The 55,404-nt window shown below is 63.1% G+C and carries 56 protein-coding genes and 1 pseudogene (1 of these 57 only partly in view); 38 read left to right on the top strand and 19 right to left on the bottom strand.

Features of this window, described 5'->3' with window-relative positions; all coding sequences use genetic code 11:
• The 10 genes from C0Z18_RS22120 to C0Z18_RS22075 form a co-directional block, all read left to right on the top strand.
• On the top strand, positions 1–257 hold the 3' portion of the coding sequence (locus C0Z18_RS22120; RefSeq protein WP_102647588.1) for a Rieske (2Fe-2S) protein. Its footprint begins 97 nt before the window's first position; only the last 257 of its 354 coding nucleotides appear in the window; its start codon lies beyond the left edge, outside the window; its stop codon occupies positions 255–257.
• A gap of 53 nt (positions 258–310) precedes the next feature.
• Positions 311–1,441 carry an FAD-dependent oxidoreductase gene (locus tag C0Z18_RS22115; protein ID WP_102647587.1) on the top strand — a complete coding sequence of 377 codons (1,131 nt, stop codon included), beginning with the start codon at positions 311–313 and terminating at the stop codon, positions 1,439–1,441.
• A gap of 15 nt (positions 1,442–1,456) precedes the next feature.
• Positions 1,457–2,662, top strand: coding sequence for an MFS transporter (locus C0Z18_RS22110; protein ID WP_102647586.1), 1,206 nt, complete (start codon positions 1,457–1,459; stop codon positions 2,660–2,662).
• Positions 2,659–3,474 (top strand): cyclase family protein, encoded by an 816-nt coding sequence (locus C0Z18_RS22105; protein ID WP_102647585.1) that lies wholly within the window; start codon positions 2,659–2,661, stop codon positions 3,472–3,474. The genes C0Z18_RS22110 and C0Z18_RS22105 overlap by 4 nt, the downstream gene beginning before the upstream one ends.
• The gene (locus tag C0Z18_RS22100; RefSeq protein ID WP_102647584.1) at positions 3,471–4,067 is read left to right on the top strand and encodes a cupin domain-containing protein; all 597 of its coding nucleotides are present in this window, start codon (positions 3,471–3,473) and stop codon (positions 4,065–4,067) included. Before C0Z18_RS22105 ends, C0Z18_RS22100 begins: the two co-directional genes overlap by 4 nt.
• Positions 4,064–5,071, top strand: a complete 1,008-nt coding sequence (locus C0Z18_RS22095) for a fumarylacetoacetate hydrolase family protein (protein WP_102647583.1) — start codon at positions 4,064–4,066, stop codon at positions 5,069–5,071. The genes C0Z18_RS22100 and C0Z18_RS22095 overlap by 4 nt, the downstream gene beginning before the upstream one ends.
• Positions 5,068–6,051, top strand: a complete 984-nt coding sequence (locus tag C0Z18_RS22090; protein WP_102647582.1) for an NAD-dependent epimerase/dehydratase family protein — start codon at positions 5,068–5,070, stop codon at positions 6,049–6,051. Before C0Z18_RS22095 ends, C0Z18_RS22090 begins: the two co-directional genes overlap by 4 nt.
• Positions 6,052–6,160: 109 nt before the next feature.
• Positions 6,161–7,243: an AI-2E family transporter gene (locus C0Z18_RS22085; protein WP_102647581.1), complete on the top strand. Its 1,083-nt coding sequence runs from the start codon at positions 6,161–6,163 to the stop codon at positions 7,241–7,243.
• Between the two features lie 336 nt (positions 7,244–7,579).
• Positions 7,580–8,839, top strand: a complete 1,260-nt coding sequence (locus C0Z18_RS22080) for an MFS transporter (protein ID WP_102647580.1) — start codon at positions 7,580–7,582, stop codon at positions 8,837–8,839.
• Between the two features lie 81 nt (positions 8,840–8,920).
• Positions 8,921–9,997 (top strand): porin, encoded by a 1,077-nt coding sequence (locus C0Z18_RS22075; RefSeq protein WP_102647579.1) that lies wholly within the window; start codon positions 8,921–8,923, stop codon positions 9,995–9,997.
• 84 nt (positions 9,998–10,081) lie between these two features.
• Here C0Z18_RS22075 and C0Z18_RS22070 read toward each other — a convergent pair whose 3' ends face one another.
• On the bottom strand, positions 10,082–10,540 hold the full coding sequence (locus tag C0Z18_RS22070; RefSeq protein WP_233217427.1) for a MarR family winged helix-turn-helix transcriptional regulator: 459 nt from the start codon (positions 10,538–10,540) through the stop codon (positions 10,082–10,084).
• Positions 10,541–10,729: 189 nt separating this feature from the next.
• Between C0Z18_RS22070 and C0Z18_RS22065 the strand changes: the two genes are divergently transcribed.
• The 4 genes from C0Z18_RS22065 (at position 10,730) to C0Z18_RS22050 (ending at position 15,271) form a co-directional block, all read left to right on the top strand.
• Positions 10,730–11,512 (top strand): crotonase/enoyl-CoA hydratase family protein, encoded by a 783-nt coding sequence (locus tag C0Z18_RS22065; RefSeq protein ID WP_102647577.1) that lies wholly within the window; start codon positions 10,730–10,732, stop codon positions 11,510–11,512.
• A gap of 120 nt (positions 11,513–11,632) precedes the next feature.
• Positions 11,633–13,492: a feruloyl-CoA synthase gene (locus C0Z18_RS22060; RefSeq protein ID WP_102647652.1), complete on the top strand. Its 1,860-nt coding sequence runs from the start codon at positions 11,633–11,635 to the stop codon at positions 13,490–13,492.
• 66 nt (positions 13,493–13,558) lie between these two features.
• Positions 13,559–14,458 (top strand): amidohydrolase family protein, encoded by a 900-nt coding sequence (locus C0Z18_RS22055; RefSeq protein WP_102647576.1) that lies wholly within the window; start codon positions 13,559–13,561, stop codon positions 14,456–14,458.
• 39 nt (positions 14,459–14,497) lie between these two features.
• On the top strand, positions 14,498–15,271 hold the full coding sequence (locus C0Z18_RS22050; protein WP_102647575.1) for an SDR family NAD(P)-dependent oxidoreductase: 774 nt from the start codon (positions 14,498–14,500) through the stop codon (positions 15,269–15,271).
• Between the two features lie 61 nt (positions 15,272–15,332).
• On the opposite strand, the gene C0Z18_RS22045 is transcribed toward C0Z18_RS22050, so the two are convergent.
• Entirely contained in the window at positions 15,333–16,433 is a 1,101-nt protein-coding gene (locus tag C0Z18_RS22045; RefSeq protein ID WP_102647574.1) for an NAD(P)-dependent alcohol dehydrogenase, read from the bottom strand.
• Between the two features lie 64 nt (positions 16,434–16,497).
• Positions 16,498–17,979, bottom strand: a complete 1,482-nt coding sequence (locus C0Z18_RS22040; protein ID WP_102647573.1) for a benzaldehyde dehydrogenase — start codon at positions 17,977–17,979, stop codon at positions 16,498–16,500.
• A 346-nt stretch (positions 17,980–18,325) separates the two neighbouring features.
• On the opposite strand from C0Z18_RS22040, the gene C0Z18_RS22035 reads away from it, so the two are divergent.
• The 3 genes from C0Z18_RS22035 to C0Z18_RS22025 all read left to right on the top strand — a co-directional run bounded on the left by C0Z18_RS22035 (position 18,326) and on the right by C0Z18_RS22025 (position 21,186).
• Positions 18,326–19,372, top strand: coding sequence for an aromatic ring-hydroxylating oxygenase subunit alpha (locus C0Z18_RS22035; RefSeq protein WP_102647572.1), 1,047 nt, complete (start codon positions 18,326–18,328; stop codon positions 19,370–19,372).
• Positions 19,373–19,386: 14 nt separating this feature from the next.
• The gene (locus tag C0Z18_RS22030; protein ID WP_102647651.1) at positions 19,387–20,334 is read left to right on the top strand and encodes a PDR/VanB family oxidoreductase; all 948 of its coding nucleotides are present in this window, start codon (positions 19,387–19,389) and stop codon (positions 20,332–20,334) included.
• Positions 20,335–20,406: 72 nt separating this feature from the next.
• Complete coding sequence (locus C0Z18_RS22025; RefSeq protein ID WP_102647571.1) at positions 20,407–21,186, top strand: GntR family transcriptional regulator; 780 nt, start codon at positions 20,407–20,409, stop codon at positions 21,184–21,186.
• On the opposite strand, the pseudogene C0Z18_RS22020 reads toward C0Z18_RS22025, so the two are convergent.
• Positions 21,183–21,848: pseudogene (locus C0Z18_RS22020) on the bottom strand (DUF72 domain-containing protein); the annotation flags it as partial. The gene C0Z18_RS22025 and the pseudogene C0Z18_RS22020 overlap by 4 nt on opposite strands.
• A 628-nt stretch (positions 21,849–22,476) precedes the next feature.
• Here C0Z18_RS22020 and C0Z18_RS22015 point away from each other — a divergent pair.
• Positions 22,477–23,046, top strand: a complete 570-nt coding sequence (locus C0Z18_RS22015; protein WP_102647569.1) for a hypothetical protein — start codon at positions 22,477–22,479, stop codon at positions 23,044–23,046.
• Here C0Z18_RS22015 and C0Z18_RS22010 read toward each other — a convergent pair.
• The 12 genes from C0Z18_RS22010 to C0Z18_RS21955 all read right to left on the bottom strand — a co-directional run bounded on the left by C0Z18_RS22010 (position 22,982) and on the right by C0Z18_RS21955 (position 35,324).
• On the bottom strand, positions 22,982–23,806 hold the full coding sequence (locus tag C0Z18_RS22010; protein WP_102647568.1) for an acyl-homoserine-lactone synthase: 825 nt from the start codon (positions 23,804–23,806) through the stop codon (positions 22,982–22,984). The two genes, C0Z18_RS22015 and C0Z18_RS22010, sit on opposite strands and share 65 nt — an antisense overlap.
• Positions 23,807–24,073: 267 nt before the next feature.
• Entirely contained in the window at positions 24,074–24,784 is a 711-nt protein-coding gene (locus tag C0Z18_RS22005; RefSeq protein WP_102647567.1) for a LuxR family transcriptional regulator, read from the bottom strand.
• Between the two features lie 411 nt (positions 24,785–25,195).
• Complete coding sequence (locus C0Z18_RS22000) at positions 25,196–26,122, bottom strand: 3-oxoacyl-ACP synthase (protein ID WP_102647566.1); 927 nt, start codon at positions 26,120–26,122, stop codon at positions 25,196–25,198.
• Positions 26,119–27,186, bottom strand: coding sequence for a beta-ketoacyl-[acyl-carrier-protein] synthase family protein (locus C0Z18_RS21995; RefSeq protein ID WP_102647565.1), 1,068 nt, complete (start codon positions 27,184–27,186; stop codon positions 26,119–26,121). Before C0Z18_RS21995 ends, C0Z18_RS22000 begins: the two co-directional genes overlap by 4 nt.
• Positions 27,183–27,770 (bottom strand): GNAT family N-acetyltransferase, encoded by a 588-nt coding sequence (locus C0Z18_RS21990; RefSeq protein ID WP_102647564.1) that lies wholly within the window; start codon positions 27,768–27,770, stop codon positions 27,183–27,185. The genes C0Z18_RS21995 and C0Z18_RS21990 overlap by 4 nt, the downstream gene beginning before the upstream one ends.
• Positions 27,767–28,882: an acyl-CoA dehydrogenase family protein gene (locus tag C0Z18_RS21985; protein ID WP_102647563.1), complete on the bottom strand. Its 1,116-nt coding sequence runs from the start codon at positions 28,880–28,882 to the stop codon at positions 27,767–27,769. The genes C0Z18_RS21990 and C0Z18_RS21985 overlap by 4 nt, the downstream gene beginning before the upstream one ends.
• Before the next feature lie 28 nt (positions 28,883–28,910).
• Positions 28,911–30,119: a pyridoxal-dependent decarboxylase, exosortase A system-associated gene (locus C0Z18_RS21980; RefSeq protein WP_102647562.1), complete on the bottom strand. Its 1,209-nt coding sequence runs from the start codon at positions 30,117–30,119 to the stop codon at positions 28,911–28,913.
• The gene (locus C0Z18_RS21975) at positions 30,116–31,735 is read right to left on the bottom strand and encodes an acyl-CoA ligase (AMP-forming), exosortase A system-associated (RefSeq protein WP_102647561.1); all 1,620 of its coding nucleotides are present in this window, start codon (positions 31,733–31,735) and stop codon (positions 30,116–30,118) included. The genes C0Z18_RS21980 and C0Z18_RS21975 overlap by 4 nt, the downstream gene beginning before the upstream one ends.
• Before the next feature lie 49 nt (positions 31,736–31,784).
• Complete coding sequence (locus C0Z18_RS21970) at positions 31,785–32,732, bottom strand: 3-oxoacyl-[acyl-carrier-protein] synthase III C-terminal domain-containing protein (RefSeq protein ID WP_102647560.1); 948 nt, start codon at positions 32,730–32,732, stop codon at positions 31,785–31,787.
• Positions 32,729–33,511 carry a 3-oxoacyl-[acyl-carrier-protein] synthase III C-terminal domain-containing protein gene (locus tag C0Z18_RS21965; RefSeq protein WP_233217426.1) on the bottom strand — a complete coding sequence of 261 codons (783 nt, stop codon included), beginning with the start codon at positions 33,509–33,511 and terminating at the stop codon, positions 32,729–32,731. The genes C0Z18_RS21970 and C0Z18_RS21965 overlap by 4 nt, the downstream gene beginning before the upstream one ends.
• Positions 33,512–33,755: 244 nt before the next feature.
• The gene (locus C0Z18_RS21960; protein ID WP_102647558.1) at positions 33,756–34,034 is read right to left on the bottom strand and encodes an acyl carrier protein; all 279 of its coding nucleotides are present in this window, start codon (positions 34,032–34,034) and stop codon (positions 33,756–33,758) included.
• Positions 34,035–34,064: 30 nt separating this feature from the next.
• Complete coding sequence (locus C0Z18_RS21955) at positions 34,065–35,324, bottom strand: acyl-CoA dehydrogenase family protein (RefSeq protein WP_102647557.1); 1,260 nt, start codon at positions 35,322–35,324, stop codon at positions 34,065–34,067.
• Positions 35,325–35,563: 239 nt separating this feature from the next.
• On the opposite strand from C0Z18_RS21955, the gene C0Z18_RS21950 reads away from it, so the two are divergent.
• The 3 genes from C0Z18_RS21950 to C0Z18_RS21940 all read left to right on the top strand — a co-directional run bounded on the left by C0Z18_RS21950 (position 35,564) and on the right by C0Z18_RS21940 (position 37,263).
• Positions 35,564–36,400 (top strand): FadR/GntR family transcriptional regulator, encoded by an 837-nt coding sequence (locus C0Z18_RS21950; RefSeq protein ID WP_102647556.1) that lies wholly within the window; start codon positions 35,564–35,566, stop codon positions 36,398–36,400.
• A gap of 108 nt (positions 36,401–36,508) precedes the next feature.
• The gene (locus C0Z18_RS21945; RefSeq protein WP_102647555.1) at positions 36,509–36,778 is read left to right on the top strand and encodes a type II toxin-antitoxin system TacA family antitoxin; all 270 of its coding nucleotides are present in this window, start codon (positions 36,509–36,511) and stop codon (positions 36,776–36,778) included.
• A complete protein-coding gene (locus C0Z18_RS21940) occupies positions 36,775–37,263 on the top strand; it encodes a GNAT family N-acetyltransferase (protein WP_102647554.1) in 489 nt (162 codons plus the stop codon). Before C0Z18_RS21945 ends, C0Z18_RS21940 begins: the two co-directional genes overlap by 4 nt.
• Positions 37,264–37,319: 56 nt before the next feature.
• On the opposite strand, the gene C0Z18_RS21935 is transcribed toward C0Z18_RS21940, so the two are convergent.
• The 3 genes from C0Z18_RS21935 to C0Z18_RS21925 all read right to left on the bottom strand — a co-directional run bounded on the left by C0Z18_RS21935 (position 37,320) and on the right by C0Z18_RS21925 (position 39,836).
• The gene (locus tag C0Z18_RS21935; RefSeq protein ID WP_102647553.1) at positions 37,320–38,744 is read right to left on the bottom strand and encodes an amidase family protein; all 1,425 of its coding nucleotides are present in this window, start codon (positions 38,742–38,744) and stop codon (positions 37,320–37,322) included.
• 350 nt (positions 38,745–39,094) lie between these two features.
• Positions 39,095–39,421, bottom strand: a complete 327-nt coding sequence (locus C0Z18_RS21930; protein ID WP_102647552.1) for a helix-turn-helix transcriptional regulator — start codon at positions 39,419–39,421, stop codon at positions 39,095–39,097.
• A 64-nt stretch (positions 39,422–39,485) separates the two neighbouring features.
• The gene (locus C0Z18_RS21925) at positions 39,486–39,836 is read right to left on the bottom strand and encodes a helix-turn-helix transcriptional regulator (RefSeq protein WP_102647551.1); all 351 of its coding nucleotides are present in this window, start codon (positions 39,834–39,836) and stop codon (positions 39,486–39,488) included.
• Positions 39,837–40,014: 178 nt separating this feature from the next.
• On the opposite strand from C0Z18_RS21925, the gene C0Z18_RS21920 reads away from it, so the two are divergent.
• From C0Z18_RS21920 to C0Z18_RS21840, 17 genes are all read left to right on the top strand, one after another.
• On the top strand, positions 40,015–40,890 hold the full coding sequence (locus C0Z18_RS21920; protein WP_102647550.1) for a branched-chain amino acid ABC transporter permease: 876 nt from the start codon (positions 40,015–40,017) through the stop codon (positions 40,888–40,890).
• Positions 40,891–40,894: 4 nt separating this feature from the next.
• A complete protein-coding gene (locus C0Z18_RS21915; RefSeq protein WP_102647549.1) occupies positions 40,895–41,968 on the top strand; it encodes a branched-chain amino acid ABC transporter permease in 1,074 nt (357 codons plus the stop codon).
• A complete protein-coding gene (locus C0Z18_RS21910) occupies positions 41,968–42,702 on the top strand; it encodes an ABC transporter ATP-binding protein (protein WP_102647548.1) in 735 nt (244 codons plus the stop codon). The genes C0Z18_RS21915 and C0Z18_RS21910 overlap by 1 nt, the downstream gene beginning before the upstream one ends.
• Positions 42,689–43,441, top strand: coding sequence for an ABC transporter ATP-binding protein (locus tag C0Z18_RS21905; protein WP_102647547.1), 753 nt, complete (start codon positions 42,689–42,691; stop codon positions 43,439–43,441). The genes C0Z18_RS21910 and C0Z18_RS21905 overlap by 14 nt, the downstream gene beginning before the upstream one ends.
• 8 nt (positions 43,442–43,449) lie before the next feature.
• Complete coding sequence (locus C0Z18_RS21900; RefSeq protein WP_102647650.1) at positions 43,450–44,628, top strand: ABC transporter substrate-binding protein; 1,179 nt, start codon at positions 43,450–43,452, stop codon at positions 44,626–44,628.
• 49 nt (positions 44,629–44,677) lie between these two features.
• Entirely contained in the window at positions 44,678–46,093 is a 1,416-nt protein-coding gene (locus C0Z18_RS21895; RefSeq protein ID WP_102647546.1) for an amidase family protein, read from the top strand.
• Positions 46,090–46,635, top strand: a complete 546-nt coding sequence (locus tag C0Z18_RS21890) for an amino acid synthesis family protein (protein ID WP_102647545.1) — start codon at positions 46,090–46,092, stop codon at positions 46,633–46,635. Before C0Z18_RS21895 ends, C0Z18_RS21890 begins: the two co-directional genes overlap by 4 nt.
• A gap of 103 nt (positions 46,636–46,738) precedes the next feature.
• Positions 46,739–47,722, top strand: coding sequence for a porin (locus tag C0Z18_RS21885; protein ID WP_233217434.1), 984 nt, complete (start codon positions 46,739–46,741; stop codon positions 47,720–47,722).
• Between the two features lie 198 nt (positions 47,723–47,920).
• On the top strand, positions 47,921–48,304 hold the full coding sequence (locus C0Z18_RS21880; protein ID WP_408647088.1) for a helix-turn-helix transcriptional regulator: 384 nt from the start codon (positions 47,921–47,923) through the stop codon (positions 48,302–48,304).
• Positions 48,291–48,611 carry a hypothetical protein gene (locus C0Z18_RS21875; protein WP_102647542.1) on the top strand — a complete coding sequence of 107 codons (321 nt, stop codon included), beginning with the start codon at positions 48,291–48,293 and terminating at the stop codon, positions 48,609–48,611. Before C0Z18_RS21880 ends, C0Z18_RS21875 begins: the two co-directional genes overlap by 14 nt.
• A gap of 449 nt (positions 48,612–49,060) precedes the next feature.
• Positions 49,061–49,912 carry a ParA family protein gene (locus C0Z18_RS21870; protein WP_102647541.1) on the top strand — a complete coding sequence of 284 codons (852 nt, stop codon included), beginning with the start codon at positions 49,061–49,063 and terminating at the stop codon, positions 49,910–49,912.
• Positions 49,905–50,462 (top strand): hypothetical protein, encoded by a 558-nt coding sequence (locus C0Z18_RS21865; protein WP_102647540.1) that lies wholly within the window; start codon positions 49,905–49,907, stop codon positions 50,460–50,462. Before C0Z18_RS21870 ends, C0Z18_RS21865 begins: the two co-directional genes overlap by 8 nt.
• 2 nt (positions 50,463–50,464) lie before the next feature.
• Positions 50,465–51,106, top strand: a complete 642-nt coding sequence (locus C0Z18_RS21860) for a lytic transglycosylase domain-containing protein (protein ID WP_102647539.1) — start codon at positions 50,465–50,467, stop codon at positions 51,104–51,106.
• Between the two features lie 57 nt (positions 51,107–51,163).
• Positions 51,164–51,505 carry a TrbC/VirB2 family protein gene (locus tag C0Z18_RS21855; RefSeq protein ID WP_102647538.1) on the top strand — a complete coding sequence of 114 codons (342 nt, stop codon included), beginning with the start codon at positions 51,164–51,166 and terminating at the stop codon, positions 51,503–51,505.
• Between the two features lie 17 nt (positions 51,506–51,522).
• Entirely contained in the window at positions 51,523–51,843 is a 321-nt protein-coding gene (locus C0Z18_RS21850; protein WP_102647537.1) for a type IV secretion system protein VirB3, read from the top strand.
• 1 nt (position 51,844) lies between these two features.
• On the top strand, positions 51,845–54,322 hold the full coding sequence (locus C0Z18_RS21845; protein ID WP_102647536.1) for a VirB4 family type IV secretion/conjugal transfer ATPase: 2,478 nt from the start codon (positions 51,845–51,847) through the stop codon (positions 54,320–54,322).
• A partial coding sequence (locus tag C0Z18_RS21840) for a type IV secretion system protein (protein ID WP_102647649.1) occupies positions 54,319–55,404 on the top strand: 1,086 nt, incomplete at its 3' end. The genes C0Z18_RS21845 and C0Z18_RS21840, both read left to right, overlap by 4 nt.

The following is a 55,404-nucleotide window of genomic DNA, read 5'->3' as shown; positions in this document are numbered from 1 at the left end:
CGCTGTTCGTCGTGCGGCGCGGCGCGGAGCTTCACGCCTATCGCGACGCCTGTCCGCACTTCGGCAATACGCAGATGGCCTGGCGCAAGGACGCTTATCTGAACGGAGACGGCACGCGCATCGTCTGCCACGCGCACGGTGCCCAATTCGATATTGCGAGCGGCGAGTGCCTGCTCGGGCCTTGCCTCGGTCAGCGGCTCGTGCCCGTGGAAATCGAAGTGACGAGCGACGGCGATATCGTGCTGATCGCGATATGAATAGCAAACACATTCACCGGACTTAGAACCGGACGTAAGAAGGAGACACTCGAATGACCGCCCCTATTCAACGCGTCCTCGTCATCGGCGGAGGTTTCTCCGGCATGGCGACGGCGATCCAATGCGCGAAGCTCGGCCTCACGGTCGAGCTCGCCGAGATCGACCCGGGCTGGCGCTCGTACGGCGCCGGCATCAGCATCGGCGGTCCGACGCTGCGCGCGCTGCGCACGATCGGCGTGCTCGACGCTTTCCTCGAACGCGGTTACGGCGGCGACGGTGTGAACCTGTTCACCGCGAACGGCCATCCGATCGGCACGCTGCCCACGCCGCGCGTGGCCGGGGAGGATGTGCCCGGAGGCGGCGCGATCATGCGTCCGGTCCTCGCGGACATTCTGGCCAAAGCTATGATCGCGGCGGGTGCACGCGTGCGTCTAGGCTGCACGTTTTCGCGGATTGCGCAGCGTGACGACCGGGTGGACGTGCAATTCACGGATGGGACGCAGGACAGCTACGACCTCGTGGTAGGGGCCGACGGTCTCTATTCGAAAGTGCGCGAAGCTTTGTTCCCCGATGCGCCGAAGCCGCGCTATACCGGACAAGGCGTGTGGCGCGCCGTGGTGCGGCGGCCTGCGGATATCGCCTGCGCGACGATGTGGTTAGGGTCGCGAGTTAAGGCGGGCGTCAATCCGGTCTCGCCCGATCAGATGTATCTCTTCGTCACCGAGGACAGGCCGACGAACGAACACATCGACCCCGCCGAATGGCCGCGCATGCTGTCGGATTTGTTGGCGCCGTTCGATGTGCCGCTGCTGCAGTCCATTCGTGCGCAGCTCGGGCCGCAATCGCAGTGCAACTACCGCCCGCTCGAAAGCCTCCTGGTGCCGATGCCCTGGTTCCGCTCACGCGTGGCACTGGTCGGCGACGCGGTGCATGCCACCACGCCGCATATGGCGGCGGGGGCGGGTATCGGCATCGAGGATGCGATCGTCCTCGCCGAGGAACTCGGGCGTCACGCGACGGTTGAGGCCGCATTGGAGGCGTTCCAGGCACGTCGCTGGGAACGCTGCCGCATGGTCGTGGAAAACTCCGGGCGTCTCGGCGAGATCGAGATAGCAGGCGGCGACAAGGCGGAACACGAACGCATCATGCGCGAGACACTCATGCGTCTCGCGCAACCGATCTGACCGAGCGGAGACACGATGAAAGCGAATCTTTCTTCCGCGGTCCCGGTACATGGCGATTCGGCGGCCGAAGCCGACGCGGCCGGGCAGCTCGGCACGCTCGGTATAGCCGCATTGATGATTGCGCATTGCGCAGGCATGGTCGATCTGGTCGCTTTGCCGGTCTGGGTCGGCACGTTGATCGGTGCATACGGGCTCGATCCGCAGCAAGCCGGCTTGCTAGCCACGCTGTTCCTGTCCGGCGCCGTCGCGAGCAGCCTGTTCTTTTCGCCGCGCTTGAATCGCTTGCCGGCGCGCACGATGGCGGCCATCGGTTTCGGCATCGCGGCGCTCGCCTTTCTCGGCGTGGTGTCGGCCGGCGGCTATCCGGCGATGGCCGTGCTGCACACCGTTGCCGGCCTCGCTGTCGGATGTGCGCTGAGCTTCACGCACGGTACGATCGGCCGTAGCCGCAAGCCGCACCGCCTGTTTGCGATCGCAGGCCTCGCGCTGGGCCTTTTCGCCATCGCGTTTCTCGGCGCCACGCCGGGGCTGATCGCGGCGCATGGCGGCCCGACGCTGTTTCGCGTCTTCGCGGGCGTCATGGGCGTTGCCGCGATTGCATGCGCGTTCGCTTTTCCGTCGCTGAGGGCGGAACGCAATACGGCCGTGGCCGAGGAACCCCGTTTCGAGCGCGCCGTATGGTTTGGCATGCTGGGCGTCGGGTGCATGGCGCTGACGCAGGCGATGCTGTTCAGCTTCGTTCAGCGCATCGGCCTCGACCGTGGTTTCGGTCTGCCCGCCGTAACGGCAACGCTGATCGCGCTCGGGTTCGTGAACCTGTTTCCCGCGCCGGTCGCCGGGCTGCTCGAAACGCGGATTGCCGGCAGCAGGGTCGTGCAGGCAGGGCCGGTTGCACAGGCGGTGCTCGCCGTGATCATTACGCAAAGCCTGGCGTTCGCGCCGTACGCGCTGGCGACCTCGGTTTTTGCCGCGGTCATGATCTTCACGCATACCTTCGCGTTCGGCATGCTGGCCCGCATCGACAGAACCGGCCGCGCCGTCGCCGCGACCCCGGCGATGCTGATGACGGGCGCGGCGATCGGCCCCGTGCTCGGCGGCACGCTCGTCAAGCAGTCGGGCTACGGCAGTCTCGGCATCGCGGCGGTGCTGGTCACGATCGCCGCCGTGCTCTGCTTCTCGCGGCTCGAACGCCGCCCCACGCTATCAGGAGCCCAAGCGTGAAACCCATGCGCCGATTCGTCGACCTCTCGATCTATTTGGAGAACGACGTTCTTTCCGATCCGCCGCCGCTTGCGCCGAAGATCACCTACCAGAAGCACGCCGATACGCTGCCTGAATTCATGTCGATGCTGCCCGGCACGAAACCCGAGGACTATCCGGACGGCGAGGCGGCTGCCGCCGAGTGGGTCACGCTCACGACTCACAGCGGCACGCACCTCGACGCGCCCTGGCATTTCCATTCGACGATGGACGCGAAACTCGGCGAAGCGAAGCCTTCCATTACGATCGATCAGGTTCCGCTCGAATGGTGCTTTCAGCCGGGGGTGAAGCTCGATTTTCGGCATTTCGCGGACGGCTACGTGGTCACCGCCGCCGATGTCGAGGCGGAACTCGCACGCATCGGTCATGCATTGCAGCCGCTCGATATCGTCGTCGTCAACACGCGGGCCGGAGCTCGCTATGGGCACGGCGATTATGTCAACGCGGGCTGCGGTATGGGCTATGAGGCGACCCTGTATCTGCTGGAGCGCGGGGTTCGCCTGACCGGCACGGATGCTTGGAGTTGGGATGCGCCGTTCTCGTATACGGCGAAAAAGATCGCGGAGACGGGCGATATGTCGTTGATCTGGGAAGGGCACAAGGCGGGGCGCGACATCGGCTATTGCCACTTGGAGAAGCTGCACAACCTCGAAGCATTGCCGCCGACCGGCTTTACGATCAGTTGCTTCCCGCACAAGATCCGGGCCGCTTCGGCCGGATGGACGCGTGCGGTTGCAATCTTCGATGCAAACGATGCGGGGAGTGCATCATGACCTTTCCGGCGATACGCCGTGTGGTGACCGGGCACGATGCCGACGGCCGAGCAGTCGTCGCATCCGACGGTCCGCTCCCGACCGTTGCGGAAATCGCCGCGATTCCGGGCACGGTATTCCACGAAGTATGGAGTACGTCGGAGACGCCGGCTGCCGTGAACAACGCACCGGATCCGACGACGGGCGCGCTCGTGCTGCCCCCGCCGAAGCGCGGCACGCGCATGCGCTTCGTCGATATTCCGCCCGATACGCCGGAATTCCTCGCGCATGGCGCGGCGAAGATGCACGCGGCGTTCAGCGAAGTCGGCGACGCGGCGGCGTCGACGGTCAAAGCCGACTCCCCTCATCCGCTGATGCATCGCACCGAGTCGATCGACTATGGCGTGGTGATCGAAGGCGAAATGACGTTGATTCTCGACGATGCCGAGGTTGCGCTGGCACCGGGCAGCGTGGTGATCCAGCGTGGGACCAATCATGCCTGGGCGAATCGGTCGGGCCGTCCCTGCCGGATGCTGTTCGTTCTGATCGACGGCACCTACGATGCCGCGATCGCGGCTGCGCTCGCGGTGCCTGAGCAAGGAGGCGCACGATGAAATTCGCTACGTTGGCCGATGGCGGCCCTGAAGGCCGCTTGCTGCTCGTATCGCGCGATCTTCGTTATGCCGTCGAGGCTGCGCCGATCGTCGGCAGCTTGCTCGGCGCACTCGAGCGTTGGGACGAAGTCGCGCTGAGCCTACAGTCGCGTTACGACGCACTGAACGCAGGCGAGGTGCCCGAAGCGCAGCCGTTTCACCCGTCCGCGTGCGCGGCCCCGTTGCCGCGCAGCCCCCAGTGGTGCGACGGCTCGGCGTTCCTCAACCACGGCCGGTTGATGGAGCAGGCATTCAATACGCCGCCGATCCCCGAGTTCGACACGGTGCCCGTCATGTATCAAGGGGCGAGCGACGATTTTCTCGGCCCGGCGAGCGATGTGCCGATGCCCGACGAAGCGGACGGTATCGACTTCGAAGGCGAATTCGGCGTGGTCGTGGGGCGCGTGCCGATGGGGACAACGGCCTCCGAAGCGCTCGGGCATATTCGCCTGATCGTGCAGTTGAACGACTGGAGCCTGAGGGCGTTCGGCCCGCGTGAGATGAAAAGCGGTTTCGGGTTTCTACAAGCCAAGCCTTCCACGAGTTTCGCCGCGGTCGCCGTCACGCCCGACGAACTCGGCGAGCACTGGCGCGACGGCCGTGTCCATCTGAAGCTGCACGTCGAATGGAACGATCGTTGGTTCGGTCATCCGCATGGCGGTGAAATGAATTTCGGCTTCGGTGAACTCATTGCTCATGCGGCGCGCACGCGCAGGCTAGCGGCGGGGACGATCGTCGGATCCGGCACGGTGTCGAACGTCGGCCGTGACGTGGGCTCGGCATGCATCGCGGAGCGCCGGGTGATCGAGATGATCGACGAGGGGAGCGCGCGTACGGGTTTTATGCGCTTCGGCGATCGAGTCAGGATGACGGCCCACGACGATGCGGGCCAAGCGCCGTTCGGCACAATCGATCAGCGCGTCGTGCGCGCGCCGCGCGCGGGTGAGCAGGAGTGGCAGCCATGAGAGTGCTGGTGACCGGGGCCGGGGGATTCATTGGCAGCGCGCTTGTCTCGCGATTGCTGCATGAAGGCATCGCCGAGGCCGGCGACGTGTCTGTACTGCTGCTGCTGGACCGGCAATTCGACGCACCGCGCGACGATGCTCGCGTGACCGAGGTTGCGGGCGATTTCAGCCGGCCGGAGACCCTCGATCCGTTGCTGTCGAAAGCGGTCGACGTCGTCTTTCATCTGGCGAGCATGCCCGGCGCCCAGGCCGAGGCTGAACCCGCCGAAGGTGACCGAGTGAACTTGTGGGGCACGCTGGCGCTGTTCGAGCGCCTGGCGAAGCAGGCGGCGGTACATGGGCGCGCCGCACGCGTCGTCTTTGCCAGCAGCGTCGCGGTCTATGGGGAATCGCTGCCGCCTAGCATGGACGAGCACACCGAGGCTCGGCCGGCGATGAGCTATGGGGTGCACAAGCTGATCGGCGAATGGGTTCTTGCGGACTGGACGCGGCGCGGCAACTTGGATGGCCGCTCTCTGCGCTTGCCGGGAATCGTGGCACGTCCCGAGCGCTCCTCGGGACACGGCTCGGCCTTCATGAGCGAGATTTTTCGAACGGCACAGCGCCGTGAGGCCTATACATGCCCCGTCTCGCCGGCGGCGACGGCTTGGTGGATGTCGCGCGGATGCTGCATCGACAACCTCCTGCACGCCGCGCGCTTATCCGAAGAAGACTTGCATGCCGGCCGCGTCTGGACGCCTCCGGTTCTGCACCTATCCGTCGAACAGATCGTCGATGCGCTGGTCCGGCGCTTCGGTTCGTTCGAGATCGGCTACGCGCCGGTCGATCGGATCGAGCAGCGCTTCGGCCGGCAGCCGCCGTTGATCGATCGCCGGGCGATGGAGGCCGGATTTCGACATGACGGGACGATCGACGAATTGGTGAGCAACGCCCTCGAGTTGGAGGCGGCTGGGCTACCTTCTGAATCCAGGCAGACATGACTCGCATCGACGAGGTGGAACCCTACATGGAAGGCCCCATGACACATGGTTGAAGGCAGGGCTGCCGCGCTCGCGGTATGATCGCGGCGAGGAAAAAGCTCTCCCGACAATGGCCAATTCAACTTCACCGTCCGCGGTCGCAACAACCGTCACGGGCATTGCGGCCGGCATGGCGCTCGTGCACTATCTCCAACCCGTGCTGGTCCCGTTCTTCCTCGCGGCATTGCTGCGAATATGGGGCGATGCCGTCGTACGGTCTACCGCGCGGATGCTGCCCAGGGCGCCGCTATGGTCGGTGCGGTTAGGGATGGGCGGCCTGATGGTGGCTGTGATCGTCGTGATCTGCTACGTCCTTGCGGAGGGCGTCGGCTCGGTGATCCATCAAATCCCCGTCATCGTTTCGCGGCTCGACACCGAGTCTCAGCGAATCGCGCACGCGACCGGCATGAAAGGCGCCAGGTTTTTCAGCCGGGCCGTCAACCACATCGACGCGCCGGCGCTCGTTCAGTGGCTGGCGTCGGGGATACACGAACCGGTCGAGATCATATCGTTGACCCTGCTCATCGCGGCGTTCATGCTGGCCGTGCCCAACCCGGAGAACAATCCGAAGCTCGAGATTCTCGCCCGCCATGCGGAGCGAGCGGCGAGGCAACGAGCCATCATCGTTCACATTACGAGCAGTATCCAGAGCTACATGAACGTGCAGATGGCGATCAACGGGACGATCGCCATCGCCGTTGCCGGAGCCTGCTACTCCTTCCAATTGAAAGGAACGGCGTTTTGGGGCGCGACGGCTTTTATCCTCGCATTCATTCCAGTCGTCGGTCCGCTCATCGCCAGTGCGTTGCCTGCACTTTCGGCATTCGCGCAATTTGCGGCGGCGTGGCACGCGATCGCTGTATTCGTGGCCATCGAAGTCATTTTCATCGTGGCCCACAACTTCGTTTTGCCGAGGCTGCAGGCCAAAGGTCAAAACATCGACGCGATTGCCGGTCTGCTCGCGCTGGGTATTTGGACACTGCTATGGGGCGTTTGGGGTGCGTTGCTCGCCACCCCGCTCACGATGCTGATCATGATCGCCACGGCGCAATTCGAAAGCAGCCGGTGGTTTGCCGCCGTGCTCTCGCACGACGGCAGGCCGGAAACGGGTGTGGATTCGTTCGCCGACAGCCCCACGGAAATGGACATCTAGTGCGCTAGTCGAAAAAGCGCTCCGCTCCGTTTCGTTCATGCCCGTACCCGTCGACGCCGCTTCCGAGGCAGTCATTCGGTAAGCGCGCTTTCATCTCGGACGCAAACCGTCCGCCCAGTCCTCGATTTGCTCCTTGAACGGCACCCACAGGTCATAGCGCCTGCGCAGGGTGCCGTATCGATGCGCCTTCTCGTGCGAGTCGACCCCGGCTCGGGCGCGTACTTCCGCGTTTTCCCTTAGTCGAGCGCGCTTGCAATCGCCGGCGTAAACGTTATGCTTTATAACAAATATCGAAAATAACTATATCGAACGCGGAAACAATCGGAGACATCGCACATGAACGACCCCCTTCAGCATGACACCGCCTACGAGCGCAAGACACTGATCCTGCTCGGGCTCGGCTTCGGCCTAGTCGGTCTCGACCGTTGGATCGTCGCGCCGCTATTTCCCCATATGATGCGCGACCTCGGGCTGAATTTTCAGCAACTCGGCAGTCTGATCGGGATTCTGAGCGTGGCCTGGGGTATTTGGGCGATTGCGATGGGGCCGGTATCGGACCGCATCGGCCGCAAGAAGATTCTCGTCGTGACGATGGTCGCTTTCTCTTTGCTTTCGAGCTTGTCCGGACTCGCGGCCAGCTTTGGGAGCCTGATGCTGATTCGCGCGATCATGGGTGTCGCGGAGGGCGCGTTCACGCCCGCGAGCGTCGCGGCCACGGGCGAGGCCTCGCTGCCGTCGCGGCGCGGCTTCAACCAAGGGTTGCAGCTGAGCATGTTCTCGCTGCTCGGCCTCGGCTTCGCACCGATCGTCGCGACGCAACTACTGCGTATCGTTCCGTCGTGGCATTGGGTCTTCATGATTTCCGCGGTACCGGGGCTGATTGTCGCCGCATTGATCGCGACGGTACTGCGCGAGCACCCGAGGAACGAGCTGCCGCATCCCGATCGTGCGCATGCGAAGGCGAAGTGGTCGGAGCTCTTTCGTAGCCGTAACGTGATCCTCGCGACGTTCGCGATTCTTTGTGCGATGGCGGGCATCTTCGTCGTGAGCGCCATGGTCCCGACCTATCTCGTCGAGGTCCTCCATCTGGATACGCAAGCCATGGGGTTCGTCGTATCGGCGATCGGGTTCGGCGGCTTCGTCGGTTCGTTTGGCGTGGCGGGCGTGTCGGATTACATCGGGCGTCGCCCCGCGGCGGTCATCGCCTTCGTCGGCGCCGCCGTCCTGCTTTATGTCTTTTCCCGCACCGGCGCCAATCCGCAATTGTTGTTCGCATTACTGTTCGGCATCTCGGTGTTCGCCTTGGGCTTGCTCGGCCTGCTGAGCGGGCCGATCGCCACGGAAGCGGCACCGCTCGGGCTCGTCGCGTCGTCGGTCGGGTTCGTATCGGGCACGGGCGAGATTTTCGGTGGTGGGCTCGCGCCGGTCATCGCGGGATTCATCGCGCAGCACTTCGGGCTGCCGGCGACGCTCGAATTCGCGCTGGCCGGCTTGGCGGGCGGCGCCGTCGTAGCGCTGTTCCTCGTCGAGACCGCGCCGCGCAAGCGTGCAGCCACGGCGGGCGAAACGTTCGCCGCTTCGCGTGACGCCGCTTGACCTATACGGCGATCGTTCATCAATACAAAGCCGCGGCGACGACCGCGGGACCTATCCAGACCAGGCAAGGAGATGACTCAAATGAAGCGCAAAGCAGTTTTTGCCGCGGCCGGCGCGCTGTTCGCCTCGCACGTGTTTGCTCAGAGCAGCGTGACGTTGAGCGGATTGATCGACGGCGGCGTGTCTTATATCAGCAATCAAGGCGGTAGCAGCGTCGTGAAATTCGACGACGGGATCGAGGTGCCCAACTTGCTGAAGATCGACGGCAAAGAGGACCTCGGCGGCGGTCTGAAGGCGGTGTTCGATTTGACCAACCAGTTTCAACTCGGCTCGGGCTCGTTCATGCCCGGACAGAGCTTGTTCGGGCGCAACGCCTATGTCGGGCTCGACGATCAGCGGTGGGGGCGTTTAACACTCGGCAATCAGTACGACTTCATGGTCGACTCGCTGTTCTTCGGCTTGAACGATGCCGCGTTCTATGCCCAGGGTATCTACGATTTTCGTAATGGACCGTTTAACGGTCTTGCGTTGCCCAACAATCCCACGGGTGCGTTCGACTGGGATCGCATGGCGGGCGAGCGGGTGCAGAACTCGGTCAAGTATTTGAGCCCCAGGATCGGGGGCTTTTCCGCGGGCGTCATGTACGGTTTCGGCAACGTGGCCGGTTCGATCGGCGCCGGCAACGCGCAAAGCTTCGGGCTTAATTACATCAACGGACCGTTCGGCGCGAACGCCGCCTATACGCTGACGAAGACCGCTGTCGCCGGCGTGCAGGACAGCGTGCGGAACTGGGGCGTGGGGGCGCATTATCACATCGGCCGAGTCGTCACGACGGCACTGTTCACGACCGTGCGCAACGAACTCAATGGCGCGAGCGTCTGGCAAGCGGAGCTGGGCGCGGCGTACTCGTTCAATAGCCCGTGGCTCGTCAGCGGGGTCTATTCATACATGAAAGGCAACCAGGTAGTGAACAACAATCATGCTCACCAACTGACTGCGGAATTGCAGTACAACTTCTCGAAGCGTACCAACGTTTATGTCGCGGCGGTCTATCAGCGGGCCAATGCCGGCGCCAACGCGCAGGTCAACGACGTCATGGTCGCGTCCAGCAGCCCGTCTCAGTTCATCGGGCGCATCGGGTTGCAGACGCGGTTTTGATTCGGCCGCTCGAATGCCGGGTGCCGCGGCGATCGAGGTGATATTGCGCCAAGGCTATGCCGTCTGCCTGCCGCTGCGGCGCATTCACTCCACGAAGATCTTCCGCAGCAGGGTCTTCAGTTGCTCGCGCTCGGCCTCGCTTAGATGCTGGAGCGCTTGCGCGTCGGCCGTGCCCGCAGCCTTGAGCGCGCGGCTATAGAGCCGCACCCCTTGCGTCGTCAACTCGACGTGCTGCACGCGCTTATCTTCGGTGCTGCGTTGGCGCGCCACGAGCCCGCGCGCTTCCAAACGGTCCAGCAAGGTGGCCAGGTTCGGCGGCGCCACCGCGAGCGCATCGGCGAGCGCGCGCTGATTGATACCGGGGTTTCCTCTCACGATCGATAGCACCGAGAACTCGGCCTGCCGCAAGTCGTGCTTTTCCATCTCCTGGTCGAACAACGCTTGAATGACGAGATAGGCGCGCCGGATGTTGTAGCCGGCGAGATCGAGCAATGCGGATTGATCCGCCTGCTCGCTCGCGTCGTCGCCGGAAGAGGGCAGCATCAAAGACATAAGCGTTGGGGAAAAATGATCGGAGAGCGGGTGGGAAAGCGCGTCGATCATAACATGCCGCCGCGCGCGCAATTCGTGCCGGCACCGCCGCGAAGCCAGCGTCCGAGAACGTTTGTCGCGCCATCTAGTTATGTGATATAACTATTGCAATCAGTAACGGATAACCGCTTGGTGGTGGATATGACACAACCCTCTTACGAATTCCTGAAGGTCGAATGCACGGGCTCTCTGGCGTTCGTCTGCCTGAACCGGCCCTCGAAACGCAACGCGATCAGCGACCCGCTCGTCGCGGAACTGCGGCGCGCCTTTGAAACGATGCCCGATACGGTCCGCGCCATCGTGCTGCATGCCGAAGGCGAGCATTTTTGCGCCGGCCTCGATCTGGCCGAAATGCGCGAGCGCGGCACCGTCGAAGCGATGCATCATTCGCGCATGTGGCACGCGGCATTCGAGCAGATTCAATTTGGCCGGGCGCCCGTCGTCGCCGTGTTGAAAGGTGCGACGATCGGTGGCGGCTTGGAACTCGCGTCGGCTTGCCATGTACGGGTGGCCGAAGCGTCCGCATTCTTCGCGCTGCCCGAAGGCAGCCGTGGGCTGTTCGTCGGCGGCGGCGCGTCGGTGCGCGTGCCTCGGCTCATCGGCGTCGCGCGCATGACCGACATGATGTTGACGGGGCGGGTCTACGATGCGCGCGAGGGCTACGATGCGGGAATTGCCCAATATCTGGTCGGCAACGGCGAGGGGCTCGCCAAGGCTCGCGAGTTGGCCGAACGCATTGCCCAGAATTCGCCGACGACGAACTATGCGGTCACCCAGGTGCTGCCGCGCATTGCCGATCAATCGATTCAGGACGGGCTCTTGACCGAATCGCTGATGGCTTCGGTTGCGCTCAGCGATCCGCAGACTCAAGACCGGTTGGCCGCGTTTCTCGAGCACCGGGCGGCAAAGGTGTGGCCGAAATAGTTTCAATCATGCGCGCGCGGGTGTGCGTCGCGTGACGCACCGTGCCGTTACCCATAGGTGAACGTGCTCGACAAGACGATCGATGAAATCGCGGCCGGGCAGGACGGAAGGAGACATTCGATGGCAGCCCACCCCTATCGGCGCGTGCAGTTCGGCGTCGGTCCTCTCGAAGTGACGGAAGGCCGCGACGGCATCGTGCGCGTGCGGTCGACGACTCAGCTCGCAGGCTATCCCGAGCGCGTGATCGATCGGCTGTTCGAGCACGCGGAAGCGGTGCCCGAGCGCACGTTCATCGCGCGCCGCGGCGGCGCTGACGGGCAGTGGCAACACCTTACTTATGCGCAGGCGGCGCGTGCGGCGCGCAGCATCGGCGAGGCGTTGCTTGCGCGCGGACTCGGTTCGGAGCGGCCTGTCGCGATCCTGTCGGGCAACTCGATCGAACATGCGCTCGTCGCGCTGGGGTGCCTTTGCGCGGGCGTTCCTTATGCACCGATTTCCCCTGCTTACTCGTTGCTCGACAAAAGCTTCGGCAAGCTGCGCCACATCGTCTCGCTCATTACGCCGGGACTCGTTTTTGCCGACGACGGCGCTCGCTTCGCCGCAGCGATTGCCGAAGCCGTGCCCACGGACATCGAGATCGCAGTGGCCGAATCGGCTCCGGCGGGACGCGAATGTACAACGCTTGCCGCGCTGCTGGATACCCGCCCGACCTCGGCGATCGATCGTGCGCGTGAGGCGACGAACGGAGACACGATCGTGAAGTTCCTCTTCACGTCCGGGTCGACGAAGATGCCGAAGGGTGTCATCAACACGAACCGCATGTGGTCGAGCAACCTTGCGATGGAGACGGCGGTTTGGCCGTTTCTTGCCGAGGCGCCGCCGGTCTTCCTCGATTGGCTGCCCTGGCATCATACGTTCGGCGGCAATCAAAACTTCGGGCTGACACTGTTTCACGGCGGTACGCTTTATATCGACGACGGCAAACCCACTGCCGACGGCATCGCGACGACGCTCGCCAACTTGCGCGAGATATCGCCCACGGTCTACTTCAACGTGCCGAAGGGCTGGGAGGAAATCGCGCGTGCGCTCGAAGCCGATGCGGCGTTGCGCGAGCGCTTCTACGCACGGCTGCGCATGCAGTTCTACGCCGGCGCGGCGCTCGAACAGCCGGTATGGGATCGGCTGCATGCGAGCGCGATCGCGCATTGCGGCGAGCGGATCGTCATGAACACAGGACTCGGCATGACCGAGACAGCTCCGTCCGCGCTGATGATTGCCGAGACGGAGGTGAGTGCGGGCCAAATCGGCGTGCCGCTGCCGGGCATCGAACTGAAGCTCGTGCCGATCGGCGAGGGCGTGGGCCGCAAGCTGGAGGTGCGCTACCGCGGGGCGAACGTCACGCCCGGATATTGGCGTGCGCCGGAGCAGACGCAAGAAGCATTCGACGAGGAGGGGTTCTTTCGATCGGGCGATGCGGTGCGCTGGCTCGATCCCGAGAATCCCAACCGCGGGTTCGTCTTCGACGGCCGAGTGGCCGAAGACTTCAAGCTCAATACCGGCACTTGGGTCAGCGTCGGTCCGTTGCGGCAACGCGTCATCGCCGTGGGGAGCCCGTATGTGGCAGATGTCGTCGTCACGGGGCATGACCGGGATGAGGTGGGGGTCATGATCGTACCGAATTTGGCGGCGTGCCGCTCCCTTGCACAGTTGCCGCATGGCACCGTAGCGGACCTCTTTGCGGATGCGCGTGTGATCGAGGTGTTTCAGCAGATGCTCGAGAAGCTCTACGCAGAAGGTACGGGCAGCGCAAACCGTGTGGCGCGCGCGGCATTGCTCGATCCGCCGCCCTCGCTGGCAACCGGGGAGATCACGGATAAAGGTTCGATCAATCAGCGCGCGGTGCTGTCGCAACGCGCGGCCGTTGTCGATGCGCTCTATCGAGGCGACCCGGTAATGCGGATTTGGTTGCCTCGCCGCTAGAAGCGCATCGAGGACATCGCTGGAAGCAATTTGTTTACTTAGGATGACTAATCAATAAGGAGGCGCATGGACATCGACAATCTGATCGCGATCGATACGCACGTGCATGCGGAAGTGTCGTGCTGTCAGCCGCCGGACCTGTTCGGTAAGGAATTCGACGATGCCGCGGACAAATATTTCGGGACCGTGCTGCGGCAAGGGCGACGTCCGACGATTCCGGAGACGATCGCGTACTACCGCGAGCGCAAGATCGGCTTCGTCATGTTCACGGTCGACGCGGAAAGCCAGATGGGGCGCAGGCGGATTCCCAACGAGGAGATTGCCGAGTTCGCGGCCGAGAACCGCGACATCATGATCGCGTTCGCGAGCATCGATCCGCATAAAGGCAAGATGGGGGTGCGCGAGGCGAGGCGGTTGATCGAAGAGTGCGGCGTACGCGGGTTCAAGTTTCATCCGACCGTGCAGGGCTTTTATGCGAACGACCGCATGGCATATCCGCTTTACGAGGTGATCGCCGAATACGGGTTGCCCGCGGTGTTTCATAGCGGACATTCGGGTATCGGCAGCGGTATGCCCGGTGGCGGCGGATTGCGCTTGAAGTATTCGGAGCCGATCTACCTCGACGACGTGGCCGCCGATTTCCCCGATATGAAGGTCGTGATCGCGCATCCGTCGTGGCCCTGGCAGGACGAAGCGCTTTCCATTTGCTTGCACAAGCCGAACGTCTATATCGACTTGTCGGGATGGTCGCCGAAGTACTTTCCGCCTCAGCTCGTTCAGTATGCGAACACGCTTTTGAAAGAGCGCATGCTGTTCGCTTCCGATTTCCCGCTGATTCGCCCCGACCGCTGGTTGGAAGATTTCCAGAAGGCGGGGTTCAAGCCGGAGGTGCATTCGCTGCTGCTCAAGGAAAACGCCGTGAGGTTGCTCGCGCTGGACGGCGCATCGTCTGCACCGGCGGCTTGAATCGCCGGGCAATTCACGCGTCGAAAACAGGAGAAATCGATGAATGCAAATGGCCAGGCGGCAGTCGTGACGGGCGCCGCTTCGGGACTCGGAGCCCAGACGGCACGCGCATTGGTGGCGGCGGGGGCGCGGGTCACGCTGCTCGACGTCAACGAGTCCGCGCTGCACGCGCTCGCGGAAGAATTGGGACACGGCGCGGCACGGGCGGCGCGGTGCGATATCACCGATGCCGAGTCGGTCGATGCCGCGTTGGATGCCGGTGAGCGCGCGCACGGCGTGGCGCGCATTCTCGTCAACTGCGCGGGTATCGGCGGTGCGAAACGGCTCGTCGGGCGCGATGGCCGCGCGATGCCGCAGGAGGATTTCGCGCGCATCGTCAACGTGAACTTGCTCGGCACGTTCAATGTCATCCGGCTTGCGGCGGCACGCATGACAGGTGGCGAGCCGTTGGACGACGGCGAGCGCGGCGTGATCGTCTGCACGGCATCGGTTGCGGCATATGACGGGCAAATCGGGCAGGCGGCGTACGCGGCTTCGAAAGGCGGACTGGTTTCTTTGACGCTGCCGCTTGCGCGCGATCTTGCTCAGTACGGCGTGCGAGTCGTCACGATCGCGCCGGGACTGTTTTTGACGCCGCTACTCTATGCGTTGCCGGAGGAAACCCAACAATCGCTCGCGCAATCCATTCCTTTCCCGAAACGGCTCGGCAAGCCGGAGGAGTTCGCGGATCTTGCACTGCATATCGTCGGCAACGTCGCGCTGAACGGCGAAGTCATTCGGCTCGACGGCGCCTTGAGAATGGCGCCGCGCTGAATGTCGCGCGAGTCATAAAAACCCGCCGTGCGATCCTGCGTTGCGCGGCGGGCTTTCGTTTCTACTCCATCCGCACGATCGGCTTGATCGTTTTGCCTTCGAGCGAATCGGCGATCGCCTCGTTGATTTGATCGAACGAATAGAACTTCACCATGCGGTCGAATGGAAACATCCCTTGCCGATACAGGCGGATCAGCGTGGGAATGAACGTGTCCGGTGTCGACTCGCCTTCGACGATACCCATCACGCGCCGCCCGCCGCTCATGAAGTGCACGGCGTCGAGCGTGATTTCCGTACCGGGTGGCGAGGCGCCGAGTATGCCGCACGTTCCATGCGGAGCGAGGCTGTCGGCGGCTTGCCGAATGACCTTCGCGTTGCCGGTCGTGTCGAGCGTGTAATCGACGCCGTAGCCGGTCAGGTCCGTCAGCGCCGCGACGACGTCGTCGCGCGCGGGGTTGAGCGTATGCGTTGCGCCGACGCTGCGTGCGAAATCGAGTCGTGCGTCGTGCAAATCGATCGCCACGATCGTCGTCGCGCCGGCCACGCGGGCGGCCATGACGGCCGATAGGCCGACCGAGCCGGCACCGAAAATCGCAAACGAAGCCCCCGCTGGCACACGCAACGCATTCAGGACGGCACCAGCGCCTGTCTGCACGCCGCAGGCGAGTGGGCCGAGCAACTCGAGCGGAACGTCCGCCGGGACTTTGACGACATTGCGCTCATGGCACAGCGCACGGGTCGCGAACGACGACTGACCGAAAAAGTTGCCGTGAATGCGCTCGCCGTCTTTGGAGATTGCGCTGCTGCCGTCGGAGCGCGTCGCAAAGAAATTGCGCGGGAAGAACGCGTGGCAATAACTCTGCGCATGTGCGGAGCAGGCCGGGCATGTGCCGCATGAATCGTAGGTCATGACGACGGGATCGCCCGGTACGACTTTGCTCACGTTGCGTCCCACCTGCTCGACGATCCCGGCGCCTTCGTGCCCGAGCACGACCGGGTGCGGCGTCGGCAGCAAACCGTCGCGTACGACGACATCGGTATGACAGACGCCGGTCGCCACGACGCGCACGAGGATCTCATCGTCGCGTGGCGCTTCGAGTTCGAGCGTTTCTATCGAAAGCGGGCCGCCTTTTTCGCGGACCACCGCGGCTCTGATTTTCATGGTTTCGTCTCCAATCGCACTCTAATGATTAAGGCCGCCGGCACCGGTGCCGGTTCGGGACGAGTCAAAACGGTGTGCGCTCCACCGCGCCCTTTACCGTGACCCATTGCCACTGTGTGTATTCCTCGGCATCGGCCGGGCCGCCCATGCTGCCGCCGTTGCCGGAGTCGCCGCGGCCGCCGAACGGGTTGACGCATTCGTCGGCTACCGTCGTGCCGTTGATGTGCAATAGGCCGCATCGGAGACGTTCTCCGATTGCCGTGGCGCGGGCGACAGCGGTGCCGATGACCGCGCAGGACAACCCGTATTCGGTCTGGTTCGCGAGTTCGACGGCTTCGTCGTCGCTGTCGAACGGCGTGACGACGGCCACGGGCCCGAAGATTTCCTCGTCGAATGCCCGCATGCCGGGCCGCGCGTTGGAGAGCACGGTCGGTTTGTAAAAGAGCCGCTCGTACGTACCGCCGGCTTCGAGGACGGCCCCGGCTTCGACGGATGCACGCACGATCGAATCGACGTGTTGCAATTGCCGGGCGTTGATGAGCGGGCCGATGGCAACCGTGCCGCTGGCCGGATCGCCGACGGGCAAGGTGTTGGCCTTTTCGACGAGGCGCCGCGTCAGCTCGGCCGCAATCGTGCGATGCGCGAGGATGCGGCCCGTGGCCATGCAGATCTGCCCTTGGTGGAAGAATGCGCCGAATGCCGCGTTGCTGGCAGCGAGATCGAGATCGGCATCGTCGAGCACGACCAGGGTGTTTTTGCCGCCCAGTTCGAGCGATACCTTCTTGAGCAATCGTCCTGCGAGTTCGCCGACCTTACGGCCCGCGGCGGTCGAGCCCGTGAATGCAATCATCCGCACCTCGGGCGCTTCGACGACGGCCTGGCCGGCGTCGGCATCGCCCGGCACGACTTGCAGCACCCCGGGCGGCAATCCCGCTTCCTCGAACGCGCGTGCGATCAAATAACCGCCGCTGACGGGCGTTTGCGGGTCGGGCTTGAGCACGACGGCGTTACCCAAAGCGAGGGCCGGCGCGACCGAGCGCATCGACAGGATCAGCGGGAAATTGAACGGAGAAATCACGCCCACGACCCCGTGGGGGACGCGCCGCGCATAGCTCGTTCGCCCGGCGGTGGACGGCAGAACCAGGCCCTGCGGTTGCAGGGGCAGACCTGCTGCGATGTGGAGCTGCGTCGCGGCTTCGGCGACTTCGAGTTGTGCCTTGGCCGGAATGCCGCCTGTTTCCCGGGCGATATAGCGCGCGGCGTGCGCGAGATCGCGCTCGAGTGCCGCGGCTGCGCGGCGCATGATCGCGGCTCGGTCGCGCGCAGGCAGTGCGGCCCAGGCCGGTTGCGCTGCGGCGGCGGCTTTCGCGGCCCGCGCGACGTCCGCCGCGCGGGCAAGCCCGATGTTGGTGAGTCGTTCGCCCGTGGCGGGCTCCGTGACGTCTCGCGTTTCGCCGGCTGTATACCAACGGCCGTCCGGCCCGCCGAATAAGCGGCCGGTCCAGACGTCTTCATCGATGAGCGGATTGCGTGGAATGTCGGTCATGTCCCTATGTCTCCTGTTTGAAATCGTTCTAGGTTGCTGCAGAAAGTTATAGCACATAACAAATATGTCGACTATCGATTTTGTCGAGATGGGGGCTTTGAGCCGGTGGGTACGCCTGAAGCCGTTCGAGTCCTAGTCGTTTACCCGAGATCGACCGGATTGATCTGGCGAACTTCATGTCAATGTATACAATGAAGCGAATTGAACGTATCGATCGTGCTTCGCGTTCGGCTTCGTGAACGTAAAAAACCCGTAATTGATGGGTTTGTTGGTTGTTCGAGGCCTTGCTGCCATTGCGTTGCATACGTTCTTTGGTAAAAATTGTATACAAATGAGGAGACGGCTGATGTTCTTGAAGAACGCTTGGTACGTGGCGTGCACGCCGGACGAGATCGCGCAAGGGCCGCTCGGCCGGCGAATTTGCGATGAACGCATGGTTTTCTTTCGCGGTCCGGACGGTACGGTGTCGGCGCTCGAGGACTTCTGCCCCCATCGCGGCGCGCCGCTCTCGCTCGGTTTCGTCCGCGACGGTCAACTGGTATGCGGTTATCACGGTCTGACGGTCGACGTTCATGGTAAGTGCGCGTCGATGCCTTGCCAGCGCGTAGGCGGATTCCCCGCGACGCGCCGCTTTGCGGCTGTCGAGCGCTATGGGTTCGTCTGGGTGTGGCCGGGAGACGCGGACCTCGCCGATCCGGCGGCGATCCATCCGCTCGAGTGGGCCGACAACCCCGAGTGGGCGTACGGCGGCGGCTTGTATCACATCGCTTGCGACTATCGGCTCATGATCGACAACTTGATGGATCTCACGCACGAGACCTACGTGCATGCGTCGAGCATCGGGCAGGCGGAGATCGAGGAGTCCGCTCCGCAGACGAAAACCGAGGGCGACACCGTCGTGACGAGCCGCTTCATGGAGAACATCATGCCGCCGCCGTTTTGGGCGGCGGCACTGCGCGGCAACGGGCTGGCGGACGACGTGCCTTGCGATCGCTGGCAGATCTGCCGCTTTACGCCGCCGAGCCACGTGATGATCGAGGTGGGCGTCGCGCACGCGGGTCACGGCGGATATCACGCCGATGCGCGATACAAGGCGTCGAGTATCGTCGTCGACTTCATTACGCCCGAGACCGAGACGTCGATTTGGTACTTCTGGGGTATGGCGCGCAATTTTCGTCCCGGCGATGCCGAGCTCACGGAGAAGATTCGAGAAGGCCAAGGAAAGATCTTTTCGGAGGACCTTGCGATGCTCGAGGCGCAGCAACGCAATCTGCTCGACTATCCGGAGCGCAATCTCTTGAAGCTGAACATCGATGCAGGGGGTGTGCAGTCGCGCCGCGTGCTTGATCGCTTGATCGCGCGGAACCAGGCGGCGCTTGGCGTCGCTTCGTGAAATCGGGGGCGGCCATGCAAGTCAACGTTTCCCGAAAATTCGCCGTAGCCACCGACATCTACGCGTTCGAACTCGTGCGTCCCGACGGTGCCGCCTTGCCCTCGTTTTCCGCCGGCGCCCACATCGACGTCGTGCTTCATGACGGGCTCGTGCGGCAGTATTCGCTTTGCAATAGCCCGAGCGAGTCGCATCGCTACATGATAGCGGTGCTGCGCGATGCAAACTCTCGGGGCGGATCGATCGCCATGCATGCGTTGGAAGAGGGGAGTTTGCTCGAAATCAGCGAGCCGAAAAACCACTTTCCGCTGCACGCGCACGCTCGCCATTCGATATTGCTGGCGGGAGGCATCGGCGTCACGCCGATCGTATCGATGGCGGATGTGCTCGACCGCGCGGGAGCGTCGTTCGAAATGCACTATTGCGCGCGCAGCGCGGCGCGTGCTGCGTTTCTCGATCGGCTGGCCGAGCCGCGATTGGCCGACCGCGTTCATCTATACTTCGATGACGCCGCGCACGGCGAACGATTGCGGCTCGACGCGTTGCTCGCGCAAGCCGGCTCCGATACGCATCTTTATGTATGCGGTCCATCGGGTTTCATCGCCGCAGTGATCGAAGCGGCGAAGGCCGCGGGGTGGGACGATGCGAACGTGCACCGCGAGTTTTTTGCCGCCGCGCCCACGCGAGCGCAAGAAAGCGGCGCGTTTCAGGTGAAGCTGTCGAGCACGGGCCGGGTGGTCGATGTCGCGGCTGGGACGACGGTCGTCGCAGCGCTCGCGCAAGCGGGGGTCGACGTGCCGACGTCGTGCGAGCAAGGCGTATGCGGCACTTGTCTGACGCGCGTTTTGTCGGGTGAGCCCGATCATCGCGACGTCTATTTGATGGACGAAGAGAAAGCCGCGAACGACCGATTCTTGCCCTGTTGCTCGCGGTCGAAATCGGCGATGCTGGTGCTCGATCTCTGAATGCAAGGCTCGCCGCGCATCGAACGAGGAGACGAGTGCGAGGATTCGAATGGAGTCGTTTGGAGTCGTTCAATGGAGTTATTCGACGGAAGCTCGGGTGATGCGGCCGCATCGTCCGGTGCGTCGCAAACGGTCAAGGCCCAGTTGGGGCTGCGTGAGCTGATCCTCGCAGGCGAGGTCGCGTCGGGTGCGCGCATTACCGAACTTTGGGCCGTGGACCGCCTCGGCATGTCGCGCACGCCCGTGCGTGCGGCGCTGATGCGGTTACAAGACGAGGGCCTGCTCGAAGCCGTGCCCTCGGGCGGCTATGCGGTCCGTTCGTTTAGCCGCGCCGAGATCTTCGATGCGATCGAGTTGCGCGGCACCCTCGAGGGGATGGCTGCGCGGCTTGCCGCCGAACGTGGTGTAGCGCCGGAGACGATGAGCGCGCTGCGCGAATGCGTGGACGACATCGACGAGGTGCTCGCCTCGCCGAAGATGGGCGAGGCGAAGTTCTCGTGTTACGTCCAGCTCAACGAGCGATTTCACCGGTTGCTCGCATCGGCCTGCACGAGCAGTGTCGTCGAGCGTCAGCTTGCCAAGGCGATGGCGTTGCCGTTCGCATCGCCGAGTGGGTTCGTCGAGGTACAGTCGGTCGCGCGCGATGCCTATCAAGTGCTCATCGTCGCCCAGGCGCAACATCGCGCCGTACTCGATGCGATCGAGCGTCGCGAGGGCGGGCGTGCCGAAGCGTTGATGCGCGAGCATGCGCGAATCGCGCAACGCAATCTGGAGAATGCGTTGAAGAATCAGACGGCACGGTCGCGCCTGTTCGGCGCCAAGCTCATTCGCGAGGACGACGCGCCGGATTAGGCGATGCGCTCGATCAAGGCCATCGCCGCGGAAGGGTTGCGCACCTTGTAACCGCTGATCACGTACAGGTAGACATCGCGCGGGGCCGGCTTCTCGGTAGAGCGCGCGACGATTTCCAAATCATCGGGGGCTTCCCCGGCGGCCCACGCTTTAGCTCGCGATGCCCACGCATCCAACGCCTGATCCGAATACCCGAGGTCCTCCGATTCGACCGTTCCCATGATGCGGGCATAGACGAACGGCGCCGTTACGTCGGCAATCTGCGGGTGCTCGCTATCTCCAGCCACGACCACGGCCACCTCATGCTCACGTAAGAGCGAAACGAACTCGGGATGCCGAAAACTCTGGTGCCGGACTTCGACGGCATGGCGAATGGCGCGACCGTCCACTTTCTTCGGCAGTAACGTTAAAAACGCGTCGAAATCCTCCGCATCGAACTGCTTGGTCGTGGCGAACTGCCAGTTGACCGGCCCAAGCTTGTCCTTGAGCGCGAGCACGCCACTTCCAAAGAAACGCTCGATGGAATCACCGGCTTCGGCCAATACACGTCGATTCGTGGCGAAACGCGGAGCCTTTAGCGAAAAGACGAAATCCTCGGGCGTCTCGTCGTGCCACTTCTCGAAACTCGTCGCGCGTTGCGTGCCATAAAACGTGCCGTTGATTCAGGAAGTTTCATGTAAGGCGCGTCAGATATGGGTCTGTGTGAGGCTTCACCCACGCAGCTACCCATCTAGCTACCCGCCGGGCGAGCGCTAGGCGATCGCTGTCGAAATCGATGGATTGTCGGCCAACGATGCTCTGTGCTAGTTGACCGCTGGCGCGGCTCTCGCACCATCCAGGTCGCGCGCATAGGCGATCGGAGTCCTATCGACAGCGGCGGGACAGCGTCACTTGGTAGGCGTCGTCAACCGATCGAATAGTAATGTCTCCCGTCGTCGCACAGGAAGGACCGTCGGTCATCAACGTCATGCTCTCAACAATGGGATTCGCGGGCCGATACCGATACGTTGCGCCATAGACGTCGCCGGCAGTTAAGCCATTCGCTGCATAGTTGACCGGGCGCGGATGGCAATATCCAGCTTAGTTTCGTAGTTGACATTGAACCGGGAAAAAACGAAAAACGTATATACCCACTCCGTGATCGTACGCGTCCTGATCGGATTGCTCCGTGCTTTCGCTGTTTGGGTTCAGACGATGCCAGCACGGCCGCTACGCAGCGCCGGGCTTTGTGTTCGCGGTCGAGGTGCTTACGCGGTGCATGAATGCGCCGGGTACAAGGCGAGGCAAGCTATGGAGCGAGGCGAAAGAGCGTGCCATTTTGGCGATGAGAAGCCGGGCTCAACGCGATCATGCGATTGTGCAGCCTTGCATGATCACTTGCGGCGTGCGGAAACGGAAATCCATCAGCTCACAAGATGCATTCAGTTGAAAGACCAGAAGCTGTGCGAACTCCGGAACGCGCTGGCAAATTCCGCCACCGCGCACTATCGCGTCGAAGACCGTTTGCAACGTGAGCTCGATTCCCTGCGAATCAAGCTTCCACCCGAGCTAATCGATACGCACTTCTATCAGCCCGAAGGCAGCGCATCAGGGAACGGCGTGACGGTCCGATTGCCTTACTTGACGTCGATACTGTCGGTATTGTTCGACGCGATGTACGTGTTCTGGGCGGACTGTGATCGCCGTCATCCTCCAAAGTCTTCCACGGTGGCGCACGCGATCGATGAACGCCTGCGATTGAGCATGCAGGCAAACGGTGAAGCTTCGCGTAGCGGCCAAGCGTACGCGTCCGCGATCAGGCCGGATTGGGTGAAGGACGTCGACAACCGGCATCGTCACCACACGATCGCCGTGGCGTGATGCCCGTGATGGGAGTGCAGTCGCCGCACGTCTGCTGGCCGCCTTTCTCGGTGCCAATCCCCGAATCGCATGGAGACGCAGGCAATCCGTCGAACAATCGGAGACGGGGCACGGCCACGCTCATGTCGGAAATAGCCGTCGATGGACGCGGCCCGTACCACGTGATCGCGTTCAAAAGATTGTCTGGATCGTGCCCGAGATGGGCGAACGCCAAGGCAGAGAGGTCGATCGCGCAGACCATAAAGGGCAATGCGTGCCGCTCCCCAACCGGCTCGATCTGCCGCAGTTCAAGGCCAAAACGGCGATACAGTCGTGCGATAGCGCGGGTTACCGCACCGACGATGCGCGTCGCGCCGAGTGAGGCCGCGATGGCCATTGCATGGGGAAATAGCCGCATGCCCGATATCGAACTCGGTGAATCGTCAGAAATGACGGATGCGGCGAACCGCGAGAGTTCCCAAACTGTGGGCGAGCAAGGAAGATCAATATTCAACGATCGAGGAAGCAGGTCCTGGACAAGGTATTGGCCCGTGGTTGGTATAAGCCTTGCGCAGCCGCATACTCGCCGCCTTGAGTCGAGTGCGACAATCTGAACAGTGTTTTCGCCATCGAATCGATCCCATTCGACGGCGGCGGCTCCTTGGATATCCGGCAGCGACCAACCCAGACGTCGAACGAACACCTCGTGGCGGAAGAGCCCCAGATCGTGACGTATCTCGAGTGGCAGGTCATGGAGTTTGCCGGCGACGAGGTCGTGCATTTGCTTGCTCCTCGAATGTCAATGGACGCCACGCTATCAAGGTGGGACCGAGGGGGGAACTAGTCGGCCAGGGAGGATATGCGGACGAGCGCATGCGCGGTCGAACGCTGTACTTGAAACCCGCACTAAAGTCTGGACGCCGACGGACCAGGGGCTCGGATCCAGTATGTGGGACGGCCACTCACTCAGTCCAAGGCGGACAGAGCGGCTGCCAAGGCAGACCAGTGGAGATGATCGGCGGACGGGAGTGGCGAATTTTTTGCGCAGTCACTGCTGAATCAGTCCATAGACGGACGCATCGACGGCGGCCTTCGTTCGACTATGAACGTTCAGCGTCTTCATCGCTTCAGCAATGTGATAGGCGACGGTGTGATGCGAGATTCCAAGGATGACGCTGATCTCCCATGAAGTCTTACCCTCTGCCACCCAATGCAGACATTCACGCTGGCGTGGGGTGAGATGCAGCGCCGGGCCACGATCCGGGACATGCCTGAGCCGTTCCAATTCTTGGTGGAACAGGACGCTGATCAGGTTGGCTAGCCGCACGTCGAGGATCGTGCACGCGCGCGATCGTGGGCCGGATAGGTTGACGAGCAAAACATCACCTGCCGGCTCATGAATGGGAATGCTCAGTCCATTCGACAGTCCGGCATCGCTCGCTTCGCCGAGAACGCGCCGCTCGGCACGATTCAAGACGGTAATATCGCTCCAGCGATAGGGTACGCAGTGAGTAAAGGCTACACGGTGTACCGGATCGACTGATCCGTAGTCGTGTTGCAGGTAGTGTTGCACCCAATTATTGGGATAATGTGTGCAAATTGTCTCTACGTCTACCCGAGGCCTGGGGCGTGAGCGAGTTCTTGATATGCGGCTGATGGCGTAGCACGGAAAGCCGAGCGAACGCACTGTCTCACCAAACAAGTTCGTGAGGGATGGCAGGTCGCGCGAGTCCGAAAACGGTTTAAGCAGCGGGGTCATTCGTGCTGCTAAGTCCGTATTGGATATGATGAACTGTTTTCGGTTCGCCCGATGTCGAAAGATTGGGCTCACGGTTGTCACCTCGCTTCGGCTCGTCGCTATTCAGAGTGAATTATTCGATGGGAGCGTTGGGCGTTCGGTATCAATGCTGCTTGCATTGTGGGGGAATGTGGTGTTGGACGTCAATCCGTCTCGATGTCGCTCATGATTTTTTTATAACATCCGGTGGCTATCTAAGAGCGTTCGCGCTGAGAATGCTAACCAATAGAAAAATGTCAGCGGAGAATTAAATAAATTGTAATATTTGATTGAGAAAAGCCGAATTTTAGCTTTCAACGGAAATCATCGCTCCCGCGGCGATCGACGTTGTGCCGTCCGTTCGCGAAACTGGCGCTAACTCGATCAGGCCTACTAGCGTACCAACAGGGCGGTTGCGGAGAATCCGCCGACGCCGCGAGCACACAGCAGGAAAGGCTCGCCCGGCATCAAATCGTTGCAATCTGCAAGATTAATAAATGGATCGCTTACTGTCACGTGCGCAATGCGGGCGAAGTTGCGTGCGAACAGGCACGTTGGTGGAAGATCGAGGGACGTCACGATTCGACGCCATGCCGGGAGATCGAGGTGGGGCGGGAGAATGCGCTGTATCTTGACATGGGGCACATGGGCTTGGTCGGTGACCTGCAAAATGAGCCGTCTAGCCGTGAAAAAATACTGCGCGGCAAAGCGCTGCTCTTCTCCTGCGAGCATTCCGCGCCAGCCATTGCCGCTCGCGTGGCTTGCCAGTGCGACCAAGCGATTGATCTGGGCGTCGCGTTCGACGAGCACCGCGCACGCACCATCGCTCAAGAGGCCCGCCGCTTCCATCAGTCTTTCGGCAGCGAGTGGCATCACGTCGGCTCCGACTAGCAAAACGCGGCGCACGGCCGGACGGGCAATGAACATCGCGCGGATAATCCGCAAGGCACCGATGGACGATGCGCAGTGCTGCTGGGCGAATGAGAATGCGTCGGCGTGTGCGAAGCCGAACCGTTCGCAGAGCAGACGCGGCAGGGACTGGGGCGGCGGCGCGATGCTGCCTTGCAGCGTATGGACGTAGACGAGAGAGTCGACCGTGTCAGGGGCAAGCGCGGCTGTGCTCAGCAGGGACTCGACGGCGCTAGCCGCGAGGGAAAACGCCGTTCGTTCTCCTGCATCGCGGAAATGACGTACGCCCGCTCGCTCCAGGCGTGCAATGGTGCCGCCTGATTGTCCCGTTCTCTGAGCCCAGGTTCGCACGTCAACGATCTGCTCGGGCAGATAGTATGCGACGTACGGGATGCCGATGGAAACAGTCATGCCGAGTTGTGGCTATCGACATCGCCCAATATGGATGGGAAGCCGTGTGCTGCCAGCAATGCGCATCCTGTGTAACCGCCCAAGCCGATTCCCCACATAAGAATTCGATCTTGCGAGGTGAACCTGTGCGAGCCGAGGGTGCGAGCCAGTCGTACGATGGAGTCGGCCGCGCCCAGATACGCGCAGCGCCGGGGCTCGGTTGAGCAAACGCCAAGATGCCGGCACACGAGATCGTCCAACTTTGGATCGATGGCCTGTCCGACCGTAGCTGCCAGACCGTTTGAGTGAAGGCCGTGTCGTGCCAACATCGCATCGATTGTCGACAGGAGGGCGGGCGCCCACACGCACTCGATACCCGCACGCGAGAGCGGTGGGTGAGCCGAAGCCCGGTGGAGGGGGTGAGCCGATGCGTCGATCAGTTGGAGTCCGCGTGTAGCGAGCGCGGGCCGCTCCACTAGAATTGCCCCGGCCGCGTCACCGTGCAATATCGCCTGCCCGGTCCATCGCGAAAACGGCGGGCACCATTTTTCCGCGGCCACGATCAGGATGGTGCGGGCATCGGGTTCCGCGATCAGCAGATCCGTGGCGAGCTGAAGCGCGGTGAACAAGGACGCGCCCTGCTGTTGCGACACGGAGAACGGAAAGCAGGGTGTGCCGACGATCGTTCGCAAGCGCCCGGCGACGGTGGTGGAGACGTGTTCGTTCAGACTTGTGTGACAGAAGATCACGAAGTCGATCGAAGCGGCCTCCCGATGCCGCGCTGCACAGATTGCATGCGTCACCCTGGCGGCGAGCCCCGACTGATCGGCTTCGAGCTCGACGGGCGCCCGATCGACACGTGGGTTGCTCGCTCCTTCGGCGCTTGCATCGTTTAGGTCAGTGCTCGCCGCCTCCTTCGCCGTTGCCGTCCTGGCGCCATATTCCCGGCGCCAGGACGCGATCCAGGCATCCCAGCCCGATGGCGCAGTCTCATGAGGCGTAGGCTCAATGTCCTGCCAACGGTCCAGTGCGACAGGAGGCGGTACATAGACGGCAAGCGCCGTAATCAGGGGCGCATTCTTCATGATGTGCGAGAAGGTGCGGCGAGATCGTCCCGCAAGAGGTCGTAAAGCAGCCGACCGAGCCGCTTGCCATCGACGAGATGGCAAGCGCGTTGCAGCCCAATCGTACGAAATCCGAGCCGCCCGAGCAGGCGCTGTGACGCAACGTTTGTCTCGACCGCCCATGCGGTGATGCAGTGCAGCTTGTCGCACTCGAACGATTCGCGCAGGACAGATCTCGATGCATCATAAGTCATGTCCGCGTAGGCGGGCCGCTGGCTGTCGCGCAGCACCCAGAAGGAGCCCGTGGCGAAGCGATGCGTGATGTCGCTGACAGCGACCAGACCGCTTGGGGCGCGATACCCGGTCGGGCCGAACACACGTATTCGGTGCCGTCTGCTTTGCAGCATCGCGAGCACGGCGAGCGCGGTCAGTGCTTGTCGGCCGAGGCCGAAGTCGAACCATCGATTGATGGTGGGTTGCGCGAGCCAGGCGGCGATGTCGTGGACGTCGTCCCGATTCGGTTCGCGCAGCCAATAGCCCGTAAATGGCAACGCCTCACCCGCCGAGAACGTGGTGGGGCTGTGCGGGTGGGCATGATCGCTCATGCGCACGCTCCCGCCCGAGTCCCGGACGAGGCGGACATCGGGAACCGTCCGAGCGCCGCGTCGATTTGCCTGAGCAGCCATGCGAACCAGTGGCTGGATTGGAAGCGCGCGGCCGGCGGCAGTCCTTCGACATAGCCGTGGCCGCCGCAGAGTTGGACGAGTTCGCGGTTGACGTCAACGGATTCGGCGGCAACATGGCCAATTAGTTGACGCACAAGCGCTGTAGGTGCGGGTGGTTCGGTGGTTGTCACATGGCGTAGAAAGAGGTGTGCGCCGTGGGTGGCAATCAGCATATCGGCCAGCCGTGTCGCAACGAGCTGATGATTCGCCAAGGGCTTTTTGAAGGCCAGTCTCGATGTCGCGTAATCGAGCGCGAACGTAACGCTGTGCTGCATCGCGCCGGTCAGCAGCGCGGCAAGATAGAGACCGACTTCCGTGAGCCAGGTCTGCGCAGGCGACGTCCCGTTCCGATCGAGCTGCTCGATCGTGGCGAGCGGCGGTGCTGCCGCGATCTGCTCGAGATTCGACTGCTCGAGGACGAGGTCGCCGAGCGTGATGGCGCGCCCGCATCGACAAGTGACTGGAGAGGGAGCGACATGTGCAAGGATGAGACGCTGGCGGTCGAGGTCGTCGATTTGCATCGTGAGCCCTGGCGTGTCGGCTTGGCGCAGGCGCCATTGCACAGCGGCTTCTGTGCTCGGCACAGTCAGCGCGAGCGGGATTGCACCGTCGAAGTAGTCGCCAACTGGGCGCGGGGGGAGCAAGTCGAGTGCGTCATGCGCGCGTAGCGTCATGAGCGCTGGCGCGCTAAGGGTGAGTTCCGCCGCCCGCTCAAGGGGGCCTGCAGCGAGGGCCTCGATGACCAGAGACAGCTCGTGGCGCTCGACTGCCAGGCCGCCTCGGCGTGCCGGCAGGATCATTGTCCCGAGATCGAGTGTCGCGGCCAGCTCAACGGTTTCCTCCCAAGCCGCTGGCGTAGGCGGCTTGGCCAGCAGAGGCTCCAGCCGCTCCCGGGCAAAGCGCTGGCTGGCCGCGTGAAGGCTGCGTTGATCGTCGGTCATGGCCCATGTGGTGGGCGAGGGTGGCGACACGAGAGATTCGGTTGCGAGCATCGCAATTCTCCACGTTCACGATGAAGCTTTAGACGAGCATCTCGATAGCGGCGGGATGGCCGAGAAAGTCGGCCGGACTTGCCGATCGCCCATAGGCACCCGACTGCAGAACCACGACGAAGTCCCCGATGCGGGCATCGGGCAGCGGCACGTCGTCCGCGATTCGGTCGAGTGGTGTGCATAAGCACCCGACGATGTCGCAGCGCTCTTGGGGCGCGTCGTTCAGGCGATTGCCAAGCAGCGCTGGAAAATTGCGGCGCAGAACTTGCCCGAAATTTCCGGAGGCAGCCAGATGGTGGTGCAGTCCGCCGTCGGTGATCAGGAATGTCCTGCCGCGGGAAGCCTTGCGATCGATGACGCGGCACACGTAGACGCCGGCTTCTCCGACCAAGTACCGTCCGAGTTCGAGGACGATGCGGGTGCCCGGCAGACGGTCGTGGAACTGCGGGAGCCAGCCGTGCATCGCTTGTGTGACCGCGTCGATGTCGAGCGGCGTGTCGCCCGCGAAATACGGGATACCGAAGCCGCCGCCCATATTGACGTATCGCGGGGCGGTCGGTAGATCGGTGGCGAGTCTCGTGACGAGCTCCGCGCTTTGCTGCTGGGCCTGGATGATGGTTGCGGCGTGCAGGCACTGCGATCCCCAAAAAAGATGAAAGCCGACGAGCGCCACATCGTGCGCGTCGACCTCGCGCAGCAGCGCCGGCACCTGTTCCGCATCGATGCCGAACTGCGCGGCGCCACCGCCCATTCGCATGCCGCTCTGGCCGACGTGGAAGTTCGGGTTGACGCGGATGGCGACGTTGGGGCGCAAACCGAGTTCCCAGCCGAGTGCCGCGACGAGGTGCAGTTGGGTGACCGATTCGAGGTGAATGTTGACGCCACTCGCTACTGCGCGACGCAGCTCATCGCGCTCTTTGCCCGGACCGGCGAAGCCGATCTGGCGGGCGCCAGCACCGGTATCCAGGGCGAGCGCCATCTCAGATGCGGAGGCGACATCGAAGCCGTCGACGCGCGTCGCGAGGTGGTGCACGATGGCTTGCATCGGATTGGCTTTGATTGAGTAGTGCAATTCGATGTCGCCGGGCAGTTTGTCGCGCAGCATGCGTACGCGAGCGTCGATCGCGGCTCGATCATAGGCAAAGAAGGGCGTGCGCCCGGCGCGGTCGGCTAGGCGAGCGACATCGATGCCGCCGATAGCCAGAACGCCGTTTTGCTCAAGGAATGGGAGGTTCACGATCGCCTCGCTTCGGGCTCGACTTGCGTGCCGGTGAACGCCGCGCGCAACGCAGTTCGATCGAACTTCCCGTTGGGGTTGCGCGGGATCTCTGGGCGAACGATCAGGCGCTGCGGCACCATGTACCGAGGCAGCCGTTGCGCGCACCACGTTTGCAGCGCTTCGGTATCGAACGGCTCGGCTGCCGGCACAACCAGCAGCACAATCGCTTCGCCAAGTTCGTCGTCAGGCACGCCGAGGGCGACGGCTTCTGCGACGAGTCCGCTGCCGTGAACGGTTTCCTCGATCTCCTCAGGGCTGACGCGGTACCCGGAACTCTTGATTTGAGCGTCGTTGCGTGCGACGAAGTAGAGAAATCCCTCGGAGTCACGCCGCACGAGGTCTCCCGACCAGACCGCGATATCTCGCGCCGCGCCACCGGGCTTGACTTCGGGAGACGGCCGGTAGTGCTGGGCGGTACGGTCCGCGTCGTTCCAGTAGCCCAGCGTGACACAGGCGCCGACGTGGACCAATTCGCCGGTCTCGTCGGGCTCGCATGGGGAGCCGTCCTTGCGGACGACGAGGATGCGGGCGTTTGGCACGGCTTTGCCGATCGAATCGGGGCGGCGGTCAACCTCGCTGGGATCGAGAAACGTCGAGCGGAACGCTTCGGTCAGTCCATACATCAGATAGGGCAGCGCTTGCGGAAACAGCGTGCGCAGTTGCTGCAGGACGGGCAGCGGAAGCCGGCCGCCCGTATTGGCGAAGTAGCGCAGCGTGGGGCACGCCGCGCTCGGCCAGGTCGCGCGGGCGAGCTGCATCCATAAGGGCGGCACGCCTGTGATTGCAGTAATGCGTTCACGCTCGCACGCTTCGATGACGTCCTGTGGCGTCACGTAGTTGATGAGCACAGCGGCGGCGCCCGCATACCAGGCCGAGGTGAGTTGGCTCAAGCCCGCGTCGAAGCTGAGCGGCAGAACGGCGAGGATCCGGTCGGTTGCGGTGTGACGCAGGTAATGGGAAACGCTCCACGCACCCTCGAGCAGGTTGCGATGACTGAGCATCACGCCTTTGGGCAGCCCGGTCGAGCCGGACGTGTAAAGGATGGCGGCCAGATCCGTGTCGATACCCGATGCCGATGCTGAGCGTGGCGTGTCCCCCTCATCGTTTGCAGTACTACCGACGCATGCAGGCTCAGGCCAAGTGTGGATGTGCGTTTGCATGCGCAGATGCCGGCTCACCGCGCTGGGATCATCCACGATGATCGTGTGGTGAACGCCCGCCACGCCATTTTCGTCGAGTACGCGCGCGCGAAGGGCAGTGGTGATCAGGCAGTCGGCGCTGCAGTCGCGCAGCACGTGAGCGACCTGCTGGGGCTTGAGCAGTGGATTGATGGGAACGAACACGCATTGCGCGGCCGCTGCGCCGAGCATCGATATGACGGTCTCGATGCGCTTGTCCAAAAAGATTGCGATACGGGCGCCCGTTGGGATGCCGAGCGAGCATAGCGCGTTAGCCAAAGCGTGTACCCGGCATGCCAGGATCCGATAAGTCAGGCTAGCTGGACCGCAAACAAGGGCTTGCGCGTCGGGCGTCTGCCGTGCGGCCGCGCGAACAATGTCGAGGATGTTGTTCATGGGGGTATCGAGGTCGAGGATGAGCGTTAAAGAAGTGCTTGCTGAGCGGTCAGTGACGTATCACCATCGCACCGAAGCAGCCGGCGAGACCGCACGAAAACAGCAGGGACCAGCCTCCAGGTTTCCGATCCCGGCAGGTTCGAAAGTCGATGAAGGGGTCCGCGCCGAAGACGTGGCCGATTCGCCCGAAATTCGCGGTGAACAGCCGCTCTTGTCGGACGGACAGCATCGTCATCAGCCTGGCCCAGCCCGGCAAATTCACGTGATGGGGCAGCACGTGCGTGATGTCGCGGCTCGTGATACCGGCTTGCCGAATGGCGGCGCGCATCGTGGAGAACGCGGACCAGTAGTAGCGATCGTCGGGCACCGGCTGCAGATCGTCATCGGTGCCGCGGAAAGAACGGCCGTCGGTGTACAGGTACAGGCCGGCGATGACGTCGCGCTCGCCGTCACGCTCGAGCAGCAATGCGCAGGCGCCATCGCTGTGCAGCGCAAGGTCTTGAATCGCCCGCAGCCGGTCGCATTCCGAACCGATTACATCGGCACAGACGACGATCGCGCGCCTAAGCGATGAGTGCCGCACAGCGAGCGCGAGCAGCGCGCGGATGGCTGCCATCGGCGAGACGCAGTGCTGCTGCATGATCGAAAACGCCAGTGCGCGGCTCAGCCCCGTGCAGAGCTGAATCTCTTGGGCGGTGTTCGCGGGTGGCGCAAGGACGCTGGTCTGAATCGTATGCGTATAGACGAGCGCATCCACCGTTTCCGGAGCGGTGTCGGTTTCGTGCAGCAGCGAGGAAACGGCATGGACGGCCAGGGCCACAGGCGAGGCGCCGGCAGCGTCGTGGAACTGCGCGACGCCGTTGTCGAGCAGTGCGCGGGCGCGTGCGTCCGGCAGGCCGCAACGTGCCGCCCAGCGATGTGCATCCACCGTCTTCTCGGGCAGGCAGAACGCGATGCCGGACAGCGATAGCGAGGGAGGTCGAACCGAGGCCGTCATGTGTTTTCCCCACGGAAATCAAGGAGAGCGCAGGCGGCCTGTCCCTGGAAGCCGAGGGAACTGACGAGCATGCATTGTCCGTGCGAGGGCGCGATCGATCTCAGCAGTGCGTCGAGCCGTGCGGGCGTGTCCGCCGCACAGAGGTGGCCGTGCGCGTCTTGGTCTTCATGCCAGATTCGTTCGACCGGCAGCCCACTGCGTGCGCCGAGCTCTCTTATGAGTTGCGCCTCGACGGCGGAGGGCGGCAAGATCCAGTCGATGTCCGCTGCGCACAGCTTGGCGCGTGTGCACGCGTCATCGATGGCCTGCGTGAGTGTCGTGGCGCCAATGAGCCCGCGGTCCGTTGACGCGAAAGCGCCGGGCCCCGGCGTGCGGATCGTGAGGCTGCGCACCCGCCATCCCGGAATGGGAGATCTCGCGATCAGGACGGCAGCCGCCCCGTCGCCCATGACGGTCAACGCATCGACTCGCCGCACAAACGGCGGGAGCCACCGCTCGGCGGCGACGATCAGCACGGCACGCATCTGTGTGTCGACGGCCATCATGGCGAGGGCAACGTCCAGTGCCATCAGGAACGACACGCTTTGAAGCTGTCCGATCGCAAAGGGCGCACGGCTCGATCGGAGTTCGCAGTGCAGACGGCAAGCGCAGGACAGCGCGAGGTCGTGTTCGAAGCTGGTGGTGCACACAATGATCTGGTCCGGCGTAAGCTCCGCTCGTTGGGGCAAAGCGTCGAGAAGGGTTTGCGCGACAGTTAGCGCCATGTCCGAAAGCGTCATCCGAGGTTCGTTGGCAACCGGGCGATCCGCTGCGAGGCTGACTTGTGACGCGGGACGATCACCCTCGCCGCATCGCGCGCGAGCTTCTCGCCACCGCAAGGTATCGGCATAGACTGCCTGCATGACCACCTCTCGTGCCGTGATGCCGGTAGCGGCAACCGGTTCGATAGACGCATCCGGAGCGACACGGGCATAGGGGATGTATCGCGCCGAGGCGACGATGCGAGGCTCGACGCCCGCGTGGTCACTGGGCTGAGACATGGGACGCGACGAATGAAACCAGGTTGCCGAAGCGCATGAACAGATCGGCCGACAGATCCTCGGGCGCTAGCGTGAAGCCAAAGCGTTGCTCGAGTTGGAGGAGCAGCTCCGTCATGTTCATCGAATCGACGCCGACGTCGAAGAGATTGGTGTCGTCGACGATGAGCTCTGCGCTCAGGTTGCTGCCGAGTACCGACAGCAGGCAGGCCTTTACGGTGGAAGCAACGTCGTCGCGTCGGGTCGAGGGAGGGTGGGATGCCATGAGCGTTCTCCGGTGAGAGGCTTCGAAATCTCAAGATGAGAAGGGCTGTGTGGGCCGGGGAGGCGGCGATTGAGTGATGTCCCATGGGAGCGAGGTCGCGCGCTGCGCGGCCCGCGCGATCATGAGCCGCTGCATGTCTCCGGTGCCTTCCATAATGTCGAACGCTTTCGCATCGCGGTAGCTTTGCTCGAGCGATGGATAGGCGGCGATACCGTCGAGACCGGCCAGTTCGAGGGACGCGCGCGTGACACGCGCGGCCACGCGCGAGGCATAGGCCTTGGCGATCGACGAGTCCATGGAAGTCGCGATGCCGTGATCGGTTTTCCACGCCGCGTGATGGCACAGCAACTGTGCCGCAGTGATCTGTCGATCGACGTCGAGAAGGCTCGCTTCTACGTCGGCGATGCGGTGGCGCTCGTGGGCCGGATGTGCGCCGGCGTCGAAATAGGTCGCTAGATCGTCGCGCACCCGCCGACAGGCGCCGATCATGACTGCGGAGAGCAGGGGCCGGAAATAGTCCCATGCCTGTTGGGCTCCCGAGAACGCATCGTCGAGGGGGTTTTCATCGCCGCGGCTGAGGAGCGCCTCTTCGGGCACTTCGCAGTCAGCGTACGAGAGCACGGCGAGTTGGCTCACGCGCAAGCCCGACATGCGCTCAATACGCGCGACCGAAAAACCTGGCGTACCGCGATCGACGCGAAATGCGCGGATGCCGAAGCGGCCCACCTGCCGGTTGACCGTGGCGAACGTGATCACGCAGTCGGCGCGCGCACCGTTCGTGATGAAGCACTTGGTACCGTTCAATACCCAGCCGTGTGCCGTCTTGCGAGCTGTGGTTCGCATGGCCGTAGCGTCGGATCCGCAATCGGGCTCGGTGATGGCGAAGGCGCCCCAGCGTGGTGTCTCGCTGCGGAAGTGTTCGAAGAAGTCGGCCTGCTGTCGAGCACTGGCTAGCTCGAGGACGGGGGGCATTGCCAGGCCAGGGCCGGGCAGTGCGAGCGCCAAGCCCGCATCGGCGTAGCCGAGATATTCCATGAGGATCACGCGCGACACGAGCGACTGAGCGTCCGGGCACCCGCCGTACGCGAGCGGAACCAGATTGAGGTTCAGGGCGGCGACATCGTCAGACTCCCAAGCGGCCTCGGGAATTTGCCCCGTAGCGTCGGCCGCCGGGCCGTGCGCCCGCATGCGTGCGGCGAGCCGGTTAAGCTGCAGCCCGCAGGCCGCGAGGCTGGCCTCGAGCGTCGCCAGCGTGGGACGCTGCTGTGACGGTTGCAGATTCGCAGTCATGGCCCATTTCCTCCAACACCGCGCACTTGCGCCGGATCATCGACAGGCCCGCGACCAGCGGGTACGCCGCGCAGGTGTCGTTCGGACTGGAGCGTAGGTGCTTGCCGGCACCCTGCCCACCTCCGCGCATAGGGAGGGTGAGGGGGTGTCCTGGGCCCGGAGTCCGACCGCACGCGTAGCGGATGCCCGATAATGGCGGCGAGACAAAGTGATGAACGCCACCGACGGACGTGACGAATATGGCAGGGCGAAAACGGATAACCGAAAAGAAGATGCCGCTGGCGCAGCCAGACAAGCGCGGTTCCCGCACGATCAAGCGCGGCGATCAGGTCGCCGAGCAGATCAAGCGCGGGATCAACGATGGACTGTTGCGCCCGGGCAAGCGCCTCAACAAGGAGGCGGAGTTGCAGCAGATGTTCAATGTAAGCCGAGGCTCGATGCGCGACGCGCTCAAGGCGCTGGAAGTGCAGGGGCTCGTGACGCTGAGCACGGGGCCCGACGGGGGCGCGACGATTACGCGCGTTCCCATCGCGCGGGCGTTCCAGTCCCTGCAGAACTATCTGTTTTTCGAGAACCTCACGCTCGGGGACATCTACGCGGTGCGCCGCACGCTGGAGCCCATGGTGGCGGCGGGCGCCGTCGCTCATCTGAGCGAGGCAGACTTCGAAGCGCTCGAGCGCAGCGTGTCGGTATGCGAGCCGTTTGAGGCGCGTAGCGAGGAGGCGCTCGATCAGCGCCACGAGGACATTCATTTTCACGACGTGCTGGCAGCCGCGCATCCCAATGCGTTTTTGCGCTGCTTGTGCCAGATCATCAACCAGATGCTGCACTCGCTGGTAATCGTCGCCGGAAACGTGACGCAGCGCGATTACCAGGCCTTCGGCCGGAACACGGTCGCTGCACACCGTGCGATTCTGGAAGCCGCGCGGCGCAGGGATGCGGACGCGGTCGCGCGGCTCATGGCCGTGCACATGGACGAAGCGGAAGCGCAACTGCGTAAGGTTCATGCGGCGCTGCAGCAGAAGTTGGTGTTGGATTCCGAGCTGGACCTGCGCACGGAGCGCGGCGAGCCCTAAATGGCCTGGGGGCGATTCGATTACGTGCTGCTATTACCCGGCAATCTTCCGTACACGTGTTGATCGACCCGGCAATTTACCGTACAATCCCATTGGGAGGTATTTCTCATGGCTACCACAAGATTTGAGGCCCGGATTGAGTCGGACGTGCATGCGGCGATCCGACGTGCTGCGGAAATCCAGGGTCGCACGATGACCGACTTCGTCATTTCCGCGGCTCGCGAGGCGGCTCAGCGCGCGATCGCGGAAGCGGAGGTGATCCGGCTATCGATGGCGGATTCGCGGCGGTTTGCCGACTTGATCATTTCACCGCCGGAGCCGGTAGATGCGCTCAATCGAGCGATCGCCAGCCATGATCGACTATTGCGTAACGAATGAATGGCGATCGATTCGTTGTTTGCGCGCTTGCCGCTGCCCACGACCGGTCGCAGTTCGAGTGCGGATCGACGCCACTCGATCGTTACCTTCGGGAGTTCGTCACGCAGGATATTCGCCGCCGTATAGCGGCGTGCTTCGTGATGCTGGATGGCGACTTCGTGGCCGGCTATTACACGCTGTCTGCGGCAAGTGTCGCACTTGCGGACTTGCCGCAAGAGGTGGCTCGAAAGCTACCGCGCTATCCGGCGGTTCCGGTTATCCGCATGGGGCGATTGGCCGTTGACCGGAGGTATCGCGGCCGTGGGCTGGGTGCCGCGCTGCTCGTCAATGCGTTGCGCCGAGCCGCGCAGTCGGAGATTCCGGGCGCTGCGTTGACTGTCGACGCGAAGGACGAGCAAGCCGCCGACTTCTATCGACATTTCGGCTTTAGCCAATTTGGCGACGACCCTCTATCGCTATTTCTTCCGCTCGCAAGCGTCCGATGATCGGGCTTTCGCTCGCATGGTCCTCGCGATCGAGGTTCGTTTAGGTCGATTCGCCGTCAGGCAGATGTCGCGCTGGCCGCGGACGTAGAAAGGGCGCGCGTCATGTCCGAGAATGGAGCACGCCCGAACGCGAGCTCGAGTACGTGGCTTGCCCAGAGGACCAACGCATCGGCATGGCGACCGCCCACGATCTGGACGGCAACGGGCAAATTCCTGGCGGTCATGCCGGTATAAAGGCTGGCGGCGGGGAGCCCCAGCTGATTGCACCACGCTGTGAAATGCGGAAACAGCTCGTCACTCGATGTGAGGTCCGCAATCGGCATGGCAACACTCGGGTACACGGGACAGATGACGATGTCGTGCTGCTCGAAGAAGGCATTGACCGTTGCGCCCAGCTCTCCCCTTTCAATGAGCGCACCGAGCAGGATTTCCCTTGAGATGTCGTTGCCAGCATGCGCGTACGCCTGCAGCGATGGATCCAACTCGGCCCACCCGTCCGCCATTTCACCTGTGAGCTGACGGCAGCACGCGCGCCAGAGCGTCGTATGAACTGCGTTGCAGCGCGCGACGTTCGGTGGGTCTACCAACTGGACCTGCGCGCCCAGTTCGCGGAAGGTAGCTGCGGCGTTTGTGACGGCATCGTGGACTTCGGCTTGGACGGTGACCGGCAGTCCGAGCGTCGGACTGCACGCAATGCGCAGGCCACCGGGGGCGGGCTGACATTTCAGTCCGCGTGCGTAGTCGGCGCCATCGAACGGCAATGCGTACCAGTCTCGGCTGTCCGGTCGACTGATCGCCGTCAGGATATGGGCGGCATCCTCCACACAGCGGGTTATCGGGCCGACGTGACTGAGTAGCCCGAAAGGTCCGCGCGGTGCATGCGGGACCCGCCCAAAGCTCGGTTTGAATCCGAAGGTTCCCGTGAAGGCGGCCGGAATGCGAATGGATCCCCCCCCATCGGTGCCGATTGCGATTGGGCCCATCCCGACTGCGACGGCGGCCGCGGCGCCTCCGCTGCTTCCACCAGGGGTGCACGCGAGGTTCCAAGGGTTGCGCGTGATGCCAGTGAGCGGGCTGTCCGTGACGATCTTGTGCGCGAAGTCCGGCAGAGTGGTCTTGGCAAAGCAAATTGCGCCCGCTTCGCGCAGTCTCGCGACACAGGGGCTGTCCAGCGGCGCCGCTTCGTGCGACGTCGTGCGCGAACCAAAGCGTGTAGCAAGACCGGCGATCGAGACGTTGTCCTTGATGCTGACTGGGACGCCGTCGAGCGGGCTTAGTGGTGTCCCGTGCTGCCATCGCGATTCCGACGCACGTGCCAACTCGCGCGCATGGTCGGCGATCTGGCAGAACGCGTTGACGGCTGAATCGAGCGACTGGATGCGCTCGAGGACGGCCTGCATGACATCGACCGGCGATGCGCTCCTGGTCGCATAGAGCGCAACGAGTTCACGCGCCGGCAGTTCGCAAAGATCGTCGCCCATGCCACCTCCAATTAATTATAATAAACAGAGGCTAGGCCCGACGGACGTAGTTGTCAAGTCTCAAGACTACGTTCCAATGGAGCGATAAATGTCCGGGTAAACGCTGGAAAGATTCGCGTTGACACGCAACACCGGTAGTCGTAAATTTGATGATAATAAATTGCCTTGACCAGGTTAAGAGCTCGAACGGCGATTGCCCAGGCCTGTGATGGCGCGGTATGGTGGTTTTGATCGAGGTGGAGAGGCTCTGTTGTGGCGTTTCCTCTGCCAACTGTGCAGAGTGATACGGCCAGCCGTCATCTGCTGACGGTCTAATCGGCGTATCGACGAGACTCAGGAAAACTTAGGCTTTATTCTTTCGCCAGCGCGTCCGCGCTAGCAATCAGAAGCCTCTTTTTTTCCTTGGTTAACCGGCCTGCTATGGCAAGCAGGCTCGCGAGCAGGTCATCTTCCTCGTAGAGGAAGCTGGTCGGGACGAGCAGCGCTCGTGCGAGGCGTTGGCTGGTCAGAAGTGAGGGCGCGTGTTTTCCCTTTTCGTACTGGTTGACGCGCGCGCTGGCGGAGAATTCGTCAATGCCGGCCTGAATTCCAAGTTGTTCCTGCGTCAGGCCCGAGCGCAAGCGCGCCTGCTTCAGGCGCTTGGGAAACACGGAGAGGAGCGTTGAGTCACCGGGCATGCTTGGAGTGTCCCGGATTTGCTCGGATATGTTACTAAGGAATGCTTAGTTGAGCAGTTGAGGGTTACTTTGTTTTTCCCGTCTCGCTTGGGGCCTGTGCAAGTGTCTCTGCATGTCCGAGAAGGATTTTCTTCTTTTCTCTAGGCAGCCGCGACGCGGTCGCGAGAAGGCTGGCGAGGAGGTCGTCTTCTTCGTAAAGGAAACTGGTGGGAACGTGCAGCGCTTCGGCAAGTCGTTGGCCCATCTGAAGCTTGGGCACGTGTTTGCCTTTCTCGTACTGGTTGACACGTGCGCTGGCGGAGAATTCGTCAATTCCAGCGTCGATGCCAAGCTGTTCCTGGGTTAGGCGCGAACGCAGACGCGCCTGTTTGAGGCGCTTGGAGAAGACGGAGGATGTCGCTGCGTTTCGGGACATCCTAAGAGTTTCTTGGTTTTGCTTGATTTTTGTACTAAGCAATCCTTAGTTTATGGGCAAAGGAAAGCATAGGTTTGTAGGGGCGTCTGATTGGATCATGTGAACCTGCCTCGATCGAGTGAGCTCAGGCTAGCTGCTCTGTGCGTCGCCGGTGCGGGGGCAAATTTGGATTGATGCAATGACAACGATCTTGAACATCCTCAGTTACGTGAGCATTCTGGCGCTGGTCGCGCTCGGGCTCGCAGTCATCTTCGGCATGATGGACATCGTGAACCTCGCGCATGCCGAATGGGTCACGATCGGTGCCTACACGCTAGCCGTCGCCCAGTCATTGGGTGGCCCGCAGGCCTTCTGGTGCGCGTTGTTAGCGGCGCCCGCAATTGGCGCCACGCTCGGGTGGTGTCTGGAGCGGCTCGTGATCCGGCTGCTCTACCATCGGCCGCTCGACACTTTGCTTGCAACCTATGCAGTCAGTTTGATCGTCCAGAAGGCCCTCGAACTGATTTTCGGCACCCAGCCGATGCTCGTGTATACGCCCTTCAACGGCGCGCTTCCCGTACCCGGGGGAAATTATCCCGCGTACCGACTCTTCGTGATCGGCGTGGCGTTGACGGTGACGGCCGGTTGCTGCTTGCTGTTCGCTCGCACGCGGTTCGGCACGCAACTGCGCGCGGTAATCCAGCATCCGGCGATGGCCGAGGCCGTTGGCGTCGACACGCGGCGTCTGAACCGACTGGCGTTTTGCGGCGGTGCGGCGCTCGCGTCACTCGCTGGAGCGCTCGTGGCGCCAATGGTGTCGGTGGAATCTCACCTCGGTGTCGCCTATCTCGCCAAGGCGTTCTTCGTGATCGTCTTGGGCGGCATCGGTTCGATCATCGGCAGCCTGCTCGGCAGCACCTTGGTCGGCACGGTCGAAACGCTGCTCAGCTACCGCGTCGACCCGTCGCTTGCTTCGGCGATGGTGTTGATTCTGTCCATCGTGCTGATCCGTTTCAGACCTCAGGGTCTCATTCCAGGCTTCAGTGCCGCCCATCAGCTCCTCGGAAAAGGGTAGACCGATGTTCCAACGATTTATTGCCCACGGGCGCCTGTGGCTGGCACAGCCGCCCATTCATCGCGAAGATTTCTCGCTGATCGCCACATGGGCTGCTATCGCGGTGGCGGCGTTGGTCCTACCGCATTGTCTTGGTCCTTATCTGCTCTCGACTGTGCGCGACGCGCTGGTTATGGGGCTGCTCGCGCTCAGTTACGACCTGCTGTGGGGCCGGGCGGGTGTGCTGACGCTGGGACACACCGTGTTCTTCGGTTTGGGCGCGTACGGTTTTGCCGCGGCTACCGTGCAGTTCGGACAGACACCGATTATCGGATTGATCATCGGACTGGTCTGCGCGATCGCGGTCGCGGCGGTGCTGGGCTACTTCCTGTTGTTCGCAGGCGTGCGGCTGCATTTCTTCGCGATTATCAGTATGGCGGTCCTGATCATCGTCCAGCAACTGGCTACCAGCTGGCAGTCGGTCACAGGGGGGGATACCGGCCTGCTCGGCATTCCGGGGTTGTCCGTCCACCTTGCCGGGTACACGGTCGATATAAGCGGGGCACGGGGTGCCTGGTACGCGGTGACGGTGACGCTTCTCGTACTGCTTGGCGTGACCTGGCTTATCTGCCGCAGCCGGTACGGCAACGTGTTGACCGCGATCGCGACCAACGAATGGCGAGCGAAGGCGTGCGGCTACCACACATCATGGCACTTGCTGCTGGTGTTCATCGCTTCGGCGGGACTAGCCGCGATTGCGGGTTGTCTGATGGCCGCCTCCTCGGGTGTGGTCGCGCCGGACGTGTTTTCGCCGGTACTGGCCACCGAAGTCATTCTCTGGGTCGCAGTCGGCGGCCGGGGCACGCTTGGTGGCCCGGTAGTCGCGGCCATCGCGTTGACGCTGCTCAAGCAAACCGTCTCGAGCCTGAGCACCGACGGGTGGCCGCTGATGCTGGGCACCCTCTTCCTCGGCTGCGTCCTGTTCCTGCCCAACGGCCTGCGGCTGCGCGGCGCGATTGCCGGCGTTCGTCGAATCGGGCGCATGGGCGTGGGGCGAATACCGTCACACCACGCCGAACGCGTGGAAGGAGGCCGGTAATGGACGCGCCATTGATGAAGGGCGTCGGACTGCAACGCGCGTTCGGCGGCATCCGCGCGGTGGCGGACGTCGATGTGACGATCGGCCCGCGCGACCTGCTGTGTGTGATTGGTCCGAACGGAGCTGGCAAGAGCACGTTGGTCGGTCTGCTATCGGGGGCAATCAGACCGGGGGCAGGCGACTTATATCTCGCTGGCGAACGGGTGACGGACCGGCCGATGCATCACTTCTGCCGGCGCGGCGTGGTGCGCAAATTTCAAGGGACGAACACCTTCCTCGCGATGAGCGTGCGAGACAACCTCGTCGTGGCCGGACTGGCCGTCGCGTCGTATCGCGATTCGTCGATGCGCGACCCCGATGCAGTGCTTGACGAGGTCGGCCTGTCGGCCGACGCAAACGAACTCGCGATGCACCTGCCGCATGGCGAACGGCAATGGCTCGAAATCGGGATGGCGATGATGTGTCAGCCATCGCTGTTGCTGCTGGACGAGCCGGCTGCGGGCCTGTCGGCTAATGATGCGCACCGTTTGGTCCGCCTCATCCACCGGCTGCGTGAGCAGTGCGCCGTGCTGGCGATCGAGCACGATCTGAGTTTCGTCGAAGCACTGCAATGCGAAACGTGGGTCATGCACCGAGGGCAGGTTGTGCGACAGGGCAGCTATGCCGACATTGCGCAAGACGAGGAGATCCGGCGCATTTATCTCGGTCAGGGGGTAATACATGCTGCACATTGAGCAACTGTCGGCCGGCTATGGGGATGTGGATGTCCTTCATCAAATCGGCTTCGACGTGGGGCCGAACGAAGTCGTCGGTGTCCTCGGATGCAACGGGGCCGGCAAGACGACGCTGGTCAAAGCGATCATGGGCTTGTTGCCGCGCGTGGATGGTCAAGTACGCTTTCTCGGGCACTCCATCACGGCGATGCGCACCCATCAAATTGCGCGCCGTGGTATCGGGTTGGTGCCCCAGGGGCGCTGGATTTTCCCGAAACTGACCGTGCGCGAGAACCTCGTCATGGGAACGCAGGCGGTGGGGGGCGGTGAGATCCTCGACGAGGTGTTCGAGTATTTCCCGGTGCTGAAGTCCCGACTCGCCCAGCACGGCGGCACGCTTTCGGGCGGAGAGCAGCAGGTATTGGCGATCGCTCGGGCTTTGTGCGGCCGTCCGAAGCTCCTGTTGTTGGACGAGCCCTCGGACGGTGTGCAGCCGAACCTCGTGGAGCTAATTGGCGAAGTGATTCCGACGCTCTGTCGCCGGTCGCAACTTGCCGTGCTCCTTGTCGAGCAGAACCTCGATCTAGTGCTGCGCAGCGCGCAACGTTGCATTGTCCTGAAGAATGGACGGCTCGTTCATGCAGGCGCGATCGAGTCGCGCCGCGGCGCAGCGGGTACGCACCCGTTGGCGCAATACCTGTCGCCCGCCAACGACCCTGGCGCGCATTCGACGCTTTCCCACCTGGACGCCATCCGATGAAGACTAAGATGAACCGCCGTGACTTTTCCCGAACCGCGTTATGGAGTGCCGCCGGCACGCTGGCCGCGGCCGTAGTTCCGTCGCTTGCGCGCGCCGCGGCGCCGCTCAAGATTGGACTTCTCGCACCGTTGAGCGGTCCGCTCACCCGCGTAGGCGAGACCAACCGAAACTGCGCGGCACTGGCTGTCGACGAGATCAACGCTGGCGGCGGCTTGCTCGGCCGACCGCTGCAACTGAGCGTCGAAGATACGCAGATGTCGACGGCTGTGACGCTCCAGAAGGCGCGCCAGCTATTCATGCGCGACGACGTGGCGATGATCACCGGCATGGTGCTCCCATCAGAGCGCGAAGCTGCGCTACAAGCGGCTAAAGCGGCAGGGCGCCTTGTCGTCTATCCGAATTTCGATGAGGGCCGTTGCGACCCACACCTGCTCACCACGGGATTGGCTGTCAACCAGCGCGTCGATCCGCTGATTGCCTGGCTGATGCGCGACGGCGGGCGAACGGTCTGCGCGGTGGTGTCGGACATCGGCAGCAATCGCAAGGTCCTGGTGCCCGAACTGCAGGCCGCGGTGAAACGCCATGGCGGTCAGTTCCTTGGCGTTTACTGGCTGCCGTTCGGTACCCGGGACTACGGCGCAGTGCTCCAGCAAGTGGCCGGACAGAACCCGCAGATCGTCTGGCACAGCATCGGCGACGATCCGGTGACCTTCGTCAAGCAGTACCGCTCCTTCGGTATGACGCCGCAGCTCGTGACCGATATTGCGCACGAATCGCTATCGATCGCGACCACGGGCGCGTCGACAGGGACTATCGGCGTGTCCTCGTACTTCATGAGTCTGGACAATCCCGAGAACCGGGATTTTCTCACGCGATACACGGCGAAGTATGCCGATGCGCACAACCCCCGTTTGGGCCAGTACGCGGTGGTGCTGCCCCACGGCGAAAATACCTACGCGGGCATTCGCCTATTCGTGCAAGCGGCCAAGGCGGCAGGCAGTGTCGAGGGGGCACGTGTGAAGGCCGCTTTGCCTGATGCTTCGCTGGACTTGCCGCGCGGCAAGACAGGGGTGAGCCAGGGTGGCGACCACGTGCTGTGCTTGACTCGCATCGGTCGGGCTCTCGCGGACAACCGATTTTCGCTTCTGGACTCGGTCGGACCGATCTTGCCGAGGTGCGAGGGATAGCAGCACCACTCCATAGGGGGCATCTTTTCAAATTATTAAGGAATACTAAATGAACGATGTACTCGGAATGCAAGTTCATCAGCTGATGGACTGCTACCGACGTCGCAAGCTATCTCCGGTCGAGGTCATGTGCGCGGTGTTGGATCAAGTCGCGCGGTTCAATCCGCTCGTCAATGGCGTGTGCGGTCTCGATGAGGACGGTGCGCTGGCGGCTGCTCGCGAGTCCGAACGGCGCTGGATGCGGGGTGACCCGTGCGGGTTGCTGGACGGCGTGCCGATCTCGGTCAAGGACCTGGTCGCTGTCCGGGGTTTGCCGACGCGACACGGATCGCTGACGTCCCTGGCGGCTGCGGAGCGCGAGGATGCACCCGCCGTCGCGCGGCTGCGGCGTTCCGGTGCGCTGTTGTTCGGCAAAACCACGACCTCGGAATTCGGCAACAAGATCGTTACAGACAGTCCGCTCACGGGCATCACTCGCAATCCGTGGGACAGGCGTCTGTCGCCGGGCGGCAGTAGCGGCGGATCTGCCGTGGCCGTTGCGCTCGGGATGGGGCCGCTGTCGCTGGCGACGGACGGGGGCGGATCGATCCGCGTTCCGAGCTGCTGGAGCGGGGTGGTGGGAATGAAGCCCTCGTTTGCTCGAGTACCGGTAGGCGCCGCAGGCAATTGGACGGCGCTCTCGACGCTCGGACCGATGGCCCGCACCGTGAGCGATGCAGCGCTCATGCTCACTGTGCTAGCGCGAAAGCAAGACGGCGCGCAATCCGCTATCGAGCTGCCCTCGGATTTCCGCGCGGGACCGGACGACGGTGTTGCGGGGCTGCGCGTGGCGTATTGCCCGGCACCCGCAGGAGTGCGCGTCGATCCCGTGATCGCGGACAGCGTCCGGCAGGCGGTCGGTCTAATCGAAGCGCTGGGCGCACAAGTCGAGGAAACGGAGCTGAAGCCGCTAGAGGGTTACCTGGGGAGCGGCATGCACGCAATCCAGTGGTCCGTGTTCTTCGCGCAGCACGCCCGACAAGTCCACCGATCGGCGAGGACACAGCTTGACCCGGACGTGCGTTCGCTAGCGGAGGCCGGCGCACGGATCGACGTGGCGACGTTCACCGATGCCCTCAAGGCGCGGCACGCGTTGACCGTCGCAATGACCGCGTTCTTCGACGATTACGACCTGCTGGTGACCCCCACCTTCCACTGCGGCCCGCCACGCGTGCCTGGGCTGCCAGAGGACCTGCGCACCGCACCTCCATTGACCTCTTGGTGCAACCAGACGGGACTGCCTGCGGCGAGCGTTCCTTGTGGCTTGCCGGGCGGATTGCCGACGGGGCTGCAGTTCATCGGCCCAAGCGGCGCGGACGCACTGATATTACGCGCGGCGCGTGCATACGAATCGGCACGCGGCGCGTTTCCGGCAGCGGGACAGCTAGGGCAAGACTCAATCACGGATGCGGGGGCTCGGACATGAACACGCCGATTGCGAAGATCGTCGTTCACCTTGTCGAGCGTCGCGCGGAGCTCGGCAGAGCGATCGATCCGCCGCACCGACAGGTTGTCGCTGCGGCGGTCCTGACGCTCGACGGCTGGCACGCGGACGCGCCACTCGAGTCGCTCTACGAGGTGGGCGCTGAACTGGGCACGTTGTTGACTGAGCGTGCGCGGTGGGCGCTGGACGTCGAGCCGTCCGCGATCCAAGCCTACGGCAAGGCGGCGGTCGTCGGCACGGCCATGCCGCTCGAGGTTGCCGCAGCGTTGCTGCATCCGCGCCTGGGCCGCGCGATGCGCGCGTGCCTGCCCGGCGCGACGTCGCTAATCCCTTCGGTTGCCAAGCGCGCCGCGCCGGGCGCGGGTGTCGACATCCCGCTACACGGCAGTGTGGACATGTGGAGCTTTGATCACTTTGACACAGTATCCCTGACGATAGCCGATTCGCCCGCGGCGAACGAGATCGTGTTGGCGGTCGCGCTAGCCGAGCGCGGGCGGCCGCTCGCGCGAGTGCGCCCGGACTGACTATCCCGCGCACGGCGGCGGCACAGAAAAACATTCACAAGGAGGAGAACCAATGAAGATGAAGCTGCGGGGTGGAGGAAGAAGGTGGACGGTGGCGCTCGTGATGCTCGCGTTCGGGGCGATGGCACACGCGCAGTCGTCGGTTTCGCTGTACGGGCTGGCCGACGCGTTCGTGGGCGAGGTCCATCCGGCCGGCGCGACGGGCAATGCGTGGCAGGTGGGCTCGGGCGGGATGACGACCTCGTACTGGGGCATGTCCGGTTCCGAGAGCCTAGGCGGTGGCCTGAAGGCCGTGTTCACGCTGGAGAGCTTTTATCGCATTAACAGTGGCCAGGCCGGTTCGTTTCCCGGGCAGTCGTTTTTCGGGCGCAACGCGTTTGCCGGGCTGAGCGGCCACTTCGGTGAAGTGACGCTCGGGCGCAATACAGCGCCGCTATTCGTGTCGACGCTGCTTTTCAATCCGTTCGGAAATTCCTTCGTCTTTTCACCGATCGTGGTCCACAGCTATCTGGATTCCGCGATGGGCGCGGCATCGCTGCAAAGCGACACGGCGATCGACGATTCGGTGCAGTACCAGACGCCGGAGATTGGTGGTTTGTCGGGCGCGCTTCTATATAGCAATGCGGGTGTTGCGGGGCATGCCGGCCAAGCGAACTACAGTGCGAACCTGCTGTATTTCGCCGGGCCGTTCTCGGCCACGGCCGCGGTGCAGACGCTGCACACCGCGTCGCTCTTTCTCAACGGGGCGACGGCGCAGACCGCGTGGCTCATCGGCGGGGCGTATCGATTCGGCGCGATCAAGCTGTACGCGCAATATGAACGAGTCGAGAACAACAGTCACGTGACGGACGATTCCGCGCAGGTGGGGGCGAGCGCTCGGATCGGGCCGGGCAGCCTGCTAGCGTCGTGGGCGGGCACGCGGCGGCGACCGGCGGTTGGGTCCACACTCCGGTGGTCGAGCGTTGCGCTGGGCTACGATTACCCACTATCGAAACGTACGGACCTCTATGCGGCCTGGCGGTACGACGCGATCACCAGCGTGTCGTCGGGCAACAGCATCGGTGCCGGCATACGGATGAAGTTCTGACACGCTTTTTGTCGGCAACGGCCCGCGATGACGCCTTGCCGCATGGGCCAAACCCGACGACGTCCGGCCAGGCTACGCAAGACTTGTTTTCCAACTCTCCGATCATTGGCAGGACGGGCGACGCTTATGTTCGCGAACGACGGACGGATTGTGGCGAGCCACTTCGGGAAGTAATGCGGTAACGAGTCTGCGTGCCGCATGCGCTCATTCGTCCAAGACCCGACGGGATGTCCCGTCGATAAGACGGGTTTGGCAGTGGCCTGCCTCCGTTGCTTGAATGCCCAACAGTTCCGGTTATTAGCGTGCCGGGTTCCTGGAGGGCGAGTCATGTCATGGAATGGCAACGGAGCACTGACGATCTTACGTCGGCGGCAGGTCGAACAGTGCACAGGCTTATCGCGGTCGACGATTTACAAGCGGATGCGCGACGGTACCTTTCCGCCCGCGATTCCGCTAGGCGGGCGGCTGGTGGGTTGGCGCTCGGGCGACATTGAACGCTTCCTCTCAGATCCTGCGCGGTACCGCGCTTCGCAGCGGGCGCAGGAGACGAAAGAGAAGGGCGGCGACGGTGAAACGCGATGACCGTCAGCCGTCGCTCGATGACCGTCTTCGCAACTGGGGGCGGTCGAATCGCGGCGCTTATGATCCCGTTGACGCTGAGCGCATCACACGCGCTTGGCGAACGCTGTCGCCAAAGCATCGGGAATTGCTCCGGATGATCTATCTCTGGCATGCCGGCCGAGAGGTCGTGTGTCGAAGGCTGAAGATCGCCCGGCACCCGCGGAACCTGCTCGATCTCGAGCTTTACGCCGCACGTTGCGCGCTTGTTCGAGCGCTTGATGCCGACAAGATCAATTTAACGGTCCGTCGTGTGTCGTTTTCTCCATGACGAGCGGCACGGAGCGTTGGTGATCCAACTCTACCGAGAGTCCGGTGTAGTTCGACGACTGGCAACCCGCCCGGGAAGTCCGCGGAAAGAAAATAAATTTAAGAACAGCCTGGAGCACCGCGGAACGACGTGGAATTTGACTAGACGGCTTAGTGGACGACATCCCTTGCATCGACTCGATACCCGGCCTACAGTGAAGCCAACAATCTGGTCCGGTCAACGTGCACAGCACGACCGAGTACGCGTTAGCGGCCCTGCAGTATCGATGTCTGCGCCAAGACGTAGTGTGCCGTGACGCTCACGCAAAAGCCCGCATTCGCAGGCTTTTGTGCGTTCTCGCATAGCTTCCTGATCCCCCTTGAACCCGCGGTCGGCCTCCCCGGCGCCGCGGGTTCTCTTTTTGAGCAGCGGACAGTCGATACCAGGACCTTGTTCGAGGAACAACGGTGATGAAATCGCTTCTGGTGACTTCCGCACATGGCGGCACTGGGAAAACCGCGCTGGTGTGCCAATTCGCCCATTACCTGCGGCTCGTAGGGGGCTATCGGGTATTGATCATCGATCTGGCCGAGCCGCCTTACAGCGCGCTGTCGCTAACACGGGGCGCGTGTTCAAGCGCGACACACCGTGAGCCAGCCCACGCTCGTCGTCGTTTGTCCCCCGACACGACTGCGCCACGTATCCGCGTACTCGCCGCGAATGTGGTTCCGGGCCTGGCAGATCGCGACGATCCAGGAGCTACGCGCTGTTATGCCAATTTGCGACACCTGCTGTTGCAGCTCGCCCCATCGTTCGACGTCTGTCTGATCGATGGTCCAGTATGGTCCGGCACGCGCTCGCTATGCGCGGCTGCGCTGGTAGACGCAGTGGCGTGCCCAATCCTGATGTCGCCGGACGCGCTCGAACAGGTCGACGGTTTGCTCAATGGATCGAACGGACTGCGCGATGTGCGCGCCCGGCTCAATCCCGCATTGCACATCCTTGGCGTCGTGCCCAACGGCGTCGAGACGACACCGCGGTGCGAAGCAAGGCTCAAACGAATCGAGGCGAGCTTGGCTGCATGGCTGGTCCCCGATCGCCGGGTCCCTGCGGGCTACCTGCGCCTGCCGCGACTAAACACCCTTGCGCAGGCGCAGGCGCAGGCGTGCGGGGCATCGGTCGCGGATCTAGCGCCAGACAATGCAGACGCGCAGGCCGGATGGCACCTGTTGAGCGGATGCTTCAACGTTCTCGCTCGCTGCCTTGACCGCGCGGACGGTGCGACGCGGCAGGCGTGCCTCCCGGAGGTGTGCGATGCGTAACGCCCATTGGCTCTCGGATGCAAGGCGAGCGGTGCGGCGGTGTCTGGCGGCAGTTGCCGTTCTCGTCGGTATGTCGTTCGTCGGACCCGGCGTGGCTCACGCCGACGTGTGGGGTTGTCAGGTATTGCTGTGTCTGTCGAATCCGGGTGGGCCGGAGCAATACAGCGAATGCGTGCCACCGATAGAGCGGCTCTGGCGCGCGCTTCGGCACGGTGATCCGTTTCCAACGTGCGATTTTGGCGCGGGTGGATCACGGGGCACTTTCGCAAGCAACACGTTCGCGAGCGCAGATTACTGCCGTGAAGACCTCCTGTATTGGGGCGGTCCCGAGCAGAGCGAGCTGCTGTGCCGTGCGTTCGGCGCGATCAACGTCGACATCGACAACCAACTCTATACCCGCGTCTGGTGGGATGTGGGAGGGCAGGGAACTACCGTTACGGAGTTCTACGGCGCTGGCAGCAATCAGGTGTTCTATGACCCGACACAGTCTGCGACGCTTTTCCTGCAACAGACGGAGCAGCAGGATGGCGGATCGGGCGGGGGGCACTGATCATGCCGCTCGATTTCCTCATGCTTGCCCAGCAGTGCGCACCGCAGATTTCGCCGACCACGATGGCAGCCGTGGTGCGTGCTGAGTCCGGGTTCAATCCGTACGCGATTGGCGTGGTTCGTGGGCGACTGACGCGGCAACCGTCCAGCGAGGCGGAAGCCAAGGCAACGGTGCACTCGCTGAGCGCAAGCGGTTGGCACTTCAGCGTCGGGCTGGCACAGGTCAACCATGACAACTGGTCGCGATACGGGCTCACGGAGCGAACCGCGTTCGATCCCTGCCGCAACCTGGCTGCGGGCGCAGCGATTCTGCAGGGATGCTTCGAGCTGGCCCGTCACGCGCATGCGGATGAACAGGCGGCGCTTCGCGCGAGTCTGTCCTGCTATGCGAGTGGCGATTTCTCGACTGGCTTTCGCAGCGGGTATGTCCAACGCGTGGTGAAGGACGCGCAGCAACCCGTCCCTACGGTACCGATCGTCGTTCCGGCCATCACACCGATCCCTGTCGTTCCAGTAGCAACCGATTTATCCACCAACACTGTTCGACCTAAGCGCGCAACCGATCCGCCACGAAAGCCGGACCGGAGCGAACTGCCGTCGCCAGCGCGGAGCGGCGAGCCGGGCCAGAGCGCGGTGGTCTTCTAGAGCGCTGACTGCATGGATGGGGGCAATTGACGTCGGGGAAGTCGATAGGAGCGTCCGATGAAACTTGGAACGCGAATCAAAGCGTGGTTGGTGTACGGGTCCCGTCGATCCGGCCCGGATCGACAATTGGCCGGAACGATCTCAGTGATGATTTCGGCATTGTTCGTCGCATCCCCAGCCTGGGCGCAGTTGTCGCAGGTCAACACGCTGCTGAGCACGATTCAGACGACGTTGCTTGGCGTCGGTGGCGTGATCTGCTCGATCTCGATCATCTGGGCGGGCTTCCGGATGATGTTCCAGCACGCACGCTTTGGCGACATCGCCAATGTCTTCATTGGCGGGCTGTTCGTCGGTTGTGCGACGGTCATTGCCGGCATGCTGATCCCGGCCGGCGGCTGATCTTCGAGCGACGAATCATGAACTCTCTCAAGGATCCCGTCTTCAAGGGCTGCACGCGCCCCGCAATGCTATGGGGCGTGCCGCTCGTCCCGGCACTGATAACCGGCGGGGGCATGCTCATCCCGGCGATCTGGGCGCTGCTCGCCAGTCCCCCGCTGGGCGTGGCCATCCTGTTTTCGATGATTCCGGTGTTCGTTGCAATGCGCGTGATCACTCGTCACGATGATCAGCGCCTCGCCCAGTACGCACTGCGCATTCGCATGCGGCTGCGCCAGGGAAATTACCGGTTCTGGGGCGCACATGCCTACGCGCCTGTGCGGCTAAAAAGGAGGGCGTGAGATGCGCGCCGCCCCACAGCTCGTCGCCCCACAGCTCGTCGCCGTCGCCAACCGGGAAGTGCCGTTGGCCGACATGATTCCGTATTCGACGCACGTGACGGATCACGTCATCAAGACCCGCGAAGGCGACTATCTGCAGATCTGGAAGATCGCAGGTATTTCGTTTGAGGCCGCCGATCCGGCGGACATCGCTGTGCGGCACGACGGGTTCAATCAGCTCGTGCGCGGACTGCCAGGCGGCCACGTAGCGCTCTGGACGCACCGGTTGCGCCGGCGCGTCTGGGATCACTTCGTCACGCCGTACCCCAACCGCTTCTGCCAGGAACTCGCCACACGTTACTACACGAGCTTCGCCGGCTACCGGATGATGGCCAACGAGCTATATCTGACGCTGGTCTACCGGCCAATCCGCACGACGCTGGGCCGCGTGTTTAGCCGCGCGGCGCGCCGCACGCTCGACGATATCCGGCTCGACCAGCATGAAGCACTCAAAGTCATGAGTGAGCTCGCTGCCCAGATCGAGACGGGCCTCGCGCCCTACGATCCGGTGGCACTCGGCGTCTTTCGTAAGCCGAGCCCATATGCGAGCCGGCCTCGCCGATATTCGTCAGCCCTTGAGCTCATTGGCTATCTCGTCAATGCAGCGTGGGAAATGCAGCCCCTTCCCGCGGGGACGATCCGGGAAGCGTTGCCCACCTCGCGCCTTTTCGTCGGCGCCGAAAAGCTCGAGATCCGCATGCCAGGCGAGACTCGCTTTGCTGCGATGCTCGATTTGAAGGACTACCCGGAAGACACCGAGCCAGGGATGCTTAACGGGTTGCTCTATGGCGACTTCGAGTACATCGAGACGCAGAGTTTTACGATCCTCGACAAGCCCAGCGCGAAAGAGGCGCTCGAGCGACAGCGGAACCAGTTGATTGCGGGCGAGGATGTAGCGGTATCTCAGGTTGAAGCAATGGATCAGGCGCTCAATGACCTGATTAACGGCGACTTCGTTCTGGGCGAGTACCACTATTCGCTGGCGGTCCTGGGCGACACGCTGCATGGCCTGTCCAGAAATGTCGCGAAGGCGCGCACCCAGCTCGCTGACGCCGGATTTCAGACCGCTCTCGTCGACCTCGTGGCCGATGCCGCGTGGTTTGCGCAGCTGCCGGGCAACTGGCGGTACCGGCCGCGCGAGGCCAAGCTCACGTCGCGCAATTTTTGTGGCCTTTCCAGCCTGCACAACTTCGCCACGGGCAAGCGCGATGGCAATCCCTGGGGCGAGGCGATCACGATCGTCAAGACGCCCAGCGGGCAGCCGCTGTATCTGAACTTCCACGTCACACCGGAGAAGCAGGACTCCGCCGACGAGAAGGCGCTCGCCAATACGCAGATTATCGGTCAGGCCGGCGCAGGCAAGACGGTCCTTGAGCTCTTCCTCATCGCGATGGCGATGAAGTACGGCATCACCGTGGTGCTGTACGACAAGGACCGGGGTACCGAGATCGCGATTCGCGCGATGGGCGGCACGTACACCGTGTTCCGCCGTGGCGAGCCGACCGGTTTGAACCCGTTTCAGATGGAGCCGACGGAATTTGCTCTCGATTTCTGGGAGCGGCTCGTACGCAAGCTTGTCGATAGCGGCACGCTACTGTCTGCGACCGAGGAACTGGACATTTCGCGGGCTGTGCGTGAAGTCGCCCGAATGGAGAGGCCGCTGCGGCGCCTGTCGATGGTGCGACAGCTTTTGCCGAACGTAGGTGAAAACAGTCTTCACGCACGCCTGGCCAAATGGTGCATGGGCGGGCGGCTGGGCTGGGTGCTCGACAACCCAACCGATCGCATCGAGCTGGCCCGCTCGGGCCTCTTCGGTTTTGACGACACTGAACTGCTGGATGACGCCGAGGTCTCGACGCCGGTGACGATGTACCTGCTGCATCGGACCGAGAGCGTGATCGACGGTCGTCGATTCATCTATGTCATGACGGAGTTCTGGAAGCGGCTCGATGACCCGGTGTTCACCGATTTCGCGAAGAACAAGCAGAAGACGATCCGCAAGCAGAATGGACTCGGTGTCTTTGACACGCAATCGCCGGCAGACGTGCTGCGAAGCGATATCGCCCGCGCGCTCATCGAGCAGAGCGCGACGTTCTTCTTTCTACCAAATCCGCGGGCCGACTACGACGACTACGTGCATGGCTTCAAACTCACCGAAGCTGAGTTCAACATCGTCCGCAGCCTCGGCGAGAACAGCCGGATGTTTCTCGTCAAGCAGGGGCATCGATCTGCGATAGGCCGGCTCGACCTGGCAGGGCTCGGCGACGTCCTCGACGTGCTCTCCGGCACAACGGATAACGTCGAGCTGCTCGATACGATCCGCGCGCGGGTCGGCGACGATCCGGACGTCTGGCTGCCAGTCTTCCGGGAGCGGTTAGCGCAGCGCCGTGCGCAGTTCGCCGGCCACCCTGCGTTTCCGCCGACTGGAGATGTGCGATGAGCGGCCTCTTTACTGCGATCGGCGGCACGCTCGAGAACGGCATGTCGACCTACGTGACGAACGTGTCGTCGGCCTTGTCTGGCGCCCTTGTGCCCGTTGTGACCACTGCCGTCACCATCTGGGTGCTCGCATACGGCCTTGCCATAGTGCGCGGCGAGGCGCACGAGCCGGTTCCGGCTTTTGCATGGCGCGGATTGAAGATGGCAACGGTCCTAGCGTTCGCGCTCGGCAGTGGGCTCTATCAGCAGGAGGTCGTCACCGCCGTCAATGGCGCCACCGCCGGGCTTGCGCAGACGATCCAGAACGCAGCCAACACGACAGGCGGCGGCAATCCCGGCTGCGGCTCGGCCAGCGGCAGCAGCGTGACGGCCGCCAGCGCCACCAGTATCTATCAGACGCTCGATTGCTATGACCAGCAAGTCGACCTCGTGTTGGATGCGTACTCCGTGAAAGCGACACACGAAGGCTTGAGCCTCGCCGGCATCGTCGCCGGCATAGGCGACATCGTTTGCGGGTTCGTGGCGGCCCTCGGCGGTTCGATCTTTCTCATCGTGCTTGCCTTCGAGGTCGTGATGGCGAGGATGCTGCTCGATTTGGTGCTGGGTATCGGACCGATCTTTATCGTGTGCGCCGCATTCGCGCCAACCGCGCGCTTTTTCGAGGCGTGGACGGCGAAGGTCGCGAACTATGCGCTGCTGCAGATCCTGGTGGCGGCCTTCCTCGGAATGGCGCTGACAGCTTTTTCGACCGAACTGGCGCCGTTTCAGGTGACAACCGCGCCGCCAGGTTCGAACGCAGGCGCACTGGTTGCGGCCGGCCAGGCGGCACTCGAAGCCTCGGCCGCGTGGGGGGCAGCGCTCGGCATGTTCGCGACCGCGATCTTCCTGGCGATGGTCGGATGGCAACTGCCGGCGGTCGCATCTGGGCTTTCGGGTGGCGCCACGCTATCCGGCTTCGGTGCTTTCGTCGCTGGCGTCGCTTCTCGCCGCCTGGCCACATTGATCGGGCGCGCGCTCACGCGCGGTGGGAATGGGCCGCGTCCTGGCGGCACGATTCGCGATCAGACGAGGTCGGGCGGGGGC

The sequence above is a fragment of the Trinickia dabaoshanensis genome (assembly GCF_002879885.1).
In the GTDB taxonomy this organism is placed as follows: domain Bacteria; phylum Pseudomonadota; class Gammaproteobacteria; order Burkholderiales; family Burkholderiaceae; genus Trinickia; species Trinickia dabaoshanensis.
This window is presented reverse-complemented; position numbering and strand designations above follow the sequence as displayed.

What these genes read in the sequence shown, in the direction of transcription:
- C0Z18_RS21890 (WP_102647545.1), top strand. Translation starts at nt 46,090, where the DNA reads ATGAACACGCCGATTGCGAAGATCGTCGTTCACCTTGTCGAGCGTCGC.
- C0Z18_RS21880 (WP_408647088.1), top strand. Translation starts at nt 47,921, where the DNA reads ATGCGCTCATTCGTCCAAGACCCGACGGGATGTCCCGTCGATAAGACG.
- C0Z18_RS22030 (WP_102647651.1), top strand. Translation starts at nt 19,387, where the DNA reads ATGCAAGTCAACGTTTCCCGAAAATTCGCCGTAGCCACCGACATCTAC.
- C0Z18_RS21905 (WP_102647547.1), top strand. Translation starts at nt 42,689, where the DNA reads ATGCTGCACATTGAGCAACTGTCGGCCGGCTATGGGGATGTGGATGTC.
- C0Z18_RS22090 (WP_102647582.1), top strand. Translation starts at nt 5,068, where the DNA reads ATGAGAGTGCTGGTGACCGGGGCCGGGGGATTCATTGGCAGCGCGCTT.
- C0Z18_RS21930 (WP_102647552.1), bottom strand. Translation starts at nt 39,421, where the DNA reads ATGCCCGGTGACTCAACGCTCCTCTCCGTGTTTCCCAAGCGCCTGAAG.
- C0Z18_RS21975 (WP_102647561.1), bottom strand. Translation starts at nt 31,735, where the DNA reads ATGAACAACATCCTCGACATTGTTCGCGCGGCCGCACGGCAGACGCCC.
- C0Z18_RS21945 (WP_102647555.1), top strand. Translation starts at nt 36,509, where the DNA reads ATGGCTACCACAAGATTTGAGGCCCGGATTGAGTCGGACGTGCATGCG.
- C0Z18_RS21995 (WP_102647565.1), bottom strand. Translation starts at nt 27,186, where the DNA reads ATGAAGAATGCGCCCCTGATTACGGCGCTTGCCGTCTATGTACCGCCT.
- C0Z18_RS21935 (WP_102647553.1), bottom strand. Translation starts at nt 38,744, where the DNA reads ATGGGCGACGATCTTTGCGAACTGCCGGCGCGTGAACTCGTTGCGCTC.
- C0Z18_RS21885 (WP_233217434.1), top strand. Translation starts at nt 46,739, where the DNA reads ATGCTCGCGTTCGGGGCGATGGCACACGCGCAGTCGTCGGTTTCGCTG.
- C0Z18_RS22050 (WP_102647575.1), top strand. Translation starts at nt 14,498, where the DNA reads ATGAATGCAAATGGCCAGGCGGCAGTCGTGACGGGCGCCGCTTCGGGA.
- C0Z18_RS21990 (WP_102647564.1), bottom strand. Translation starts at nt 27,770, where the DNA reads ATGAGCGATCATGCCCACCCGCACAGCCCCACCACGTTCTCGGCGGGT.
- C0Z18_RS21895 (WP_102647546.1), top strand. Translation starts at nt 44,678, where the DNA reads ATGAACGATGTACTCGGAATGCAAGTTCATCAGCTGATGGACTGCTAC.
- C0Z18_RS22065 (WP_102647577.1), top strand. Translation starts at nt 10,730, where the DNA reads ATGACACAACCCTCTTACGAATTCCTGAAGGTCGAATGCACGGGCTCT.
- C0Z18_RS21850 (WP_102647537.1), top strand. Translation starts at nt 51,523, where the DNA reads ATGAACTCTCTCAAGGATCCCGTCTTCAAGGGCTGCACGCGCCCCGCA.
- C0Z18_RS22025 (WP_102647571.1), top strand. Translation starts at nt 20,407, where the DNA reads ATGGAGTTATTCGACGGAAGCTCGGGTGATGCGGCCGCATCGTCCGGT.
- C0Z18_RS21910 (WP_102647548.1), top strand. Translation starts at nt 41,968, where the DNA reads ATGGACGCGCCATTGATGAAGGGCGTCGGACTGCAACGCGCGTTCGGC.
- C0Z18_RS22045 (WP_102647574.1), bottom strand. Translation starts at nt 16,433, where the DNA reads ATGAAAATCAGAGCCGCGGTGGTCCGCGAAAAAGGCGGCCCGCTTTCG.
- C0Z18_RS21845 (WP_102647536.1), top strand. Translation starts at nt 51,845, where the DNA reads ATGCGCGCCGCCCCACAGCTCGTCGCCCCACAGCTCGTCGCCGTCGCC.
- C0Z18_RS21965 (WP_233217426.1), bottom strand. Translation starts at nt 33,511, where the DNA reads ATGACGCTTTCGGACATGGCGCTAACTGTCGCGCAAACCCTTCTCGAC.
- C0Z18_RS21865 (WP_102647540.1), top strand. Translation starts at nt 49,905, where the DNA reads ATGCGTAACGCCCATTGGCTCTCGGATGCAAGGCGAGCGGTGCGGCGG.
- C0Z18_RS22080 (WP_102647580.1), top strand. Translation starts at nt 7,580, where the DNA reads ATGAACGACCCCCTTCAGCATGACACCGCCTACGAGCGCAAGACACTG.
- C0Z18_RS22055 (WP_102647576.1), top strand. Translation starts at nt 13,559, where the DNA reads ATGGACATCGACAATCTGATCGCGATCGATACGCACGTGCATGCGGAA.
- C0Z18_RS22070 (WP_233217427.1), bottom strand. Translation starts at nt 10,540, where the DNA reads ATGCTGCCCTCTTCCGGCGACGACGCGAGCGAGCAGGCGGATCAATCC.
- C0Z18_RS21925 (WP_102647551.1), bottom strand. Translation starts at nt 39,836, where the DNA reads ATGTCCCGAAACGCAGCGACATCCTCCGTCTTCTCCAAGCGCCTCAAA.
- C0Z18_RS22000 (WP_102647566.1), bottom strand. Translation starts at nt 26,122, where the DNA reads ATGACTGTTTCCATCGGCATCCCGTACGTCGCATACTATCTGCCCGAG.
- C0Z18_RS21940 (WP_102647554.1), top strand. Translation starts at nt 36,775, where the DNA reads ATGAATGGCGATCGATTCGTTGTTTGCGCGCTTGCCGCTGCCCACGAC.
- C0Z18_RS21870 (WP_102647541.1), top strand. Translation starts at nt 49,061, where the DNA reads ATGAAATCGCTTCTGGTGACTTCCGCACATGGCGGCACTGGGAAAACC.
- C0Z18_RS22015 (WP_102647569.1), top strand. Translation starts at nt 22,477, where the DNA reads ATGGAGCGAGGCGAAAGAGCGTGCCATTTTGGCGATGAGAAGCCGGGC.
- C0Z18_RS22010 (WP_102647568.1), bottom strand. Translation starts at nt 23,806, where the DNA reads ATGCACGACCTCGTCGCCGGCAAACTCCATGACCTGCCACTCGAGATA.
- C0Z18_RS22035 (WP_102647572.1), top strand. Translation starts at nt 18,326, where the DNA reads ATGTTCTTGAAGAACGCTTGGTACGTGGCGTGCACGCCGGACGAGATC.
- C0Z18_RS21900 (WP_102647650.1), top strand. Translation starts at nt 43,450, where the DNA reads ATGAACCGCCGTGACTTTTCCCGAACCGCGTTATGGAGTGCCGCCGGC.
- C0Z18_RS22115 (WP_102647587.1), top strand. Translation starts at nt 311, where the DNA reads ATGACCGCCCCTATTCAACGCGTCCTCGTCATCGGCGGAGGTTTCTCC.
- C0Z18_RS21950 (WP_102647556.1), top strand. Translation starts at nt 35,564, where the DNA reads ATGGCAGGGCGAAAACGGATAACCGAAAAGAAGATGCCGCTGGCGCAG.
- C0Z18_RS21970 (WP_102647560.1), bottom strand. Translation starts at nt 32,732, where the DNA reads ATGACGGCCTCGGTTCGACCTCCCTCGCTATCGCTGTCCGGCATCGCG.
- C0Z18_RS22100 (WP_102647584.1), top strand. Translation starts at nt 3,471, where the DNA reads ATGACCTTTCCGGCGATACGCCGTGTGGTGACCGGGCACGATGCCGAC.
- C0Z18_RS22085 (WP_102647581.1), top strand. Translation starts at nt 6,161, where the DNA reads ATGGCCAATTCAACTTCACCGTCCGCGGTCGCAACAACCGTCACGGGC.
- C0Z18_RS22110 (WP_102647586.1), top strand. Translation starts at nt 1,457, where the DNA reads ATGAAAGCGAATCTTTCTTCCGCGGTCCCGGTACATGGCGATTCGGCG.
- C0Z18_RS21985 (WP_102647563.1), bottom strand. Translation starts at nt 28,882, where the DNA reads ATGCTCGCAACCGAATCTCTCGTGTCGCCACCCTCGCCCACCACATGG.
- C0Z18_RS21860 (WP_102647539.1), top strand. Translation starts at nt 50,465, where the DNA reads ATGCCGCTCGATTTCCTCATGCTTGCCCAGCAGTGCGCACCGCAGATT.
- C0Z18_RS22060 (WP_102647652.1), top strand. Translation starts at nt 11,633, where the DNA reads ATGGCAGCCCACCCCTATCGGCGCGTGCAGTTCGGCGTCGGTCCTCTC.
- C0Z18_RS21920 (WP_102647550.1), top strand. Translation starts at nt 40,015, where the DNA reads ATGACAACGATCTTGAACATCCTCAGTTACGTGAGCATTCTGGCGCTG.
- C0Z18_RS22095 (WP_102647583.1), top strand. Translation starts at nt 4,064, where the DNA reads ATGAAATTCGCTACGTTGGCCGATGGCGGCCCTGAAGGCCGCTTGCTG.
- C0Z18_RS21955 (WP_102647557.1), bottom strand. Translation starts at nt 35,324, where the DNA reads ATGACTGCGAATCTGCAACCGTCACAGCAGCGTCCCACGCTGGCGACG.
- C0Z18_RS21915 (WP_102647549.1), top strand. Translation starts at nt 40,895, where the DNA reads ATGTTCCAACGATTTATTGCCCACGGGCGCCTGTGGCTGGCACAGCCG.
- C0Z18_RS22040 (WP_102647573.1), bottom strand. Translation starts at nt 17,979, where the DNA reads ATGACCGACATTCCACGCAATCCGCTCATCGATGAAGACGTCTGGACC.
- C0Z18_RS22005 (WP_102647567.1), bottom strand. Translation starts at nt 24,784, where the DNA reads ATGACCCCGCTGCTTAAACCGTTTTCGGACTCGCGCGACCTGCCATCC.
- C0Z18_RS21855 (WP_102647538.1), top strand. Translation starts at nt 51,164, where the DNA reads ATGAAACTTGGAACGCGAATCAAAGCGTGGTTGGTGTACGGGTCCCGT.
- C0Z18_RS22075 (WP_102647579.1), top strand. Translation starts at nt 8,921, where the DNA reads ATGAAGCGCAAAGCAGTTTTTGCCGCGGCCGGCGCGCTGTTCGCCTCG.
- C0Z18_RS21960 (WP_102647558.1), bottom strand. Translation starts at nt 34,034, where the DNA reads ATGGCATCCCACCCTCCCTCGACCCGACGCGACGACGTTGCTTCCACC.